This is a genomic window from Cupriavidus sp. UBA2010 (assembly GCF_002335265.1).
Classification (GTDB): domain Bacteria; phylum Pseudomonadota; class Gammaproteobacteria; order Burkholderiales; family Burkholderiaceae; genus Cupriavidus; species Cupriavidus metallidurans.
The window spans coordinates 1-57,084 of the sequence record NZ_DDCI01000034.1 but is presented as its reverse complement, the minus strand read 5'-3'; the positions used below and the strand labels follow the sequence as shown (position 1 = coordinate 57,084).

The window sequence follows — 57,084 nt, the reverse complement described above, 5'->3', positions numbered from 1 at the left end:
CGCCATGACCGTCATGCTGGTGCTGATCGGCAGCCTGTGGGGACTGGTAGCCTGGCTCTACCTTGATATCCGGTCGCCCGCCGTGGTGATCTGTGTGCTGTCGCTGATTGCCGGCATGAGCGCGGCGGCGCTGGCGGTCTTCTCCACCTGCTTGCCGGTGGCCATCGGTTTCTTCATTCCCGCGATCCTGCCGGTGTGGATCGTATTCCTGCTCACGCGCGACATTGCCTACCTGCCGATGTTCTTTGGCACGCCGCTGTATCTGGTGGTGCTGCTGATCTTCGCGCGCAACTACTCGCGCGTGGCGCGTCATTCGATTGCGCTGCGTTTCGAGAATGTCGAACTGATCTCGCAGCTACGCGACCAGACCGCGCGCGCCGGTCACGCTTTGCGCGAGGCCGAGAACGCGAATCGCGCCAAGTCGGTGTTCCTGGCATCGGCCAGCCATGACCTGCGCCAGCCCCTGCATGCGCTGGGCTTGTTTCTCGTGTCGCTCGGGCGCACGCCGCTGGATACGCACCAGCGCCAGTTGCTGGACCACATCGAGGCGTCGTCCGGCGCGGCGCGGGAGATGCTCAACACGCTGCTCGATTTCTCGAAGCTCGAGGCCGGTGTGATCACCGCGCGGCCGCGCCCGTTCAGGCTCCAGCCGATGCTGCACAAGCTCGAGAACGAGTTCGCACCGCAGGCGAATGCGCGTGGACTGGTCTATCGCACCCGCGATACCACGGCCACGCTGTTCGGCGACCCGGCGCTGGTCGAACTGATCCTGCGTAACCTGATCGCCAACGCGATCCGCTACACGCACACCGGCGGCGTGCTGATCGCCTGCCGGCCCCGGCGCTTCCATGCCTCGATCGAGGTCTGGGATACCGGCATCGGTATTCCCGTCGCGCAGCACCGCGAGATCTTTCGCGAGTTCCACCAGCTCGGCAACCCGGAGCGCGACCAGCGCAAGGGGCTTGGGCTAGGTCTGGCTATCGTCGACGGGTTGGCGCGCACGATGCAGACCCGCGTAACACTGGATTCGATAGCGGAACGCGGCTCGGTATTCCGTCTGCAACTGCCACTGGCCTGGGGCGCGCCCGAGGAAGTCACGTTCCCCGGCAGCGTGATCCGCCTGGATGGTCTGCGCGTGCTTGTCATCGACGACGATCCGGCAATCCGCCAGGCAATGGCCGAACTGCTGGCGGCCTGGGATTGCGACTGCCGGCCCGCCGAATCCGAGGACGAGGCGCTGGCCCTGCTCGACACCTTCGCCCCCGACCTGATCCTGGCCGACTACCGGCTGCGCGGCCATCGCACCGGCCACGAAGCCATCGCCGCGATCCGCGAGCGCACCGGCCAGGCGCTGCCGGCCATCATCATCACCGGCGACACAGCGGCAGATCAGCTCCGCAACGTCCACGCGGGTGGCACCGCGCTGCTGCACAAGCCCGTGGTCCCGGGCGAACTCCATTCGGCCATTGGCGCCCTGCTCCGGGGCTCCGAATGGTATCGGGTCCAACAATAAGCATCAGCCATATTCATGCATTAAAAGCATGAATAGATCAGTCCTATTAATTGGACTTAGGTCTGGCGGCCCACCACACTGCAAGGCACTGCGGGCCTGATTCCCTCGGCCAACGCGCACGTCATTTCAAACCATGACTCAAGCGAGGAGCCTTCCATGACCGCCACACGCCCCGACTTGCCGAAGCACGATATGCTGATCGACGGCAAGCGGCTGCCCCCCGGCAGCGGTGAGTATTCCACCGACATCAACCCCGCCACCGAGGAACCCATCGCGCTGGTGGCGCAAGGCAGCGCCGCTGACGTCGACACCGCCGTGCAGGCCGCCCGCGCGGCACTCAAGGGCTGGGCGGGCATGCGCGCCGCCGATCGCGGCCGCATCCTCAACCGGTTCGCCGACCTGCTGGAAGCCCATGCCGAGGAACTGATCACGCTGGAGAGCCTGGATGCCGGCAAGCCGCTGGCGGCCGTCCGTCGGCAGGATCTGCCCGCGGTTATCGACACCGTGCGGTACTACGCGGGCTGGTGCGACAAGATCCACGGCGCGGTGATTCCAACGCGGCCGGACGCGCTGACCTACACGGTGCGCGAGCCTGTCGGCGTCGTTGCGGCCATCATCCCGTGGAATTTCCCGCTGATGATCGGCATGTGGAAGATCGCGCCCGCCCTGGCCTGCGGTTGCACGCTGATCGTGAAGCCCGCCGAGATTACGCCACTGACAGCCCTGCGCGTGGCCGAACTGGCGCTGGAGGCCGGCGTGCCGCCGGGCGTCTTCAACGTCGTCACCGGCAAGGGCAGCGTGGTGGGCAATGCGCTGGTTGCGCACCCGGGAATCGACAAGGTGACGTTCACGGGATCGCCCGGGGTCGGGCGCGGGATCATGCAGGGCGCGGCCGCCAACTTCAAGCGCGTCACGCTGGAACTGGGCGGGAAGTCCGCCAACGTGATCTTTGCCGATGCCGACATCGATGCGGCCACGCGTGCCGCGGCATCCGGAATCTTCTTCAACTCGGGGCAGGTCTGCTCGGCCGGGTCACGCATCCTGGCGCAGCGCAAGGTGTACGACGAAGTGGTGGAAAGGCTGACTGCCCGCGCCCGCGCGATACGGGTCGGCGATCCGGCCTCGCCGGACACGACGATGGGCCCCGTCGTCTCGGCGGCGCAGATGAAGACCGTGCTCGACTATGTGGAAATCGGCAAGCGAGAAGGCGCCAGCGCGGTGACCGGCGGCGCGCGCATCGGCCAGCGCGGCTTCTTCGTCGAGCCAACCGTGTTCGCGAACGTCGAGCACGAAATGCGGATCTCGCAGGAAGAGATCTTTGGCCCGGTGGCCAGCGTGATTCCATTCGAAGACGACGCCGATGCCGTGCGCATCGCCAATGGCACCGCGTTCAGCCTGGCCGCTGGGGTATGGAGCGCGGACATCGCGCGCGTGCACAAGGTAGCCGGGGAATTGCGGGCGGGCACGGTGTGGATCAACACGTACGGCTATACCGACGTGCGTCTGCCCTGGGGCGGCGCCGGCGACTCCGGACTCGGCCGCGAGCACGGTGACGCCGCCATCGAGAACTTCACCGAACCGAAGGCAATCTGGCTTTCGCTGCGATAAGACGAGCGCTGACACAGCAGCGCACGCCGCAGTAGCGCACAAGTAGCGCGTGCGCATGACGCATCCCCGCCCGATTCACATGGGCGGGGTTTTTGTCGCAGATACGCGGCTGTCAGCCAATCATCCGCATTGGCAACAGCGAGTAGACGACCGTGAGCACGCCGACCACCGCCGGCGAAACATACTTCAGCGCGATGCTCTGCGACTGCACGCCAAGATAGGCGTACATGCAGATCAGCAGCATGGCGCAAACGAAGACGAGGCCGTCATAGACTTGCATGGATGTCTCCCAGAGTTCGTTCTTCGACTACTTCTGTGAAGGCGGGCCTGCACGTGGGGGGGGGGAGCCCGTCTCTACTGCCCAACGCAATCTATTAAGGCCATGGTCGCGCTTGTCGCCCTGGGGCGACAATCATGGTAATCCCTTCGTTTCTGGCATTTTTCGATGTTGCGGCGCGGCACTTCGTGGCGCCGGAATCACCGCTTTCCGCGTCGGGAAAAGTCAAGGAGGCATTGTGCGGGCGCGCAGCGGCGACAGCTCGCCCGGTGTGGCGTGATCGATATCAAACAGCACCCGTCGCGACATGCCTAGAATCAAACATAGCCTTGCCCATCCATTGATCCATCGCAGGAGAGTTGCCAATGTTTCCGGAATATCGCGAACAGATTTCCATGCTCAAGGTGCATGACGCCCATTTCGCCCGGCTGTTCGACATGCACAACGATCTGGACCAGAAGATCCTGAACATGGAGGCGGGTCTGGACCCCGCCACACCGCTGGAGATCGAGAGGCTGAAGAAGGAAAAACTGCGGATCAAGGACGAGCTCTACGCGATTCTGCGCAAGACGCGCCCTTGATATTGATCTGACACCTCGGATCCAAAAACCATAAAGAACAAAGCGGGAAGGCAGCATCTACCTTCCCGCTTTTACGTTCCCGGCCAGCCGCTCAACGGCCGTTCATCAACGCTGGCCGAAGTGCGCGTCCCTGAACAGCTTTTCCAGCCCGCGCGGCTGCGAGCGCCAATACTGCTTCGGCGCATTGACGCTGGCGCCAAGCTTGGCCGCCGCGTGCCACGGCCAGCGCGGGTCGTACAGCATCGCGCGGGCGATCGAGATAATGTCCGCCTCATTGTTGGCGATGATCGCTTCGGCCTGTTCGGCCTCGGTGATCAGCCCGACCGCCATCGTCGGCAACCCCACCTCCGCCTTGACGCGTTGCGCGTAAGGCACCTGGTATCCCGGGCCAATCTTGATGGCCTGCTGCGGCGACACGCCGCCCGTGCTCACATGCACCGCCGCACTGCCACGCGCCTTCAGTTCATGCGATAGCGCGATCGTCCCCTCGATGTCCCATCCGTTCGGCACCCAGTCGGTGGCGGAGACGCGCATCCAGACCGGACGTTCGGCCGGGAACGCCTCTCGCACGGCTTCGAACACTTCCAGCGGGAAGCGCATCCGGTTCTCGAGGCTGCCACCGTACTCGTCCGTACGGTGATTGGCGATGGGCGAAAGAAACTGGTGCAGCAGATAGCCGTGAGCGCCATGCACTTCGATGCCTTCGATACCCAGGCGAGCCGCACGCTTGGCAGCCGCGACGAAGTCGTCGCGAATCTTCTTCATACCGGCCTTGTCGAGCGCGGCCGGCGGGACTTCTCCCGCCGCATGTGGCACTGCCGATGGCGCGAAGGTCTGCCAGCCTCGCGGCTGGTCGGGCCGAATCTGGCCACCGCCGTCCCACGGCGCTTCGCTCGATGCCTTGCGGCCAGCATGGGCAAGCTGGATGGTCACCGCGATGGGCGAATGGTTGCGCACGGCGTCTAGCACGCGGCCCAGCGCAGCTTCATTGGCATCGTTGTACAGGCCAAGGTCGGCCGGCGTGATGCGGCCTTCAGGCGATACCGCGGTGGCTTCGATGATAAGCAGGCCCGCTCCGGACAGCGCCATCTGGCCGAGGTGAATCATGTGCCAGTCGGTGGCATTGCCTTCCTGTGCCGAGTACTGGCACATCGGCGCGATGGCGATGCGGTTGGCAAGCTCGAGATTGCCGATCCGGTATGGATCGAAGAGATGAGGCATGAGGGCCATCCTTGCGGGGGTGTTCTGGTCCGGGCGATTGTAGTCGCCACTGAAAAACCCTGCTGACCCTGCCGGCGGCATGGGATACGGCCCTGGCCGCCCCCATATCACCTTATGCCGCCGGCATACGGCTACGTCACCAAGCTACGTCACTGGCTCAGCTTGGTGACGCTCAGTTGCGGATCCGCCGCGATGGCCTGCTCCGAGAACGGCAGCGAAATCCAGCGCTTGGCCGAGAACTGCCGCATCTGGTCCCAGGCATGGGGCGAAGCCGGGTCGATCGACTGGCCGTAGACCAGCAGCGCCTGCGCCACCGGCCCATTGGCATCGAAACCCACGGTCTGCACATAGCTCGTTCCGAAGAACACCTTCAGGCCATCGGCCGACACCGGCTGGCTCTGGAGCTTGTTCAGCACGCCCTCGTACTCCTCCCCACCGTGCAGCGGAATCAGACCGTTGGGCGACTTCGCGGCCTGCACCTCGCCAAGCGGGGCATCCAGCGCGAAGCCAGCCTTGCGCATGGCCCCCACGGCATCCTTGAGCGCCTTCAGCACGGCCGCGTTCACCGCAGCGTCCTGCATGCGCAGGCCTCGCGGCGTGTTGACCGGATCTGCAGGATTGAAGGCGATGGCATACACATTCGGAATGACGTGCGCGCGCATCCAGAACTCGCGGAACAGCGGCGCGGCCCGGCTTTCCAGATTGCTGCGGCGATCCCACTTGCCCAGCGCCGTGCACCCGTCACGCAGATCGCTGTCGCCCTGAACAGCCTTGGTGCGGCAGGCCCGCAACAGGTCGTCCAGCACAAGCTCTGCAGCCAGATTGCGATCTCGGAACAGCACCGTCTGCAGGTTCTGGATGTCGAATCGGTTGCCCGGCAGGCCGTCCACACCGTTCAGGCGCTTGCCGATCTCCATCAAGCCAACACGCGTGCGCAAGCGCTGCGGCACCGCCTGCGGCCCGAGCACCGGCGAGAAGCCCTCCATCTTCTGCGCGGGATTCGCCAGCCACGAGCTGTCATTGCTGTTGGCCACAAAGTCGTCGCGTTCCAGCACCGGCATGGCCGATGGCGGGACCAGACCTGGCACCGGTGACGCCGGGTCGACGGTCCAGTTGCAGGCACCACGCGAGCCGTCGAGCAGCACCATGCCCGTGCCGGCCATCAGCTTCTTCGCCAGCACGGCACCGTCTCCGGCCGGCGCGCAGCTTTCCAGCATCGAGGTCGAGACATTGGGGGTAACCGAGACATCGGCAAACATCGCGCGGCCCGAACGGTCGGTGGCAATCGTGTTGACCCACGGAATGCCCAGGTTGCCGATCGCGGTGCGGATCTCGCCCACGTTATGCGCCCGCGCGATATCGAGCCACGTGTCGATCGAGCGCGTGTTGTTCTGGTTGGCGTCCCGCAGCGTGTAAGCCTTCTGCGCCGTCCACGGCAGCCCTGCCTGCGGCATGGCCACGACCGGACCGTACTCGGTCATGTAGAACGTATGCGAACGCTGCTCGGTACGGCCATCAGCCAGCTTTGCCGCATAGCTGACCGTCTTGGTGGTCATCTTGCGCGGCTTGCCGTCGATCAGATAGGTGGTCGGATCTCCATCGGCCAGCTTCAGCTCGAACAGCGTGAAGCGGCGCGCTGTGGAAACGGTATGCGTCCAGGCCACGTCCTTGTTGAAGCCGATGCTGATGATCGGGAACGAGGCAATCGACGCGCCCATGACGTCGAGCTTGCCCGGCACCGTCAGGTGCGCCTGATAGAAGCGGTTGGTGGTCGTCCAGGGGAAGTGCGGGTTGCCGAGCAGCAGGCCGGAGCCATCTGCCGTGGCAGCCTTGCCAAACGCCCAGCCGTTGCTGCCGATCGGCGGATCGAGCAGTTGCAGGTCGCGGTTCACCGCCTCGAAATCGATCGCGGCGATATCGACACGTGCGGTCAACGCGGTGGACTTGGCGGCGGACTTGGTGACCTGAGGCGGCGCTGCCGCGACGATGCCTGCCGCGAGCGCGCCGGCGCTGGCCTGAATACTCTTTTCCTCGGCAAGCCGCGCCATGTCGAGTGCCGTGATCGGGCGAACCCACGCCGCATCGCGGCAGGCCGCCGGGCGCTTCGACGGCGGCGTATCGCGCAGGTAGCGGTTGTAGCCGGCGATATAGCCACGCAGCAGTTCATGCGCTTCGGGCGATTGCTTCGCCGCGCTGGCCTGCAAGGCATCGTCGTCGAGAATGCCGCGGAAGAACGCATCGGCGTCCGCATTGCGCATCGGCTTGAAGGACACCTCGGTGGTGCCATCCGGCCCGAACGTCGCCGAACGCTCACCGCTGACCGTCACCATCTGGCTGGCCATCAGGCAGACGTTGTCCTGCGCATAGGCGTACGCCATGCCGAAGGCGACGCTGGCGTAGTCGTTGGCGCGGATGTGGGGAATGCCGTAGGACGTGCGGCGGATTTCGGCGCTGAGGCCCTGCTCGCTCCAGTTACCGTTGCCAGTGGCGCAACCGCTCAAGGCCGCAGCCGCCAGCGTGGCCGTGCCAAGCACGACCGCGCCGCGCGCAATGCGTGGGGTCATCTGTCTCTCTCCTGTTTGCTTTGTTGTCGTTGTGGCTGCGGCGGGCAATCTCGCGCACCGCGAGCCATCGGCAATGGTCAGGCAAACCGGGGGGTGACAGATAGAGCCTATCCCGCCAGATGGCGTGCCGATACCGCCACCGATACCGCCACCATTACCGCCACCATGGGCAGCCTGACGACACTCGCGGGAGAAAGACGATCAGATCTTAGGAATACGGAGGGTCTTCGAGATCATCAGCGAGCCCGACAGCACGAATAGCAGCGCCATCGGATGCAGCGTGCCGGGGCCAATCTCCCACGCGCCACCGAACAGCGCATCGCCGATCCCGCCCTGGGATGCGCACCAGGCCAGCACGCCAGTCAGCACGACACTGGTCGGAATCGGTGTGCCCTCGAAGTATTTGACCTTGCCGGTGCCCTCGGCCATCGACTCGGCGGTGACATTGAATCGGGCAAGACGGCTCACGCCGCAGCAGACGAAGTAGATCAGCGCCACCAGATCCCAGCCGCCGCGCATGCCGGCCGCAAACGCCAGCGTGGCCGGGCCGACGCCGAACGAGATGATGTCGGAGAGCGAGTCTAGCTCCCGGCCGAGCGCCGAATGCGCGTGGCGCCAGCGGGCAATGCGTCCGTCGAGCACATCGAAGATGAACGCGGCAGGCGCCAGCGCCGCCGCGATATAGAAAGTCCGGAGCGAAGGCTCCGCCACGAAGAACATGGCGAAGAACACCGAACCCATGCCGCACGCCGCGTTGGCCAGCGTGAAGAAATCGGCCAGTTGCAGATCGCGCAGCATCGAGAAATGCCGGGGGCGCGGTTGAGGCGTCGACATGGAATCGGTCCGGTTGAAGCAGTGATCAGATGACGGTATTAACGTGATGCACCTGCGGCGGCGCGACGAAGCAGTCCCCCACGAGCTTGCGCCAGGCCTGGAAGTCGTCCGACTCACGGAAATGGACCATATGGTCTTCCACGGTCTCCCACGCCACCACCAGCGTGTAGCGCGACGGCTCCTCGATCGAACGCTGCAGGTTCAGGCCGTGGCAGCCGCGGGCGCGCAGGAACAGCGGCTTGGCTTGCGCCACGCCGGCCTCGAACTGGGCTTCCATGCCGGGCTTGATGGTGATCTGGGCGATTTCGTGAATCATGATGGGTCTCTCTTCAGGTTCTTCGTCGACGGGAGTCTGATACGGTGCGCGGCGCCGGCGTGCGCCACATGGCGTCTACCTTAGCAGATTCGCATGGCTGGCTCAGCCACTGACCTTGTGCCGGGCCAGGCCTTGCGCAAGATAAACGACCACCAGCGCATTCGCAATGGCCAGGCCGCCGTGCAGCCATGTGGGATGCCGGATCGCCTCGTAAAGCTCCACTGGAATATAGATGGCACCGGACCAGACACCGATCCAGTTACCCCACGCCAGCCCCCGCCACAGGCCATAGGCCTCGGCAAACCGCATCAGCGCGTAGACGAACGCGGACCCGCCGATGGCCCAGAGACGGCCATCGCCTGGGTTCGCCAGCAAGGACAGGAAGATGGTGGGATAGTGGCTGGCGGGATTGATGTGTATCCGCCGGATGATGGTCTCGGCGATTTCCTGCGCATCATGGTGCAGCAGCGCCATCAGGCCGACACCGGCCAGGATGACGAGCGCCCCCTTGGCGGCTTCGAACAGTGCAATACCCTTGAGCCCCAGTGGCGAGCCGGAGTGAGCCATGGCGGAATCGATGAAATGTGCGAAGCCGCCATTGTGCTGTCATCCGGGCGGCGGCGCTAGCGTCCGCCCTGCCGTTCGACCATCGGTCCGTTTGCGTTGATATTGCCGGCGGCCTCCAGGGCGCCATTCACGGTCAAGGGGCCGTTGACGTATAGGTCGCCGTGCACCGCCATTGGCCCCTGCACGGTCAGCGGACCATGGAACACCTTGAGCAAGCCCTGGGAGGAAGGGCGGCCATAGCCGCCAGGCGAGGCAAACCAGTCTGCGGTGAGCGGGCCATTGGCGAAGACGTTGCCGTCAACGCGGAGCGTGCCCATGATGGTGGCCGGCCCTTCGACCCGCGCCGATCCGCCGACGATGATCGGGCCAGTGTTCGCCGGCTGCGCGTCGGCGGGCCATGACACCGTCATGCCAAATGCAACGGCGGCAACGGCGGCAACGGCGACAACGGCGACCGCCATCGCAAGCGGATTCGTACCGCTATGTGATCTTGTTCGATGTCGCATATGGGCCCTCCAAACGAAAGCTGGCGCGACGTTTCCAGTGTAGTGCTCCGGAAACGCCACGCCAGCGTGAAATTGCCGCCAAATGTTACCTGCGGCGTACGGCTCTCAGTTCTTCGCCACATTCTCCGGCAGAGGGCCCCAACCGCCACCGAGGCTACGCACGAGCGACACCGTTGCCGCCGCCCGCAGCCCGGCCACCGCATTGGCATCGCGTTGCGATTGCAGCACCGTGCGGTCGGCGTCGATCACAGTGAGGTAGTCCACCGCGCCCGCGTCATAGCGACTGCGCGAAGTGCGCTGCGCGCGCTTCGCGCCGGCCAATGCACTGTCCAGCGCCGTGCCCTGCTGGCTCAGCCAGCGTACGTCGGCCAGGCTGTCCTCTACCTCGCGGAACGCCACCAGCACGGTCTGGCGATATCGCGCCACGCTTTCCTCGTGCGCCGCGCGCGCGCCGGCCAGGTTCGAGCTGTTGCGGCCACCGTCGAACACGGTCTGGGCAACGGTGGAACCCACCAGCGGCCCAAGCAACCATGCGCGCGACGACCACTTGAACAGGTTCGAGATATCCGACGACTCGAAGCCGAACAGTGCCGTCAGCGAGATGCGTGGGAAGAACGCCGCCTTTGCCACACCGATCCGCGCGTTGGCAGCCGCCATCTGGCGTTCCGCCGCGGCGATATCGGGGCGACGTTCGAGCAGTTCCGACGGCAAGCCGGCGGGAACCGCAACCGGCGGCGTGTCGAACGGCCGCGCCGCCAGCGCGAACTGCGACGGCGACACTCCGGTCAGGACGGCCAGCGCGTGCTCCTGGTTGGCACGACGGCGCTCGATCCCAGCCAGATCGGCGCGGGCCGTGCCAAGCTCGGCCTCGGCGCGGGCCGGATCGAGATCGGTGGTTTCGCCCGCCTCGTAGCGCTTGCGCAGCAGCGTCAGCGCGTCCTCGCGCAGCTTGATCGTCGCGTTGAGCAGATCCCGGTCGCTATCGAGCGTGCGCAGCGCGAAGTACGCCTGCGCCGTATCGGCCTGCAGCGCGAGCTGCACCGAGCGATACAGGTCTTCGGCGCCCTGCTCGTCGGCGCGTGCTGCATTGACGCTGTTGGCCACGCGGCCGAAGAGATCAAGCTCGTAGTTGGCGATCAGACGCGCCTGGTACACGGTCTGCGGCGGCACCCGCGTGCCATCGGGCAAGCCTTGCGAGGCTGCCGAAAGCTGCGCGCGCGTCGGGCTGAACCCCGCGCTCAATTGCGGATACAGGTCCGCCTCGGTCGCCCCCGTGAAGGCACGCGCCTGCTTCAGACGCGCCGCAGCCGCAGCGAGGTCCTGGTTGTAGGTGTTGGCCGCGTCGATCAGGCGATCGAGATCGGCGTCGCCGAAGACCTTCCACCATTCACCGCGATGCTGGCCTTCGGCCGGTGTCGCGGTCTTCCATTGCGCGCCTTCCGCAGCGGCGGCTTCGGCTTCCTTGAACGTCGATGCGGTGGGCGTCTCGGGCACCTTGTAAGTCGGCGCCAGCGAGCAGCCCGCCAGCACCAGCGCGGCGGCCAGCATACCCAGCTTCGGCAAGACCAGCTTCATTGCGTTATTCATTTTGTTCACCCTTATTCTGCCGATACCACCGGCTGCGACGCCGTTGCAGGCTGCTCAGCCACCTTCCGGCGCTGGCCACGCGTGGCCAGCAAACGCAGCGCCACATAGAAGACCGGCGTCAGGAACAGGCCGAAGAACGTCACCCCCAGCATCCCCGCGAACACGGCCACGCCCATCGCATGGCGCATTTCCGCGCCGGCGCCGGTGGACACCACCAGCGGCACTACACCCATGATGAAAGCGAACGACGTCATCAGGATCGGGCGCAGACGCAGGCGGCTGGCCTCGATCGCGGCCTGCACCACCGTACGGCCGTGATGCTCCAGCTCACGCGCGAACTCGACGATCAGGATCGCGTTCTTCGCGGATAGCCCCACCAGCACGATGAAACCGATCTGCGTGAAGATGTTGTTGTCGCCACGGGTCAGCCACACACCGGTCATGGCGGCCAGCAGGCTCAGCGGCACGATCAGGATCACCGCCAGCGGCAGCGTCAGGCTTTCGTACTGGGCGGCCAGCACCAGGAACACCAGCAACACGCACAGCGGGAAGATCCAGACGCCCGCATTGCCGGCCAGGATGTCCTGGTACGTCAGCTCGGTCCACTCGAAGCCGATACCCTTGGGCAGCGTCTCCGCGGCGATCCGCTCGGCGGCGGCCTGCGCCTGACCCGACGAGAAGCCAGGAGCCGGACCACCATTCATATCGGCAGCCGTGAAGCCGTTGTAGCGGATCACACTGTCGGGGCCGAAGCTCTGCTTGACCTGCACCAGCGACGACAGCGGCACCATCTCGCCACTCACGTTGCGCGTCTTCAGTTGCAGGATGTCCTCTGCATGCTGGCGGAACTGCGCATCGGCCTGCACCTTGACCTGGTACGTGCGACCAAACTTGTTGAAGTCGTTGACGTACGCCGAGCCGAGGTAGGTCTGGAGCGTGTCGAAGACGTCGGTCACGGGCACGCCGAGTTGCTTGGCCTTGGTGCGGTCCAGTTTCACGTCGAGCTGCGGCACGTTCACCTGATAGTTGCTGAAGATGCCGGCCAGTTCGGGCGTGGCGCGCGCCTTGGTCATGAACGCGTTGGTCGCATTGAACAGTTCGTCATAGCCCAGCGCGGCGCGGTCTTCGATCATCATCTTGAAACCGCCGATCGTACCGAGGCCCTGCACCGGCGGGGGCGGGAACACCGCGATGAAGGCGTCCTGGATCGAGCCGTACTGCTTGTTCAGATCGGCCGCGATCGCATTGCCAGACAGCTCCTTGCTCTTGCGCTTGTCGAACGGATCGAGCGTGACGAACACGATGCCGGCGCTCGGGCTGTTGGTGAAGCCGTTGATCGACAGGCCCGGGAATGCCACCGCCGACTCCACGCCCGGATGCTTGAGCGCGATATCCGACATGCGGCGGATCACGTCTTCCGTGCGATCCAGCGTCGCGCCGTCAGGCAGCTTGGCGAAGCTCACCAGGTACTGCTTGTCCTGCGCCGGCACGAAGCCCTTCGGCACCATCTGGAACACGCCCCAGGTTGCCACCAGCATCAGCGCGTACACGCCGAACACCGAGCCCTTGCGACGAATCACACCCTTCACGCCCCGGCCATAGTTGTCCGAGCTGCGGCGGAAGAACTGGTTGAAGCGGACGAAGAACTTGCCGAGCACCTTGTCCATGGCGCGCGTCAGCCAATCCTTCGGCGCGTCGTGGCTCTTGAGCAGCAGCGCGGACAGCGCGGGCGAAAGCGTCAGCGAGTTGAACGCCGAGATGATCGTCGAGATCGAGATCGTCAGCGCGAACTGCTTGTAGAACTGCCCGGTCAGGCCAGTCATGAATGCCAGCGGTACGAACACGGCGATCAGCGTCAGCGCGATGGCGATGATCGGGCCGCTTACCTCGCGCATGGCCTTGTACGTGGCTTCCTTCGGCGACAACCCTTCCTCGATATTCCGCTCGACGTTCTCCACCACCACGATCGCATCGTCCACCACGATACCGATTGCCAACACCAGACCGAACAGGCTCAGCGCGTTGATCGAGAACCCGAACGCGTGCATCAGCCCGAACGTGCCGACGATCGACACCGGCACGGCCAGCAGCGGAATGATCGACGCGCGCCAGGTCTGCAGGAACAGGATCACCACCAGCACCACCAGCGCGATGGCCTCGAACAGCGTGTGCGTCACCGCCTCGATACTGTGGCGCACGAACTGGGTCGGGTCATAGACGATGCTGTAGTCCACGCCCTCCGGCATGTTCGCCTTCAGCTCGGCCATCGTCTTGCGCACATCGTCCGAGATCTGGATCGCGTTCGACCCCGGCGCCTGGAAGATCGGCAGCGCCACGGCGGACTTGTTGTCGAGCAGCGAACGCAGTGCGTACTCGGAGGCACCCAGCTCTACGCGGGCGATGTCCTTGAGGTACGTCACCGCGCCGTCCGGCGAGGTGTTGACGATGATGTCGCCAAACTCTTCCACCGTCTGCAGACGGCCCTGCGCGTTGACCGACAGTTGCAGATCGGTGCCCGGCAGCGAGGGCGACTGTCCGATCACGCCGGCTGCCACCTGCACGTTCTGCTCGCGGATGGCCTTGACCACGTCCGAGGCCGCCAGATGGCGCTCGGCGATCTTGTCGGGGTTCAACCACACACGCATCGAGTAGTCGCCCGAGCCGAACATCTGCACCTGACCGACGCCCTGGATACGCGCCAGGCGGTCCTTGACGTTAATCAGCGCGTAGTTGCGCAGATACGTCATGTCATAGCGATTGTTCGGCGAGACCAGGTGCACCACCATGGTCAGGTCAGGCGAGCTCTTGACCGTGGTGATGCCCAGGCGGCGCACGTCCTCGGGCAGGCGCGGCTCGGCCTGCGAGACGCGGTTCTGCACGAGCTGCTGGGCCTTGTCCGGGTCCGTGCCCAGCTTGAAGGTCACCGTCAGCGTCAGCGTGCCGTCGCTGTTGGCCTGCGAGTTCATGTAGAGCATGTCCTCGACGCCGTTGATCTGCTCTTCCAGCGGCGTGGCCACGGTCTCGGCGATCACCTTCGGGTTGGCGCCCGGGAACTGCGCGCGCACCACCACCGACGGCGGCACCACTTCCGGGTACTCCGAGATCGGCAACTTGAACATCGATATGGCGCCGATCAGGAAGATCAGCACCGATAGCACACCCGCGAAAATGGGGCGGTCGATAAAGAATTTCGAGAGATTCATCTTGGTCTCGGCGAAAACAGCCCCCCCTGGCGGTCCGCTCGCAAGCGGACGCCATTCGATGCCACGAAGGGGGGAAATTGTCTGTGTCTGGCTAGACTGGGTTGCTTAGCTCACGTTGGGCTTGTCGGCCTTCTCTTCCGCTGCCTGCTTGCGGTCCGGCGCGTTGCCTCGCGGTTCGAGCTCGCTGCGGAAGGCCATCGATACCGGCTTCGGCGCAACGGTGTCGCCTGGCCGCACACGCATCAGGCCATTGACGACGATGCTCTCGCCCGGCTTCAAGCCCTTGCGGATCACACGCAGCCCTTCATACGTCGGCCCGAGTTCGACTTCGCGATACGTGAGCTTGTTGGCCTGATCCACCACGAGCACGAACTTCTTGCCCTGGTCCGTGCCGATGGCGCGATCGTTGATCAGCACAGCCGGATGCGGCGTGCCGCCACCGAGCTTGATCTTCGCGTACAGGCCCGGCAGCAGGCGGCCATCTTCATTGGCGAAGATCGCCCGCACGCGGATCGTGCCGCTGCGCGTATCCAGCCGGTTGTCCACCGAGTGGATTTTGCCTTCGTGCGGGGTGTTGTCCTCGTTGGCCAGCCCCAGGAACACCGGCAGATCATTCTTGCCGCCGCTGGCGCCCGGCGCCGTGTAGCGCAGGTAGCTCTGCTCGTCGACGTCGAAGCTCGCGTACACCGGCGACACGGACACCACCGTGGTCAGCGCCGGGGACGCCGCGCCGGCGGCCACCAGGTTGCCCACCGTGATCTCTGCGCGCGACACCTTGCCCGACACCGGCGCGACGATGCGCGTGTAGCTCAGGTTCAGCTTCGCCACTTCCAGCGCCGCCTGTGCGCCGCGCACGTCGGCCGACATCTCGCTGGCGGCGTTGATCCGCTCATCGAACTCGCGGCGCGAGATCGCGTTGTCGTCCAGCAGGCGCTGGGCGCGGGCTTTCTCGGTCTGCGCAAGTGACGCGCGTACCTGCGCCGCTGCCAAGGCGGCTTCGGCACGTGCCACTTCGGCGGCATACGGACGCGGATCGATCGTGAACAACGGATCGCCCTTCTTCACGATCGAACCCTCGCGGAAGTGCACGGTTTCGATCGTGCCGGAAACACGCGGACGGATCTCCACACGGTCCACCGCTTCGATGCGGCCGGAGAATTCATCCCATTCGGTGATGGTCTTGCCGACCGCCGCGGACACTTCCACCGCCGGTGCCGGCGGCGGAGTATTGGCCTGTGCTTCCCCGCCGTGCCAGGGACGCAGAACCGAGGTTGCCACGCCGGTGCCCAGGATTGCCACGATGGCAATCGCAATCAGCGTGCGTCGAGACTGTTGATTCATTTTTCTTCACTCCGTGATTCGTCGGGTTTCTTCAACTGGAAAAGCAAAAATCGAGGCCGAACGCCGCCCGCCGAGCCGAGTGGCCCGGAAATCGGGAATACGGGGGTGTTCCCGTCCGGTCAGGACGGGATTGCTGCTGCCAGCCTCAAAGGGCGCTGGCCGTTGAATCCGATACCGTCATGCTCCCGGTATCGGCCGGTGTTCGGACCGGTTACGAGGCGTCGTCGGCCTTTGCGAAACAATCGCGCAGGAACCGCGCACCTTCTTCGACCCATGCCTGACACTTCTCATGGGACTGTTCCACCCCGTCGCCGCAGGCGCCGGGCATGATCAGGGCCCTGGCCGATATTCCGGCCTTGGCCAGCTTCGCGGCGAAGGCTTCACCTTCGGCACGCAAGGCGTCTTGTTCCGCCACCTGCACCAGCGTGGCAGGCAGGCCGGACATCCGCGATGCCAGCGCCGGCGCCGCGTACGGGTGCACGCTGTCGGCCGGTGTCGGCAGGTATTCGCGATAGTTGCAGGCCAGGCGGCGCAGCATTTCCATCGGCACCTGACGCGTCGAAGACATCGCCGACAGGCACGGGTCCGTAACGGGGCGGATCAGCCACTGGCCCGCCGGCTGCGGCAGGCCGCGATCCCGCAGCATCTGCGCCGTGGCAATCGCCAGGTTGCCGCCCGCCTCTTCGCCGACCAGCGCGAAGCGCAGCTTGTCGACCTTGAGCTTCTTCGCCTGCTTCAATACCCACGTCACGGTGGCCACGGCGTCCTCGGGCGCGGCCGGGAACGGATTTTCGGGCGCCAGCGAGTATCCCGGGGTCACCACCACGGCCGGGACCGACTCCGCCAGATCCCGCGCCAGTTCCTTGGCTGCCTCGACGTCACCTTCGACAAAACCACCGGCATGGAGATACACCAGCCATGGCAAGGTTGCCGAGCCTGCGCTCAACGGCCAATAACCTGCGGGGTAACACACGCAGACCTTGATCTCCCGATCGCCACTGACGACCATATGCTGCACCACGTACGGTTCGCCCTGTTCTGCGGCCGGTTGCACGGCGGAACTACGGGCTGTGGTGGTCTTGGTCATGGCGTTCAGGCGACCGGCATGGGTCGTCGATACTGTGTTGCGATGCATCGAATTATGGTGATTGACGATGATGGGATAAAGCGAGCTATTGCCAACGCACTATTTCTGAGTTGGAATAATCGCTGAAGTGAAACCACATGCTTGGCAAGGTCACCCAAAATGTGATTCACTCCGGTCCTTTGGTGCCGCGCAGTTTGGGGAAACATGCGCGTCCACCACGCCCCCAGCCTCCACCCGTCCCCGCTCCGGCCTCCACTGGCGGACCGCCGGCAGCAAACCCAGGCCGCGCACTTGACATGCAGCGGACCCATTCCCGCCAGACATCCTTCTGAACGCAAGCTAGCTCGTACTTCTTTCGAAAGCTTCTCAATCATGGATCGTCTTGTTTCCATGCAGGCATTCACGCGGGTGGTGGATGTCGGCAGCTTTGCGCGTGCGGCGGAGTCATTAGACCTGCCAAAGGCCACCCTCACCCGCCTGATCCAGAATCTGGAAACCCATCTGGGCGTCAAGCTGCTGCATCGGACAACGCGCCGCATCAGCGTGACGACCGATGGCGCTGCCTACTACGAACGCTGCGTCCGTATCCTGGCCGACGTCGAGGAAGCGGAACAATCGCTTACGCGACACAACAACTCGCCGCGCGGCACGCTATGCGTCGACACCACGAGCGGGCTCGCGCAGATGGTGCTGCTGCCGCACCTGCACGACTTCTTCAAGGCTTATCCCGACCTGAAGCTCGAGCTGACCATCAATGGCAAGCCGATCGATCTGCTCAAGGAAGGCGTGGACGTGGTGCTGCGCGTTGGCGCGCTCGACGAGTCGATGGTGGCGCGACGCATCGGTCAGTTGAAGCTGGCGTTCTATGCGTCGCCGATCTATCTGCGTCGCGTTGGCACGCCGCAGAATCTGACCGAGCTGGCACAGCACAAGGCGGTCAACTTCCTGTCCAACCGCACCGGCCGTGAAATGCCCTGGCCGTTGTCGCGCGGCGGCGAACGCACCGAGGTGTTGCTGCCATCGGCCATTTCGACCAACGATGCCGATGTCTACATGGCCTGCGCGCTTGAAGGCCATGGCATCGCCCGCATCTCGCGCGCGATGGCCGAACCGTACGTCAACAGCGGCCGGTTGGTCGAGGTGATGAGCGACTGGCAGACGGATGAATTGCCGATCTCGGCGATGTACCCGCAGAACCGGCATCTGTCGGCCAAGGTGCGGGTCTTCGTGAACTGGGCGGCGGAACTGTTCTCGCGCCATCCGCATTTCGGCGCGGCCCCGCAGGCGGTAGCGGCGTAGTTGTCACCGCCTGCTTGTTCCCTCTCCCGTTAGCACGGGAGAGGGAACCTTGCCGCAGCATTCGATACGCTCAGTTCTTTCCGATCTCCTGCAGCATCCGCGTCATCAGATACAGACGGGGCACGATCGAATCGAGCTCCACGTATTCGTCGCGAGCGTGGTACCCGAAGCCAGACAGGCCGAAGCTCTCCAGCACCACCGCCTTGCCCGACCGCCCCGCATAGCCAGCGTCCGTGCCGCCACCCGTGCCGGGGATCAGCAGCAGCGAGCGGCCGTCGAGTTCCGCATAGACCTGCTGCGCGCGTTTGGCCAGGTCCTTCGCGCGGGCGTCAGCCACATAGGCGGGCCGGCCCTCTTCCATCGTCACCGTGGTCTGCGTATCGGGAACCAGGTGACCCGCGTTGACCTTCTCCTGCAGCGCGGTCTGCAGCTTCTGCGCGGCACCATTGGCCGTGACACGCACATCGCCATACGCACTGGCCAACTCGGGGATCTGGTTGCCCACGTCGCCGCCCTTGGCCATGGTCCAGTTCAGTTGAGAGCCGGGCACCGACTTGGCCACATCACGCGTCTGCTGCAACTGATAGGCCAGTTCGATCAGCGCATTGCGACCCAACTCCGGCGCCGCGCCGGCGTGCGACGAGCGGCCCTTGACCTGCATCGTTGCAGTCGCCGTGCCGGCAGCGCCCAGCAGCAGCGACTCCGACTTGGCGACAGACTTGGCCACGTTCGGCTCGCAGGACAGCACCACGTCCTGCTGATCGGCCAGCGCCGCAATCGTTTCGCCCGATCCGCCCGAACCGACTTCCTCGTCGGCGTTGAACAGCACGGTCAGTTGCGCGTAGTCCTTCCATCCTTGCGCCTTGAGGATTTCCAGCGAATGCAGGACCACCGCAATGCCGCCCTTGTCGTCGGCGATGCCGGGACCGTAGAGGCGGTTGCCGTCCTCACGGATCGGCTGCGTCTTGAGGATACCGGCCGGATAGACCGTATCCATATGGGCAATCAACATGATCTTGCGCTTGCCCGTACCGGTCAGCGTCGCCTTGACGATCGGGCTCTTGCCCGAGCTTGCCGGCACACGCTCCACCTTGGCGCCCAACGCCTGGAGCCGCTTCGACGTGTAGTCCGCCATGCGGTCGAGCCCTTCGATATTGGCGCTGCCCGACTCTATCGACACCATGTCCTTGAGGGACTGCACCACGGCCGGCTGGGCGGATCGCGCGGCATCGAGCAACCCGGTATCGGCGCCGGCAGCCACGGCGGCATTGCAGACCACGGCAGCAGCAGCGGCGATGGCAAGGTGGCGAAGGGAAAGCAGCATGACGTCTCCTGTTCTGATGGAAGCCTCAAATGTAGCCCTTGCGATATCTCGCGGGGAGGCTCAATATCGCCATTCCCAAAGCCGATCCCGCCACAGCCCGTTCGCTCCTCGCCTTTCCCCTTCTTTCTCCCTTTTTCGTCCTTCTCGTCCTTCTCGCCCCCACGCATGGCCGATCCCGCTACCACGTCCAATCACCCCCTGCACGTCAAGCTGCTATGGCTGCCCGATGCGATGCCCGGCACGCTGTTCGGCGCGCTCGACGTGCTGCGCACGGCGGCCGGCGTCGCCCAATTGCAGCGGCCTGGCGAATCGAATCTGCTGACGTGGGAAATCATCGGAGGCAATGGCCGGGCACTGCCCGCGCCGCTGCCTGGCCTGCAGGCGGTACCCGCCCGGCGTGGCCAGCGCCATGGCCGGACGCTGATGATCGTGCCCGGGCTGATGGCCCACAGCGCGCCGCATCTGAGCGAGATGGTCACGAACGATACCGTCACGCAACGTACGATCGCGCGTCATGTGGACGCAGGGGGCTGGCTGGCTGCCATCTACTCGGGCATGGTTTACCCGCTTGCGCTGGGCCTGCTCGACGGCGCGCGATGCGGGGCGCCATGGATGTTCCAGAGCTCGCTGGCACAGCGATTCCCGGGTTGCGACCTGTCTTCGGACGAGCCGATAGGCCTGCACGAGCGCGTGTTCCATTGCGTCGCCCCGGCGCTGTTGACCGAATTCATGCTTCGCGTGCTGGGCCATCTGCACGACCCCGACCTCGCGCAGACCGTCTCGCGCTTGCTGCTCTATCAGCAGGAACGCCAGCAATGGGTGCCGGAACTGGTTTCGCAACGCTGGCTCGGTAAAACCACGGACAGCCCGGTGTATCGCGCCATTGGCTGGCTTCAGGCCCACGTCGACGAGCCATACCGGCTTGGCGCCGTGGCCGAGGCGGCAGCCGTCAGCGAGCGGACGCTGCTGCGCCATTTTCGGCAGGTCACCGGGCAGACGCCGCTCGACTACCTGCACCGGCTGCGCGTGGAACGCGCGCGCATGTTGCTCGAAGTCACGCTGCACGGCACGCAGGCCATCGCCGAAGCGTGCGGCTACAGCGATGCCGCGGCGTTCCGGCGGCTGTTTCAGCGCGCCATGCAGATGTCGATGTCGGAGTACCGCACGCGCTTTGCGTTGCGCACGCGCCGCCGTTACTGGCGTGTAGAAGGCCAGGCGGCGCGACGTGGCCGCGCCGCGCCGCAGACGTGAAGTGTCCCGCGATGAATCGCCGGAACCGTTAACTGCTCAGGGCGATGTGATTGATGACGTTTTCCACGCCGTGCACATACCAGGCGTCCCGTTCGACTTGCCTGCGCGCGCCATCGCTGGACGCGTAGCCGTCGAGCGTCACCACACGGCGATCCGTACGCACACTGATGCGAGCTGCGTCGACGAACGGGTCGGTTTCCAGCACCAGCCGCAATGCCTCGGAGATCTCCTCGTCGCTATCGGCTTCGGCCGGCGCAATCACGATGTCATTGATCACGCAGCGGCAGCCGCGTGACCACCAGGCCAGCACGCCGGCCAGCCGCATGTGCGACAGGCTGATCACCTGCCCGTTGAGCGTGACCGCGCCGTCATGCACGGAGACCTCCAGCCAGCCGCTGCGCTCACCCACCGCTTCGCGCACGGGTTCGAGCTGGCCCTTGACCCGCGCGCAGATCTTGCAGTTCCGGAAATCAATCGCGCTCCGCAGTCGCTCGCAGACCGCCGCACGTACCTCGCCGTCACCAATCGGTGTGCCGCCGTTGGCAATGCGCAGGTGATCGATCACCATCGTGACGCCGTCCACACGCCGCAACTGGGCCGCGGTACGGGTCTTGTCGACAATATCGGCAACTTCGCCTTCGAGAATCAGCGCGCCGTCGGACAGGCGCAGGTTGATGGTGGGATGGAGATGGTGGCCTTGATATGGCACATGAGCCAACGCGGCTCGTGCCAGCGTCAGCACCGCTTCGCTACTATGCATGATGTCAATCTCCCCATTTGGCGTGGAGATGGTGGGATGCGTGCCCCTGCCTGCAAGCACGTGTAGCGCGTCGGCCGGGGACATCCGGCGGAAGTCCCCGCGTCCGCCTAGGCATTATAGGAAGCGCCCCGCCGCATCACCGCGCATCACCACGCGTATGGCGCGCGCATATTGACCCGTGACACCTTAGCGTGGACGATACGCGGCAGACCGGCTCTCAGGAGCGCCCGCATGTGCACGAACTACGCCCCCGTCCAGCAGCGAATCCTGCGTGAAATCTTCGGTGTGGAGCCACCTCCGGGGATCTACCCGCAGGAAACCTGGCCCGACTACGCCGCGCCGATCGTCCACGCCGCCCCGGACGGACCACGACAGTGCGCATTGGCCACCTTCGGCATGGTGCCGCGCAAGCGTACCCCACCCGGTGGCCGCCGCTACGATACGACCAACGCACGCAGCGAGACCGTCGGCGAAAAGCCCACGTTCGCGCCTGCCTGGCGGCACGGTCAGCTTTGCCTGGTACCCGCGAGCGCGTTCTACGAATATGCGTACCCCGAGGACGGCACGCCCGAGCACCCGGGCAAGGCGGAGCGCTGGAAGATCTGGCTACCCGACGCCCCCGCCTTCGGCATCGCCGGGCTCTGGCGGACGTGGCCCGACCAGACCCTGTCCTTCACGATGCTCACGATCAACGCGGAGACCCATCCAGTGTTGCGCCGGATGCACCGGCCGGGCGCCGAAAAACGCTCGATCGTGATCGTCCCGGCGTCCGACTGGGACGACTGGCTGCATTGCCGCAACCCGGAGCTGGCCCGCAGCTTCCTGCGTCTTTACCCCGCGGAAAGCATGGCAACCGCGCCAGATCCCATTGTGAGAGTGACAACAGACAAGACTGCCCGCGCGTCGAAAGACGTGGACGGCCCCGGCGAGGGTTCCACCCCCTGATGCCATCGCCCAAACGGGTGATGCGAGCGCCCTACTGAGTGAGGGTGTCGGATGTAGCCGTACCTGACCATACTGGCCCGCACCAGCCATCAGAGCTGTCCAACAGGTCAGAACAATATGAATTCGGTCACTTTTGTCGGTTACGGTCTTGCGTTCCTCATCGCGGTGATCATCGCCGCGCGCTGGATCTATCTCCATCATCCTGCCCTGCGGGACAGTAACCTCGATCCGCCCAGGAAATCGCCGGGAAACAAGCCAGCAGCCACCGGCCCGGAAGTACTCGACACCGCTACCCGTCCACTGCCGCGCGACTGATACTCGCCCCGGCCGGGAACTGTGGCCGCCCTTCGTTGCCAGAATATCTCTTGCGCGCGCGCCGTCTGGCGTGCACGCTGTGCTTCTGCACGCCACAAAAAGAAAGGAACACAAGGGATGGCAACTTCCAACAAGCTGCCGGCTTGGACCGTCTGGTCCCCGCTGGCTGCCTGGGCAGCGTTCGGCCTGGGCCTTCTATTGACGGGACAGTCGTGGATGATCGCGGTGATGGCCGTGGCCCTGGCGGGCGCGGTATTTTCCGCAGTGCACCATGCCGAGGTCGTCGCCCACAAGGTCGGCGAGCCGTTCGGCACCTTGGTGCTTGCGATTGCCGTGACGGTGATCGAAGTGGCGCTGATCGTGTCGGTGATGCTGTCTTCCGGGCCGGAAAAGGCCGGCCTCGCCCGTGACACGGTGTTCGCGGCGGTCATGATCATCTGCAACGGGATCGTCGGGGTCTGCCTGTTCGTCGGCGGCCTGCATCACCGCGAACAGGCGTTTCAGGCGCCCGGCGCCAATGCCGCGATGGCCATCCTGGTCGCCCTGCTCGGCCTGACCATGGTGCTCCCTAACTTCACCAGTTCGACGCCGGGCCCCATGCTGTCCCCGTCGCAACTCGCCTTCGCGGGCGCCATGTCGCTGGTGCTCTACGGCAGCTTCGTGTTCGTGCAGACGGTGCGGCACCGCGACTACTTCCTGGTGGAAGGCAGCAGCGACGAGAACGAGCATGCGCCGCCGCCTCCGGTGCGCGTCGCGGTAGTCAGTGGCGTGCTGCTGGTCGTCTGCCTGGTGGCCGTGGTGGCGCTGGCCAAGCTGCTGTCCCCATCGGTGGAAGCGGCAGTATTAGGTGCCGGGCTGCCTCCTGCCGTGGTGGGTGTGGTGATTGCGGCGCTGGTGCTACTGCCTGAAGGGCTGGCCGCGTTGCGCGCGGCACGTTCGGACCGGATTCAGACCAGCCTCAACCTTGCGCTCGGCTCCGCGCTGGCCAGTATCGGCCTGACGATTCCGACCGTGGCGGCCGTGTTCATCATGCTCAGCCGGCCGCTTGAACTCGGGCTCGGCCCCAAGGAAATGGTCCTGCTGTTCCTGACCATGATCGTCGCCTCGCTGACGCTGGGCATGGGACGGACCACGATCCTCCAGGGCGTGGTGCACATGGTGATCTTCGCCGCGTATCTGTTCCTGACGATCGTTCCGTAAGGGTACGGTCTTCGGTACGGTCTTTCGCCCCACTCCCATATATGGAAGCGGGGCGAAACGCGACGGTTTACTTCTGCCGCAGGAATCCGATCACGGCATTCCCAAACGCCTCGGGCAGTTCCCAGTTGGACAGGTGAGCGGCAGCCAGCTCCAGATACTCCGCGCCCGGAATCGCCCGGGCGACCTCCTGGCCCTGGGCCGCGGTAGTGGCCAGGTCCTGCTCGCCGGCAATCACCAGCACCGGCGCCTGAACACCCGGCAGCAATCCACGCAGATCAGCGTCGCGCACGGCCGCGCAGTTGGCAACATAGCCTTCGGCGCTGGTACCCGTCAGCATCCGCCGCACCGGCTCGTACTCGTCGCGACGCGTGAGCACGTAGTGATCGGTGAACCAGCGAGCCAGCACGCCGTTGACGATAGCCGCCATGCCATCGCGCCGCACGGTCTCGATCCGGGTGTTCCACACCGACTCTGGGCCGATCAGCGCGGCGGTGTTCGCCAGCACAAAACGTCCGAAACGCCCCGCGTGATGGCGCGCCAGGTACATTCCCGTCATGCCGCCCATCGACAGACCGCAGAAGTGCGCGCGCTCGATGCCGGCATGATCCATGATCGCGATCACGTCTTCAGCAAGTTCGCGCATCCCGAACGACGACGATGGCAAGGCTGAACGCCCGTGGCCGCGCGTGTCATAGCGCAGCACCCGGTAGTGCGCGGTCAGCGCCGCCATCTGCGGCCCCCACATGTCGAGCGTGGTGCCCAGAGAATTGGACATCACCAGCACCGGCTTGTCGGCGGCGCCCTCAATCACGTAATGGAGCCTGCGCGTCGGTTCAGTCGGCATGAATGCCCTTCTCGCGAATGAGCGTGCCCCACTTGGCTGTTTCCTTGGCCAGGTGGTCCTTCAGCGCGGCTGGCGTGCTGCCGATCGGCTCGGCGCCGATGCCTGCCAGGCGCTGCTGCACGGACGGCTTCTTCAGGGCATCGAGCTTGGCCTTGTTCAGCGTGTCGATGACGGGCTGCGGCGTCTTGGCCGGCACGAATGCCGCGAACCACGGCGACAATTCATAGCCAGGCAGCCCCGCTTCGGCCACCGTCGGTACATTGGGCAATGCCGACGACCGCTTGCTGGTGGTGACGGCGATCGCTGTCAGCTTGCCGCTGTCGATATGCGGCTTGGCCGAGGTGATGCTGTCGAACATGTAGTCCACCTGGCCACCGAGCAGATCGGTCATCGCAGGGCCCGATCCCTTGTACGGGATATGGAGCATGTCCACATGGGCCATCGAGGTGAACAGTTCGCCCGCCAGGTGGATCGACGTACCGTTGCCGGCCGACGCATACGTGTACTTGCCCGGCCTGGCCTTGGCGCTCGCGATGACTTCGGCCACGGTCTTGACTGGCGTCTTGGCCTTGTTGGCCACCAGCACGTTGGGCACCACGGCCAGCAGCGACACCGGCGCGAAATCCTTGACCGGATCGTAGCTGAGCTTGCCGTACAGCGCGGGGTTCACGGCCATGCCGTTGGCGACGATGATCAGCGTGTAGCCGTCTGCCGGCGAGCGGGCCACCATTTCGGCGCCGATGTTTCCGCCCGCGCCGGGACGGTTTTCGACCACGATCGCCTGGCCAAGCGTCTTCGACATGTCTTCGCCCAGCGTGCGGGCGATGTTGTCCATCGCGCCGCCGGCCGGGAACGGCACGATCCAGCGGATCGGGTGGTCAGGATAGGCCGCGTGTGCGGGGGCGGCGGCCGCGAACAGCATCGTGGCAGCGAGGGCGGCCGACAGAACGTTCGACCGTTGCAGCAAGGACTTCATTGTCTCCATTCCTTCTTGTGAGCGCGCCGATCAGCGGATCGACGACGGGTGCTTGGCCAGTGGCGTGACGTGGATCTTCATGTACGGGAACAGCGGCAGCGCCGACAGCAGCGTGTGCAGTTCATCGTTCGACTCTACGTCGAACAGGCTGTAGTTGGCGTACTCGCCCACCACGCGGTACAGCGCCTGCCATTTGCCCTGGCGCTGCAGGTCTTGTGAGTAGGCCTTCTCGCGTGCCTTGATCTCATCGGCCTCGGCAGCCGGCAAATCATGCGGAATCTGAACGTCCATCCTGACGAGAAACAGCATTGGGGTCTCCTTGTTCTTGAAGGATGCGGTTAGGTGGTGGGCCAATCAGGCAATCAGGCGGACTTGCGACGATAGTGCGCAAGCTTGTCTTCGTCGATTGCCAGACCCAGCCCCGGACCCTGCGGCAGATGCAGCGAGAAGTCCTTGAACACAGGGCGCTCGACAACGATATCGTCCTTCACCAGCAGCGGGCCGAACAATTCCGTGCCCCATGCCAGTTGCGGCAGCGTGCAGAAGCCGTGCGCCGCGGCGATTGTGCCGACGCTGCCTTCGAGCATCGTGCCGCCGTAGAGCGCGATACCTGCCGCATCGCCCACAGCCGCAGTCCGCAACATGCCGAAGATGCCACCGGACTTGGCAATCTTCAGCGCGAACACATCGGCGGCGCCCAGGCGCGCCAGTTCCATTGCATCCTCGGGGCCCGTCACGGCTTCGTCGGCCATGATCGGCACCACGAAACGGGCGGCCAGACGCGCCAGCGCCGTGCGTTGCTCGCGCGGCGTCGGTTGTTCGATCAGGTCAATGCCGGCCGCTTCGAGCATGGCAATGCCGGTGGCGGCATCGGCTTCGTTCCAGGCCTGGTTCACGTCCACCGTCACGCGGGCGCGATCGCCCAGCGCGCGCTTGATCGCCGAGACATGCGCCACGTCCTCACGCACGCTGCGGCGACCGATCTTGAGTTTGAACGTGTTGTGGCGGCGTTCCCCCAGGAAGCGCTCGGCTTCCTCAATATCGCGTGCGGTATCACCGCTGGCCAGTGTCCAGAGCACCGGCAGCGTGTCGCGCACCGCGCCACCCAGCAGCGTGGCCAGCGGCACGTCCAGACGCTTGCCCTGCGCGTCGAGCATGGCCGATTCCAGCGCCGACTTGGCAAACCGGTTGCCGCGCGCGACCTTGTTCAGGCGCGCCATCGCGGCGTGGACATTGGTGGCGTCCTGACCGACCAGTGCCGGCGCCAGGTAGGTATCGATCGTCAGCTTGATGCCCTCGGGACTTTCGTCGCCGTATGACAGGCCGCCGATGGTAGTGGCCTCACCGATGCCCTCGATCCCGTCGCTGCAGCGCAGCCGCACAATCACCAGCGTCTGCTGCTGCATCGTGGCCATGGCCAACTGATGCGCCCGGATCGTGGGCAGATCGACCAGAATGGCCTCGATGGAAGAAATCGTCGCTGTCATACCCGCTGTCATACCTTTTCCATGCAAATTAGTCTCGTGCACGGAGTATGTACCTTGACTTGCTAGGCGTCCAAGACCGAAGATGTCTCATTCCATACCTTTTCGGTATGCCAGGATTCTCGCCTCTCTCCTTCCTGCGGGAGAGAGGAAAACCCACCGTGATCGCCATCACCATGGAACTCCGCCACCTCCGCTACTTCCAGACGGTTGCCCAGGAACTCAACGTGACACGGGCGGCCGAAAGGCTTCATATGGCACAACCGCCACTTTCCCGACAAATCCGCCAGTTCGAGGAAGAAGTCGGCGTGGCGTTGTTCGATCGTGTCGGGCGGGGCCTGAGGCTGACCGAAGCGGGCCGTTTCCTGCTCGAGCAGTCGCTGCAACTGACGCAGCGACTGGAGGAGACGCTGGAGAGCACGCGGCGCATCGGCCGCAACGAAAAGCGCTGGTTCGGCATCGGCTTCGTTCCGTCGGTGCTGTACGGGGTGCTGCCGGAGCTGATCCGCGAACTGCGTGGCGACGATAGCCAGGTGGAGGTCGGCCTGACCGAGATGATCACGGTACAGCAACTCGAAGCGCTCAAGTCCGGGCGGATCGATCTGGCCTTCGGGCGTCTCACGTTCAACGACCCGGCGATCGTCCACCAGGTGGTGATGGCCGAATCGCTGGTGGCGGCGATCCCGGGCACGGCGCCCACCCCCAGCGCTCCTTTCGATGCCGACGCGCTGGCCCGACAGCCGCTGATCCTCTATCCTGCCCGGCCACGGCCAAGCTACGCCGATCATGTGCTGTCGCTGTTCCGCGGCCAAGGGTTGCAGCCCCGCGTGGTGCAGGAGGCCAACGAACTGCAGACTGCGCTCGGCCTCGTCGCCGCCGGGCTAGGTATCACGCTCGTGCCGTCCTCGGTGCAGCGCCTGCATCGTGACGATGTGCGCTATGTGCCGATCAACGCTCCGGGCTTCGTCTCACCCGTGATCATGAGCTACCGCTCGGGCGACACCTCGCCGTACCTGGCCCGCGCGATCGCATGGGTCCTGCAGCAAGCGTAGTCACTCCTGGGCCGGCGGAATGTACTCCATGCCGATTTCCTCGTAGAGCCGGTAGATCATGTCCAGCATCGCACGCAGGTCCTCGGATTCGTCCAGTGTGCGCATGCTCATGATGATCGGCGACACCAGCTTCGCATCATCAAGCTCAACGTAGGTCACATCGTCACGCTTGAGGCCGTAAACGCTGCTGGGTACCACTGAGATGCCCTCACCCATCGCCACCAACCCCAGCGCGATCTGCAACTCGCGTACCTCGTGGATGCGGCCCGGACGCAACGCGCGGTCGTGAAACGCCGCCAGCACCTGGTCGGCAAAACTCGGGCGTGGCGCCTTCGGGAAGATGATCAGCGTATCTTCGAGCAGATCCGGCAACGCCAGCATCTTCCTGCCGATCGACAGCGGATGCCCCACCGGCAAGGCCACAATCATGCGTTCCTCGCGCAGCACCACACGGCGGACGGCCGGGTCTTCGTGCCGGATGCGGCCAAAGCCCACATCGATGCGCCCTTCCTTGAGTGCCTTGATCTGGTCCATCGTCGACATCTCGTGCAGCGTCAGTTCGATCTCGGCGTGTTCGGTCCGGAAGCGGCGGATGATGCGCGGCAACATGCCGTAGAGCGTGGAGCCCACGAAGCCGATCGACATCGCCCGTTCGATCTTGCCAACCCGGCGCATCATCGCCTCAAGTTCGGTGGTCTGCGCCAGCAGTTGCAGGGCGTGGGTGTAGAAGAAGCGCCCGGTATCGGTCAGCTTGAGCGGCCGGGCGTTGCGCTCGAACAGCAACACGCCCAGCGACTCCTCCAGTTGCTGGATCTGGCGCGACAGCGGGGGCTGGGCGATATGCAGCCGCTCCGCGGCGCGCGTGAAGTTGCGCTCCTCGGCCACGGCCACGAAGTACCTCAAATGTCTCAATTCCAACGCTATACCTCACAGGTATCGTCCGGATACTCAATCAGTCTTGGACTGCCCAAACACCCCTGAACTATGCTCCGCAACAAGTCGGACGGCAATCCTCGATACGGGTTTATACCCACAGAGCATTAACCAACCGATCATTCGACCCCCACCAAAGAGACATTTCGGAGTGAGACATGACGCACGCTGACATCGAAGCGCTGGTAAAGCAGTTCCTCGTACACACCGCCACGCAAGGCACCCCGGACGCACGCGTGCAACAGGTCGTGGTACGGCTGACCACCGATCTGTTCAAGGCGATCGAGGATCTGGATCTGAGCGCCACCGAGGTCTGGAAGGGCATCGAGTATTTCGCCGAGGCAGGCGCCACCCACGAGCTGGGCCTGCTGGCCGCCGGCCTGGGTCTGGAGCGATTCCTGGACATCCGCGCCGACGAGGCGGAAGCCCGCGCGGGCCTGACCGGCGGCACACCGCGCACGATCGAAGGCCCCCTGTATGTGGCCGGCGCGCCCAAATCCACCGGCTTCGCACGGCTCGACGACGGCACGGAGGACAACAAAGGCGAGGTGCTGTTCATGCAGGGCACGGTCTACGACACCGACGGCAAGCCGCTGGCCGGCGCGAAGGTCGAGGTATGGCACGCCAACCTGCTTGGCAACTACTCGTTCTTCGACAAGAGCCAGTCCCACTTCAACCTGCGCCGCACGATCGTCACCGATGCCAACGGCCGCTACCAGTTCCGCAGCATCGTGCCGATGGGCTATGGCTGCCCGCCCGAGGGCACGACGCAGCGCCTGCTGAACCTGCTGGCCCGCCACGGCCGCCGCCCCGCACATATTCACTTCTTCGTATCCGCCGCCGGCCATCGCAAGCTGACCACGCAGATCAACATCGATGGCGACGAGTACCTGTGGGATGACTTCGCCTTTGCCAGCCGCGATGGTCTGGTGCCGGCGGTCGAGCGCGTCGGGGACGCCGCGCGGCTCGACAAGCATGGCGTGAGCAAGCCGTTCGCCTCGATCGACTTCGACTTCCGCCTGTTGCGCGAGGCCACCGACGCCCCGGCCGCCGAAGTGGACCGCATGCGCGCTGCCGCCTGAGGCCAGCGCCAAGGGTCACCGCGCAAGACCGCCCAAGACCGCCTGAGACCGCAGAAAGCGATCTGATTCGCCGGGACGCGCCACCACCGCGCGTCCCGGCCCCTTCCCCGCCGCTCTGGCAGGAGACCACCATGATCCCGATCCATCTGGATACGGGGGCGGGCCCCGCTCGTCCCCAGCATCAGCCCAACCGCCTGGAGAACCTTGCCCAGTTCCTGGTCGAAGACAAGACCACCGGCGACTATCGGCTGCACCGCAGCGCGTTCACGGACGAGGCGCTGTTCGAACTCGAGATGCAGCACATCTTCGAGGGCAACTGGATCTACCTGGCGCACGAAAGCCAGATCCCGAACAACAACGATTACTACACGACGCATATCGGCCGCCAGCCGATCGTGATCGCGCGTAATCGCCAGGGCGAACTAAACGCATTCATCAACGCGTGCAGCCATCGTGGCGCCATGTTGTGCCGGCACAAGCGCGGCAACAAGGCCACATACACCTGCCCATTCCACGGCTGGACATTCAACAACAGCGGCAAGCTACTCAAGGTCAAGGACCCCGAACAGGCCGGCTATCCGGAATGCTTCAACAAGGAGGGGTCCCACGACCTGAAGAAGCTGGCGCGCTTTGCCAACTATCGCGGCTTCCTGTTTGGCAGCCTCAACGCCGATGTGCCGCCGATCGAGCAGTTCCTGGGCGATGCCGCGCGCATCATCGACATGATCGTCGACCAGTCGCCCGATGGCTTGGAGGTGCTGCGTGGCTCGTCGACATACACGTTCGCCGGCAACTGGAAGCTGCAGGCCGAGAATGGCGCCGATGGCTACCATGTGTCCGCCGTGCACTGGAACTACGCCGCCACCACAAGCCACCGCAAGCAGCAGAACGAACGCGAGGACAAGATCCGCGCGATGGATGCGGGCAAGTGGGGTCAGCAAGGCGGCGGCTTCTACGCGTTCGATCACGGCCATATGCTGCTGTGGTCGCGCTGGGCCAACCCGGAAGATCGCCCGAACTTCGCCCGTCGCGACGAGTTCGCACAACGCTGTGGCGAGGAGCGCGCCGACTGGATGATCCAGAACTCGCGCAACCTGTGCCTGTACCCCAATGTCTACCTGATGGACCAGTTCGGCTCGCAGATCCGCCTGCTGCGCCCGCTGTCGGTGGACCGCACCGAAGTCACGATCTACTGCATCGCCCCCAAGGGCGAATCGGACGAGGCCCGCGCGCGCCGCATCCGCCAGTACGAGGACTTCTTCAACGTCAGCGGCATGGCCACGCCCGACGACCTCGAGGAGTTCCGCGCCTGCCAACAGGGCTACGCGGGCCAGGCACTGGCCTGGAACGATATGTGCCGGGGCGCCACGCACTGGATCGACGGGCCCGACGACGCAGCAAAGCGCATCGGTCTGAATCCGGTGATGAGCGGGCTGCGTACCGAGGATGAAGGGCTCTATACCGTACAGCACCGCTACTGGCTGGAGACGATGAAGCGGGCCGTGGCACAGGGAGATGCAGCATGAGCGCCGCCATCCCCATGAGCGATGTCTCGGCCTTTCTCTACCGCGAGTGCCGCCTGCTCGACGACGAGCAATGGGATGAATGGCTGACCTGCTATCACCCCGAGGCGCGATTCTGGATGCCTTGCTGGGATGACGACGGCAAGCTCGTCACCGATCCGGAACGAGAGATTTCGCTGATCTTCTATCCGAACCGGCAGGGGCTGGAAGACCGCATCTTCCGCATCAAGACCGAGCGGTCGAGCGCGACGATCCCTGACACGCGCACGAGCCACAACCTGAGCAATATCGAAATCGAGTCGACCGACGGACATCTGGCCACGGTGCGCTTCAACTGGCACACGCTCGCGCATCGCTACCAGACCAATTTCAGCTACTTCGGCATGTCGCGCTACGTAATCGATTTCTCGCAAGGCACGCCGCGCATCCTGAACAAGTACGTCGTGCTCAAGAACGACTACATCCACCAGGTCATCGACATCTATCACATCTGATTCGCTCGCCGTATCAGGCAGCACCACGGAGGGACAAGGCCATGGAACATACGATCGCCCTGCAGTTCGAAGACGGCGTGACGCGCTTCATCACGTGCGGCGACAACGAGACACTCTCGGACGCCGCCTATCGCCAGCAGATCAACATTCCGCTCGACTGCCGCGACGGCGCGTGCGGCACCTGTCGCGGCCTGTGCGAATCCGGCCACTATGACCTGCCCGAATCGAGCTATATCGAGGACGCGCTGACCGCCGAGGAGGCGGCCAAGGGATACGTGCTGGCCTGCCAGACGCGGCCGCGCTCGGATTGCGTGATCCGCGTGCCGGCTTCGTCCGCCGCCTGCAAGACCGGCGTGACTCGATTCGAGGGCGCGATCGCCGCCGTGGCGCCGCTGTCGGATTCGACCATCGGCTTCTCGATCGACCTCGATGACCCAACCGCGCTCAGCTTCCTGCCCGGGCAGTATGTCAACGTGGAAATCCCGGGCTGTGGACTAACGCGCGCGTACTCGTTCAGTTCGCCGCCGGGCGCGTCTCAGGCGGCCTTCGTCGTGCGCAACGTGCCACAGGGCCGCATGAGCGGCTTTCTGGCCGGCGAGGCGCAGACCGGACAGCGCATGGCATTCTCCGGCCCGTTCGGCAGCTTCTACCTGCGCGCCGTCACGCGACCCGTATTGTTCCTGGCCGGCGGCACCGGCATCGCGCCGTTCCTGTCCATGCTCGACGTATTGGCCGCCAGCGGCAGCACGCATCCGGTGCGCATGGTCTACGGCGTCACGCATGACATCGACCTCGTGGCTACCGAGCGGCTTGAGGCCGCCGCGGCCAGCATCGACGGATTCACCTACCGCACCTGCATTGCCGACGCCGCAAGCTCACACGAGCGCAAGGGCTACGTGACCACGCATGTCGACCCCGCATGGATCAACGACGGAGACGTCGACATCTACCTGTGCGGCCCCGTCGCCATGGTGGAAGCCGTGCGTGACTGGCTGCGGGATGCCGGCATCACGCCGGCCAATTTCTACTACGAGAAGTTTTCGGCCAGCGCGGAGGCATGATGCGCACGACGCAACGTTTCGCCGGCCGGACGATGATCGTCACGGGCGCGGCGCAGGGTATCGGTCGCGGCGTGGCAATGTCCGCGGCTGCCGAGGGCGCGAATGTGGTGCTGGTGGACCGCGCCGCGCTGGTCGAGGAAGTCGCGGCCGAGATTCTGGCTGCGGGCGGCACGGCACTGTCCGTCAATGCGGACCTGGAGACGTATGCGGGAGCGCAGGCGATGGTGGCCACGGCCACCGCTGCCTTCGGCCATGTCGATATCCTGATCAACAACGTGGGCGGCACGATCTGGGCCAAGCCCTATGAGCACTACGCCGAAGCCGAAATCGAGGCGGAGATCCGCCGGTCGCTGTTTCCCACGCTCTGGGGTTGCCGCGCGGTGTTGCCGGGCATGGTCGAGCGCCGCGCCGGAGTCATCGTCAACGTGTCGTCGATTGCGACGCGTGGCATCCATCGCGTGCCCTACGCGGCGGCCAAAGGAGGCGTGAATGCGCTGACCGCGAGCCTGGCGTTCGAGCACGCGGCGGATGGCATTCGCATTAACGCGGTGGCTACGGGCGGTACCGAGGCGCCGCCGCGCAAGATCCCGCGCAACACGCAGCAACAGTCGGAACAGTCGGAACAGGAATCGAAGTGGTATCAGGCAATCGTCGATCAGACCGTGTCGTCGAGCCTGATGCACCGGTACGGGACGATCGAGGAACAAGTGGGTGTGATCCTGTTCCTGGCCTCGGATGAGGCGTCGTATATGACGGGGACTGTGGTGCCGGTGGGTGGCGGAGACCTTGGCTGACGCGCTGACTTGCCGCTTGATCGCGCCCCTCTCCGATTTGCTTGGGATGGGGCGCGCATGACGCGCGATCAGAGGCGATCAGAGGCGATCACACGCGCGATGGCTATGCAGTGACGATCGCCGACTTCGCGGCCACCTTCTTCGCTTCCTTCCTGCGGCCATACCAGCCACCGACCACCAGCAGGATTGCCACCGCCACCAGATCGCCGCCCAGCGCCACCGGGCGCGTGGGCCGGCCGCCGGCGATGCCATAGGTAAAGCCTTCGATCGTCACCGACACCACGGCGCCCAGCACGAAGCAGAACAGGCTATGCCGGCCGATCTGCACCACCGGCCCCATGAAGCGGGCCACGCGCTCGACCCATCCCGCGCGCGCCGCCAGATAGACCAGCCATGCCAGCCCCAGGAAGCTGAGCACGCGCAGGAACGCCAGGCTCTGCTTCGGCAGCGGAAAGACCATCGATGGCAACCACGCCGGCAGCCAGGCCTCATACACGTGCGGACGCATCCACAGATACGCCAGCGCCATGCAGACCATCGTGACGATCACCGCGCCAATCGTGCAGGCCCAGCGCGCGATGTTCTGTTGCGGCAGCACGAAGTCCGGCCTCAGGCGTGCCAGCAAGCCCATGCCGAACATCAGTTGCCATGCGAACGGGTTGAAGCTCCAGCCGCGCGGCTCGCTGCTCGGCAACAGCGGCAGCAGCGCCGGCGCCATGATCCAGAGCGCCACGCTGCCGCAGACAAAGGCCAACGGATACTTTCTCGCCCAGCCGATCGCCAGCGGCGCCAGTCCAATAAACACCGCGTACATCGGCAGTACGTCCGAGACGAATGGCTGCCGCGCCAGCCCGATCACCTGGAACAGCGTTTCGATCGGTTGGGCCATGAACGCCGGTGCCTCGGTCGCGCGCACGGCGGGCGCGGGCACCTTGCACATCGCCAGCAGGAACCCGAACAGCAGCATCAGCACCCCGGTCAGCACGAAGGCCTTGTAGATCTCCCAGCTACGGCGGTGCAGGCGTTTGCTCGCGGCGCTGGCGCCCTGGCGGGCCTCCATCGCGAGATAGGCGGCGCCCGCCGAATAGCCGGCCAGGAAAACGAAGACCTCGGCGGCGTCGAAGAGCGTGAAGTTGCGGATCGTGTAGTCGGCCAGCACGCTGCCGTTGACATGGTCGACCACGATGAAGAGCAGCGCGATGCCGCGAATCAGGTCGACCTCGGTGCGCCGCTGGTTGTTGTTCACTGCGTTCACAGGCGTGCTTCCCAATGCAAACGGGCCGAAATTGCTTCCGGCCCATGTCTTATGCTACGGATTTTACCGTGGCATCAGGGTTAACGTGTACGCACTGTGTTTCAGTAGATTACGCTGCCGAATGTGCCGAATGTGCCGTATGCAGCCTGCCAAGCATCCGCCGCCCGGCATCGACCACGCCGCCGGCATGCGTGGTCTGGTAGCGGACGATCATGCCCTCGATGCAGAGCATGGACTCTTCCGCCACTTCGCGTGGACTGGACAGCCCCAGATCGCGCGCGATCCCGGTGACGAAGTCCTCCAGCGACGCCTTGTGCGCCACTGCCTGCGCCAGCAGCCGTGGGTCGTCACCGGCACCGCCGCCTGCCTCCGCGATCATGTTGATGAAGGAGCAGCCACGGAAATCCTCGGTGTCGAACCACTCGCCCAGCGCATCGGCCATGACATCGAGGTTGCCGCGTGCGGCCAGTCGCCGGGTCACCGCATCACGGAACCAGCCCATCCAGTAGTCATGCCGGCGCTCGAGATACGCGACGATCAGGTCGTTCTTGGAAGGGAAATGCCGGTAGAGCGACATCTTGGCCACGCCCGACTCGGCGATGATCCGGTCGATCCCGGTACCGCGATAGCCATCGCGGTAGAACAGGCGTGCTGCGGTATCGAGAATGCGGTCGCGCGCGGATGGGGTGGGCATGACGGGTGACAGGGCAAGACGTTGGCGTGGATAGGCGCCATTATAGGAGACAGATCTGTCTTGATCTGTCTCGATCTCTCTATATACGTCCCGCCAAATGAACAAGGGCCGGAAGCGAGACTTCGCTTCCGGCCCTCCCGATCAAGCCAGGCTCAGGCTGCCGTCCGATCAGGCGGCTTCCTGCAATTGCGCCAGCTTGGCTTGCGCATCACGCAGCGCCGTGCGCAAGCCCTCTTCCACCACGGGATGGTAGAAAGGCATGGCCAGCATCGCGGCAATCGTCAGCCCCTGCTGGTACGACCACGCCAGCAGATGCGCGATGTTCTCGGCGCGCGGGCCAATCCACTCCGCGCCAAGGAAGCGGCCCGTGGCGCGATCCGCGTAGACGTGCATCAGCCCCCGGTTCTTGAGCATCACACGGCTGCGCCCCTGATCCTCGAAGCTGACCTCGCCAGTCACGAAGCTGCCCGGCGTCAGATCGGCAAAGCGCTTGCCGACCATCGCGATCTGCGGATCGGAGAACACCACCGCGATCGGCGCGCGCCGCGTCAGCGGCCCGACCTTCGGCCAGAGCGCAGCGTTTTCGCCGGCAATCTTGCCTTCGTCGGCCGCCTCATGCAGCAGCGGCAGGACGTTGTTGGCATCGCCGGCGATGAAGATCGGCGACTCACCGCACTGGAGTGTCACCGGGTCGAACACCGGTACGCCCCGCCAATCGAGTTCCAGCGCGGTGTTGTCCAACCCAAGATTGTCGACATTGGGCTGGCGGCCCGTGGCGGCCAGCACGTAGGCAAAGCGCTCAGTCACGGTCTGGCCGTTGGCGTCTTCGAACGTGATAACGGCGTCGTCGCCCTCGCGTCGCATCTCAAGCACGCGCGCATCCGGCAACAGCGAGAATTCCTGGTTGAAGGACTTGGCAGCGTAAGCACGAATTTCGGGGTCCGACAACGGACCGACGCCGCCGCCGACACCAAACACGCGCACCCGCACGCCAAGCCGCGACAGTGCCTGCCCCAGTTCCAGACCAATCACGCCCGGGCCGAACACCGCCACGCTTTGGGGCAGGTCTTCCCACGAGAACACATCGTCATTGACGATCAGGCGATCTCCAAACACGCCAAAGGACGGCGGCACGGCAGGGCGCGAGCCCGTGGCGATCACCACGCGGCTAGCGCGCACGACAGTGTGGTCGTCAACCTGGAGGATCGTGTTGTCGATGAACCGCGCCTGCCCGACCAGGCGGTCGTCCTGGGGAATGCTCTCCACGCCGCGCACCACGAAGCCGACAAAGCGGTCGCGTTCGCTGCGCACGCGCTGCATGACTTCCCGGCCGTCGATGCGGACCGGGCCATCCACGTGCACGCCAAATGCAGCAGTGTGACGCGCTTCGTGCGCGGCTTCCGCCGCGGCAATCAGCAGCTTCGACGGCATGCAGCCCACGCGGGCGCAGGTCGTGCCATAGGCGCCGCCCTCGATGATCACGGCGCGCTTGCCGGCGGCAATGGCCGCGCGGTAGGCCGCCAGGCCGGCAGTACCCGCGCCGATGATGGCCACGTCGGTCTGAACGGTCTGGACAGTCTGAGCGGTCTGGGCATTCTGGTTCGTGTTCATGTGCGTTTCCTGTATCGATCGTCAATCGGCGTACGGGATGGCGCCGCCACATACGCGGCGCCATCGGATACGACGACTAGCAAGGGGGAGAGGTGCCCAGGACACCGGTCGGGGGAACCGGGCCCGGGCGAGGGAGATCAGCGAGCGAGGTACTGTTCGAGCGCTTCGGCGCCACCAACCAGCTTGCCGTTGATGAACACCTGCGGCGCAGTCATTTCGCCCGACACGGCGCCCAGCACCTTGCCGCGAATCTTGTTCTCGAGCGGCACGTCGATGTACTCGAAGCCGTTGTCCGACAGCAGTTGCTTGGCCTTGGCGCAGTGCGAGCAGCCAACCTTCGAGAACACCACCACCTGGTCCGGCTGTTTGGCGGTCGGCGCGATGTAGTTCAGCATCGTGTCGGCATCCGACACCTTGAACGGGTCGCCCGGCTCTTCCGGCTCGATGAACATCTTGTCCACCACACCGTCCTTGACCAGCATCGAATAGCGCCAGCTACGCTTGCCAAAACCGAGGTCGGCCTTGTCGACGAGCATGCCCATGCCGTCGGTGAATTCGCCGTTGCCGTCGGGGATCATGACGATGTTCTCGGACTCCTGGTCCTTGGCCCACTCGTTCATAACGAAGGTGTCGTTGACCGACACGCACAGGATCGCGTCGACGCCTTGCTTGGCGAACACCGGCGCCAGTTCGTTGTAGCGCGGCAGGTGCGTGGACGAGCACGTCGGGGTGAAGGCGCCCGGCAGCGAGAACAACACTACAGTCTTGCCGTCGAACAGTTCGGCCGTGGTCACGTCCTTCCACTCATTGTTTGCACGCACACGGAACGTGACGTTGGGAACGCGTTGGCCTTCACGGGATTGCAGCATCTGGATCACTCCTCTGGGTCAGGTTGGCGCCGCGTGTTGCAGCGATGGAGTGGATTCTGAAGATCCCAATGTGATTTGTACAATTCATCGTTTCAACCAACCCGATTGATAATTACTATTATCAATCGTAGAAAGGCGATTGATTTTCACTATCGACGAGTGATCTCCCTGCTTTCTTGCCGCACCGGGCGCCGCTATCATTCGGCCACCCAACAATGACAACCCGGACAACCGAAGGGACAAACCCGATGAATCGTCTGACTGCACGACTGCCAGCGGCAACCCTGCTGGCCGCCGCCCTGCTCGCCTGCCCGCTGACACCCATGGCGAACGCGGCGACCATCGCCAAGCCGGAGCTCGACCAACTCGTGGCCGGTGCCACGACAACGCCTCCTGCCAGTTTCAATGCCTTCCTCGACGCCGCGGTCAAGGCCGACCCGAAACTTGCGCCTTCCGTGCGAGCCTATCGGGCAAAGCGCCCGCTCACGGGCGACGACCTCGTCAACATCGGACGCCTGCTCGGCGTCTACAACCGCGTACACAACGGCGGTGCCGTACTCGACAGCATCAGCGAGATGGTGGCGCTGCGCACGGTGCGCGACGACAAGGTGCCGCAGCACGAGAACCCCGCGATCATCGAGTTCGGCAAGCTCGTGGAGCGGATGGCCAAGGACTTCGGCCTGCACTATCGCAACATCGACAACCGCGTGTTCGAAGTCACGCTGCCCGGCACCGGCAAGGACACCTTCGGCATCCTTACCCATGCCGACGTGGTGCCCGTGGTGGCCGACGAATGGGTACTCGACGATGGCACGAAGCTCGACCCGTTCAAGGTCACGCGCGTGGGCGACTACCTCTACGGACGTGGCACGATCGACGACAAGGGCTCGATTGCCGCCGCCCTCTACGCGATGAAAACCGTGCGCGAAAGCGGCGTGCCGCTGGCGCGTTCGATCCGGCTGATGATCGAGACCACCGAGGAAACCGGTGGCGACGGCATGAAGTACTACCGCGAGAAAACCGCCCTGCCCGAGTACAACATCGTGCTCGACAGCAAGTACCCCGCCGTGGTCGCCGAGAAAGGCTCGGGCGCGCTGACCGCGCGCTTCGCGGATCAGACGGTGGACGGCAAGCAGGCGGCCATCGTGGCCATGAGCGGCGCGGCCTCGGCCAACGCGATTCCTCAGACGGCGACGGCACGCATCAGCGGCGGCGACCTGGCAGCCGTGGCCGCCGGCCTGGAAAAGGCGCGCGCCGGTTTCATCGCCCAGCATGAGGCCCAGGGCAAGTTCTCGATCGACATCGCGCGTGACGGCGACGTCATCGTCGTGAAGGTGACTGGCACGTCCGCCCATGGCTCCCGCCCCGAGGAAGGCGTGAACCCCGTGCCGCGTCTCGCGATGTTCCTGCAGTCGTCGGGCGTCGCCTTTGCCGACAACCAGTACGCCCATGCGATCCGCTACCTGACCGACCTCTATGGCACCGACTATCTCGGGGAAAAGCTCGGTGTGGCCTATCGCGATGACTTCATGGGTCCGTTGACGATCTCGCCGACGCTGATCCGCGAGCGCGGCGGCAAGCTCGAAGTCACCGCCAACGTGCGGATGCCACGCGGTTCAACGCCCGATGCCTTGCGCGCGAAGATCGCCGAGCGCGTCCAGGGCTGGGCAGCAACCACGCACACCGCGCTGGAGATCCAGCACGAACAGGGCGACTGGATGGCCCGGGATCCCAAGGGCGCCTGGCTGGCCACGTTGCTGAACATCTACGGCGATACCACCGGGCTCGAAGCCAAGCCCGTGCCGACCGCCGGCAGCACCACGGCCAAGCTGATGCCGAACGCGATCAACTTCGGGCCAGCGATGCCGGGCAAGAAGTACACCGCGCACAACGCGAAGGAGTACAAGGAAGTGCCCGACCTGAACCTGGACATGCAGATGTTCACGGAGATGCTCGTGCGCGTTGGCAATCTGAAATCGATGCAGTAAGGCCGCTCGGCTGGCCGTGCCGGGATACATCGAAGCGGTGCGGCCAGCTAAACGGATCCGCTAACGGATCCGCTTAGCGGGTTGCTTAGCGGAGTCGTAACGGGTCGTTTAGCGGGAATTCCTCTTGTTGTTATCGATTTAATCTGTTTTACATGGCTTGCGGCACTGAATAGGCTTTATCCCCGTCCTCACCCCCGTGTGTGCGCCCCCGCGGCCACGGCCCAAGATAAGAACGACGGAGACAAGCCATGGAGAATCGAGTCCGGCGACGCCGGTTTCTCAAGCAGGCTGGCGCGCTGACGGCCAATGCGGTCGTCGGCACCACCGCCCTGAACGCCCTCGCCGCCAGCGGCGACAAGCAGGTCCAGCTCCCCTTCGACAACGGCGCGCGCGAGCTTGTGGCGTTTCCGCAGAAGCGGCCGCTGATCCTGCTGACCAGCCGGCCTCCGCAGCTGGAAACCCCGTTTAGCGTGTTCAACGAGGGGATTCTGACGCCCAATGACGCGTTTTTCGTGCGTTATCACTGGAGCGGCATTCCGACCTCGGTCGACCCACAGACCTATCGGCTCCGCATTGGCGGCAAGGTGAAAACGCCGCTCGAGCTATCGCTGGCCGACATCAAGGCTATCGCGCAGCCGGTGGAAGTCGTCGCCGTCAACCAGTGCTCGGGCAACAGCCGTGGCTTTCTTGCTCCGCGCGTCAATGGCGGCCAGCTCGCCAACGGCGCCATGGGCAACGCGCGCTGGACCGGCGTGCCGCTGAAGGCCGTGCTCGAACGAGCCGGCGTGCAACCCGGCGCTGTCCAGGTCAGCTTCAATGGCCTCGACCGGCCACCACTCGACAACAGCCCCGACTTCGTCAAATCGCTCGATATCGACCAGGCGCTCGATGGCGAAGTCATGCTGGCGTGGTCCATGAATGGCGAAGACTTGCCGATGCTCAATGGCTACCCGCTACGGCTGGTGGTGCCGGGCCACTACGGTACGTACTGGGTGAAACACCTTTCCGATATCACCGTTCTCGACAAACAGTTCGACGGCTTCTGGGTGCAGAGCGCCTATCGCATTCCCGACAACGCCGGGGCCAATGTCGAACCCGGCTCGGCACCGGCACGCACACGCCCGATCGGGCGCTTCAACGTGCGCTCGTTCATCACCAGCCTGACCGAAGGCGCGACGGTCCCGTCCGGACGAGAGACCGTGGTAAGAGGCATTGCGTTCGACGGCGGCTACGGTATCGCCGAAGTCGCCTTCTCGGCCGACGGCGGCCGAAGCTGGACGGAAGCCACGCTCGGCCAGGATCTCGGCAAGTACTCGTTCCGCGAATGGCGCGCCGCATTCCGCCCGCCACGCAAGGGGGCCTATGACCTCCGGGTGCGCGCGGTCAATCGTATCGGCCAGAGCCAGCCGATGACGGCGTTGTGGAATCCGGCCGGCTACATGCGCAACGTGGTGGAAACCACGCGCGTCAAGGCAGTCTGAGGAGCCCGCCATGCAAAAGACCCCTTGGACCCCTTGCAGCCGCTTCCCGGCACGGCGCCTTGCCATCAGCCTGGCGCTGATGCTCTCCGCACTGCCCGCCGCGCACGCGCTGGAAATCCAGCTTCCCCCCGAAACCGCAAGCTATCAACCCAGCGAACTGCCCGGCTATCGGCTGGTGCAGCAGAACTGCATGACCTGCCATTCGGCGCAGTACGTGTCGACGCAGCCGCAGTCGCTGGGCCGCGCTTACTGGGATGCCACCGTCAAGAAGATGAAGACTGCCTTCGGCGCGCCACTGCGCGACGAAGACATCCCGGTGATGGCCGACTATCTGGTCCGGACCTATGGTGCGGAACGCCAGACGACCGCCGCCGCGGCCGTATCGCCTGCTCCCGCCGCATCGGCAAAGCCAGCGCCAGCCAAGGCACACGACGCCAGCAGCCTCCTCGCGACCAACAACTGCCTCGCCTGCCACGCCGTGGACAAGAAGGTGGTGGGCCCCGCATTCCACGATGTTGCCGCGAAATACGCCGGCCAGGCCGATGCCGTCAACACCGTGATGCGTAGCATCCGCGCCGGAGGCAGCGGCAAATGGGGAAGCGTGCCGATGCCGCCGTTCGCGGATGTCAGCGACGCCGACCTGCGCGAACTGGCTGGCTGGGTACTCGGGCGCTAAAGGACGGCGTTCAGAAGCCCAGGTCGCTCAGGCCCGGATGGTCATCGGGCCGGCGACCGAGCGGCCAGTGGTACTTGCGATCGCTCTCGCGGATCGGCGCGTCATTGATGGATGCATGACGCTGCCGCATCAGGCCGTACTCGTCGAATTCCCAATTCTCGTTGCCATACGAGCGGAACCAGTTGCCCGAATCATCGTGCCACTCGTAGGCAAACCGCACCGCGATGCGATTGCCCTCGTACGCCCAAAGCTCCTTGATCAGCCGGTAGTCCAGTTCCTTCTGCCATTTGCGGGTAAGAAAGGCCTGAATCTGCTCGCGGCCATGCACGAACTCGGCACGATTGCGCCAGGCGCTGTCGATCGTATAGGCCAAGGCCACACGGGCCGGATCGCGCGTATTCCAGCCGTCTTCGGCTGCACGCACCTTGGCGATGGCGCTTTCACGGGTAAACGGCGGCAGCGGCGGCCGGACTTCGGGGACGTTCGACATCGAGGGACTCCTTCCTGCGTGTGATCAGATGGGGGTGATACAGATCTGTCTACACAGTGTATGTAGACAGATCTGTATGTCAAGCAGGAATGCCCCGACTCCGGGATACGGCGAGTCAGCCGATCACATGCGAACAGCCAGGGCGACGGGTTGCAGGTCCGCCAGATACCGGTGGATCTGCGCAACGACCGCCGCGCCCTCACCCACGGCGGCGGCCACGCGCTTGGTCGAACCGGATCGCACGTCTCCGATCGCGAACACGCCCGGCACGCTCGTCTCAAGCGTGAAGTCGGCGCGTTCGGTGCAGGAGCGATGGGCCTCGTATCCGGTCAGCACGAAACCCTTGGCATCGGTCTCCACATTGCAGGCGCGCAACCATTCGGTGTTGGGCGCCGCGCCGATGAACAGGAATACGTGGCGCATCGGCACAGAAATGCAGTCGGCACCCTGCGTTTGCTCCCGATAGCGCACGATCGACAGCCACTCCTCGCCCTCCAGCGCGGTGATCTGGGCGTGCGTGTGCAATGTGACGTTGGGGAGGCTGCGGATGCGGTCGATCAGATAGCGCGACATCGTTGCCTCGAGCCCTTCGCCGCGCACGAGGATGTGCACCTCCCTGGCGTGGGACGCCAGGAACACCGCTGCCTGGCCGGCCGAGTTACCGCCGCCGACGAGCATCGCGTGTTCGTCCTTGCACAGCTTGGCTTCTACCGGCGAAGCCCAGTAGTAGACGCCACGGCCTTCATAGCGATCGAGCGAGTCGATCTCCGCGCGACGGTACTGCGCGCCGGTGGCGATCACAACGGTACGCGTGGGAATCTGACGACCGTCCGACAGTTCGATCCGGATCGGATTCTCACCACAATGCAACGCCTTTGCTTCCAGTGGAATCGCCAGATGCGCACCGAACTTGAGCGCCTGGACGAAGGCCCGCCCCGCCAGCGCCTGCCCGGAAATGCCGGTGGGAAAACCCAGGTAGTTCTCGATCCGGGCGCTCGCGCCAGCTTGCCCGCCCGGCGAGCGGCAATCGATCACGGCCACGGACAACCCTTCGGACGCCGCATAGACGGCCGTGGCCAGCCCCGCCGGGCCTGCGCCGACGACGATCACGTCATAGACATGCTCGGGATCGAACTCGGGAACCAGGCCAAGGCAACTGGCAAGCTGGCCCTCATCCGGCGCGCGCAGGATGCTGCCATCCGGGCAGATCACCATCGGAAAATCGCTCTGCGGCGCATTGCTGAGATCGAGCAGACAGGTGGAGTCGTGATCCGTCTCGATATCGATCACCTTGTGCGGGTGGCCGTTACGACGCAGGAACGCCTGCAGCGCCAGCAACAAGGGCTGCGTGCCACGTCCCACAAGCACCGGGCCACTGCCGCGCTCGATCAGGCCAACCCGGCGCAGGATCAGCGCCCGCATGATGCGCTCGCCCAGATCGGCCTCTGCCACCAGCAGCGCGCGCAGGCGCTCGGGGACAATCACCAGCGCGACGGTATCCTCGATGGCCAAGGCGTCGACCAGCGCCGGCTTGCCGGTCAGTTGCCCGACCTCCGCCAGAAACTGGCCGGGCCCTTCCTCGGTAATGGTGCTGCGGTTACCCAGCCCGTCCCGCTGGATGATGCGCGCGCGGCCGGACAGGACGACGTACATCCCGCGCCCCACGTCGCCCGTCGAGAAGAGCATCTCGCCAGCGCGCCACGATCTGACTTCGCCGAAACGGTGAATGCGCTCGATTTCGGCCGCCGTCAGCGTTGGAAACATCTGGTGGCTGCGGGATTCCAGTAGCGAGTACGGCGCCTCCAGCCCGGAAACCGGCTCGTGACCACCGTCGCCACCCGAGGTATCAGGATTGGCATCGGTCTCCGATGTCGCCCGCGTCATCTCCATGCTTCCCCCTTGCAATCGTGTGGTGGCCGGATGCTCCGGCCGCGCAAGGATTGATGGTAGTCATGCCTCGCGCCTCGCACCAAGTACACATGAAGATTTTAGGCAGCGGCGGCAGGAAAGACCCGCCGGATCACCTGCCCCGCGGCGGAAATGTCGAACTCGCCGTTCCATGAAAAAACCGACTTGATACCAGTGATTTAAATCATGGTGAGAATATTAAGCGGTAGCTACACTGTGCTGCGCGCCTGTTGACACGCAACGTCCGCCGCGATTCACAAGGTCCGCTGGCGGAGAACCAGACAGCCCCCAAGCAAGCAAGGAGACGAGATGTACCGCGATCGCATTCGCCTGGCAGACCTGCAGAACAGGATCATGTCGGCCGATCAAGCTGCAGCACTGATTCAGGATGGCATGACGGTAGGGATGAGCGGGTTCACCCGCGCAGGCGACTGCAAGGCCGTACCGGTGGCGCTGGCGCGCCGCGCTGCCACCGATCCGCTACAGATCACGCTGATCACGGGCGCATCTCTCGGTAACGACACCGACAAGATCCTGGCGGAGAGCAATGTGCTTGCCCGCCGCCTGCCTTTCCAGTCCGACTCCACGCTGCGCCGCAAGATCAACGACGGCGAGGTGATGTTCATCGACCAGCATCTGGGTGAAACCGTCGAGCAGCTACGCAGCGGCCAGATCGCACCCGTCGATATCGCGGTTATCGAAGCCACGGCTATCACCGAGACGGGTGGCATCGTGCCCACCACGTCGGTCGGCAACTCCGCCAGCTTCGCGATGATGGCGAAGAAGGTGATCGTCGAACTGAACCTGAACATGCCGACCGGGCTGGAGGGGCTGCATGACATCGCGTTCCCGGTACAACGCCCGTATCGCCAGCCAATTCCATTGATCGCCGTCGAGCAACGCATCGGCCTGCCGTACATCCCCGTCGATCCGTCGCGCATCGCCGCGATCGTGATCACCCAGCGCGACGACAGCCCGTCGAACGCGCTGCCGCCCGATGGCGAAACGCGCCAGATCGCCGGACACCTGAATGCGCTGCTCGATCGTGAAGTGCGCGCCGGACGGCTCTCGACGTCGCTGCAGCCGCTGCAGGCCGGTATTGGCACGATCGCCAACGCCGTACTGCACGGGCTGGCCGACTCGCCGTTCCATGATCTGACCATGTACTCGGAAGTCCTGCAGGACAGCACGATCGCGCTGATCGACGCAGGCAAGCTGCGCTTTGCCTCGGCATCGTCGATGACGCTGTCGGCACCCGTGTATCGCCGCGTGCTCGATGATATCGAGCGCTACAAATCGCGTCTGATCCTGCGCCCGCAAGAGATCAGCAACCACCCCGAAATTCTGCGCCGCCTGGGCCTGATCACGATCAACACCGCGCTCGAGTGCGACATCTATGGCAACGTGAACTCGACGCACGTTGGCGGCACGCACATGATGAACGGTATCGGCGGCTCGGGCGATTTCGCGCGCAATGCGTACCTGTCGGTGTTCGTCACCAAATCGGTGGCCAAGGACGGCAAGATCTCCAGCATCGTGCCGATGGTCTCGCACGTCGACAACAGCGAGCACGACGTCGACATCCTCGTTACCGAACACGGACTGGCCGACCTGCGCGGACTGGCACCGCGCGAGCGAGCGCTGCAGGTCATCAACAACTGCGCCGACCCCGCCTACCGCGACGGACTGCTCGACTACTTCCGCCGCGCCTGCCTCCGTGGTGGCCAGACGCCTCATCTGCTCGAGGAAGCGTTCGCCTGGCACATCAACTACCGCGAGCAAGGCACCATGCAGCCGCAGGGACAGCTTGGCAAGGCCGCCAACGAAGCGCTGGCGGCCTAAGCCAAGGCCTTGCCCTTCAGTCTTCCATCAACACCCGGAGCATCCGCTCCGGGTCGACCAGAAAGTCACGCGTGATCTGGTAGTGCTCCGTGTCCTGATAGGCGATTGGCTCGATGCCGCGCGCCGAGCACTGGTAGATGCATGCATCGGGATAAGCCATCAGGATGGGCGAGTGCGTGGCGATCACGAACTGCGATCCTTCCCGCACCAAGTCGTGCAGCCGCGAAATCACCGCCAACTGCCTTGCCGGCGATAGCGCAGCCTCCGGCTCGTCGAGGATATAGAGCCCCTTCCCCTGGAAGCGCTCGGTCAGCAGCGTCAGGAAAGCCTCCCCATGTGACTGCTCATGCAATGAGTGGCCACCATACGAGTTGATCACCGGCGCGCCTAGCCCGGGTTCCGCATCAAGCCGTTCAATCTCCGTTGCAACGTTGTAGAAGCTCTCCGCGCGCAGGAAATAGCCCGTGCGCGGCCGGCGGACGCCTCTCGCGATGCGCAGGTACTCGTGAAGATCGGAATGCGACGCGCGCGTCGCGAAACTGAAGTTGCGACTGCCGCCTTCGGCATTGAAGCCGAGCGCCACCGCAATGCCTTCCAGCAGCGTCGACTTTCCGGAACCGTTTTCTCCAACAAGGAACGTCACGCCAGGGTGCAAATCGAGCGTCTCCAACTCGCGCACGGCTGGCAACGAGAACGGATAGCGATCGAAGCCCGGAACCTTGTCCCGAAGCAAGGTTACGCGGCTGACGTATTGGCTGGACAGCATGTGCTTGGCGAGGAAGTCATTCAGACGACCGCAATGTTTGCACATCTTGCTCCGCCCCCTTATCTGCTGGCCAACTTAAAGGCTGCCGGAAGCCTTTCTAGGCCGTTAATTGCACATTTCAATCTGCATGAGCTGGTTGAACGCCTGGGCGCAGACGGATGCGATGATGCGCTCACGGCTGTCGGCCTGCCGGGTCGCCTTGCCTTGCTGTTCACGCGCGAAACGCCCTGCGCACGCGATGCCATTCTGAGTGCCCTTGCCGAGGTTTGGCGAATCGCACCGTCCGCGCAATTGACCGAACTAGTCGCATAATTGCCGGTGCCATCCCTTCCCTTTGGGACTGCCCGGAAGTGGCCTATGCTGTCCTCACGACCATCACGCGACAACATTGACGGGCGCCCCGCCTTTCATACCGATATCCATGGAAAAGACTGCATTCGTATTCGCCGGCGGTGGCAGCCTGGGCGCCATCGAGGTCGGCATGCTGCGGGAACTGGTGAAATGGGGTGTGGCACCGGACCTTGTCATCGGCGCATCTGCGGGCGCGATCAACGGGGCCTACTTTGCATGCAACCCCCATGCCGAAGGTACCGCCCGGCTGGAATCGCTGTGGCGGAGCATCACCAGGGCGGAAGTCTTGCCATGGTCGTGGCGCAGCATGTTCGGGATGATCGCTGGCAACCGGGGACACCTCGTGGAATCCTTCGGCTTGCGGCGCCTGCTCAATCGCAACTTTGGCGCGGCCAGGCTTGAAGAGTCCGCCGTACCGCTTTATGTGGTCGCCACGGACATGCAGACAGGTGCCGAAGTCGTGCTCTCCGCGGGCAACATCGTCGATGCAGTGCTGGCCAGCGCCGCCATTCCCGGTGTCTTTCCGCCGGTGGAAGTCGGTGGCCGCAAGCTGATCGACGGTGGCGTCGCCAACAATACCCCTGTATCCACCGCCATCCGGCTGGGCGCAACCCGCATCATCGTGCTGCCAGCCGGCTTTGCCTGCGCCGAACGCAGGCCGCCACGCGGGGCCGTCGAGCACGCCTTCAATGCCCTGTCGCTGCTAGTGGCGCGGCAGCTCGTGTATGACCTGGAACGCTGGTCGGAGCGGGCCCAGATCGCGGTGGTGCCACCGCTTTGCCCGCTAGATATCTCGCCTTATGACTACACTCGCTGCGGCGAACTGATCGAGCGTGCGGCCGAGGCAACGGTGGCCTGGCTGCGTGCCGACGGCCTGTCCAGCCGACGCGTGCCGGGCGCGCTGGAGCCGCACACGCATGACGAAGCGTCGCCAAGCTGCAGCACGGACCTGCTTGGCCCCGCCAGTGGGCACGCTCATGCCAAGCAGCATGGGCACAGCCATCCACACTGATATCTCAAGCGCACGCAGCAGCTGGCCGTAAAATCGTGGCTGACCAATCAAATTCAGAAGCCACAGCTACTCGATGAAGACGTTTGCCTTGTTCTGCGCCGCCCTGCTAACCAGCGCGGTAACCCACGCTGAAACCCTCAATACTGCCGCGCCGCTCGGCGTCGAACTGGGAAAAACGACGTGCGCGCGTATGCCGTCGGGCCCCAATCGCACCAAGACCGGCACCTCGCCCTGGGCTGGCGGCGACACCATCGAAATCCGGAATCTGGAACGATTCAAGCTGCCAGGCCTGACCAAGGCGACGGTCAACTGCGACCAGCATGACACGGTGGCGCTCGTCACCTTGAACTTTGACCGGTCGGCAATGGACGATGTCGTCCGGCAACTCGATGCGCGGTATGAGTCCAAACGCAAGACCGATGCCAATGCCGAGAATGGCTATGCGGAATGGGCGGCGGCAAACGGCGGCATCGAAATGCTCTACGCCCGCGATGGCAAGGCGCTCGTCGTGGCCTACTGGGCCAAGGGCGCGAAGGCCAAGTACTTCTCGTACAGCTCGACACGCGATAAGCAGCCGCCTGCGGCCACCACCCCACAAGGTCAACTCTGATCTTGCTCAGAATCTTGGGTGCAACGATCTATTAATGATCATTTTGACCGAAATGATCATTAAGCTACTCATCTCACCTTGAAGAACGCGCGACAACTTGCTACTCTTTCTATGCATTTACGCATAAATGAGTAGTATAATGAGCACAGCCTTACAGAGCGAACTAGAATCAGCCCGTCGTGCCGCCGGCGTCAGCCAACAGGAACTCGCGTCACGGGCAGGCCTGTCGCGGATGACCGTTCAGCGCACGGAAAGCCATGAGATCGATCCCAGGCTATCCACCGTCGTCGAAATGGCACGCGCCCTGGGCATGGACGTCATGCTTGTGCCGACGGTGCTACGGCCAGATCTCGAGAATTTCGTCCGCGCCGGTGGCAAGTATCTCGCCCAACCTCCGGGCGGCGATGCCCCGCCGTCGGTCGTCGACACCCTGATCGCGAAATGACCACGTCGATCCGCTACCTGCGCCTGTTTCTCTATACGGCTACCGGGCGCCGTGGCATCGGCTACCTGTCCCAGTATGGCGACATCCTCCGGATCTCTTTCGACCGTGATTACATCGAGGACGAGAATCGCCCCACGTTGTCGCTCGGATACGTCGGCGAGACAGAGGCGGCTACGCGGGCGATCCTCACGGCGCTACGGGACGTCCGAGTGGTCCGCACGGATGGTCACTGGCCGGTGTTCTTCCAGAACCTCCTGCCGGAGGGCCACAATCGCGAGCGCCTGGCCAGCGAGCGCGGTTGCAGCACGGAAGACGAGTTCGAACTGCTGGCGGCGGCCGGTCGCGACTTGCCGGGCGCCGTGGAAGTCGAACCCGTTCCGCCTGCCGAAGGCGTGCCCCAGATCGTGCGCAACTGGCACACCGCCCTAGGGCTCGATGTGCTGGAACCCGGCTTCGTCGAAGACCCGGTGGAAGACGCCGCGGCCATCCCCGGCGTGGTCACGAAATTCTCGGCCATCCAGCAGGGCCGGCGTTACGTGGTCAAGCGCCACGGCGAAGCTGGTGACTTCATCCTCAAACTGCCATCGACGCGCCATCCCGATCTGGTCGAGAACGAATTCACGGGTTACCAGCTATGCCGGGCCCTAGGGCTCGATTGCGCAGAGGCAACAGTCATCTCGCGCGAGGAAGCCGAGCTACCCGAGCAGGTGCCCTTCCAGCGCATTCTGGCCGTCAAGCGCTTCGATCGCGCCCCTGGCGGGCATCGCGTGCACATGGAGGAGTTCGCGCAGATTCTCGGGTACGCACCGCGGAACAAGTACGGTCGCGCGCTCGCGCTCGACTACGGCAATATGCTTCGCGTCCTCGATCGACTGTCGGCGCGCCCCGCACCCGACGTCCAGGAGTTCATCAAGCGTTTCGTTGCATTCCTGTTGATGGGCAACACCGACGCCCATCTGAAAAATTGGGCAGTCCGCTATCCGGACGGCCGGGCGCCTGTCCTCTCGCCGCTCTACGACCCCGTATGCGTGACGGCGTTTTTCGACGACGTTCCCGTGACGGACTACGGCATCAATCGCGCGATCGACAAGACCCTGCGCGCCTATACGTTCGACGACCTCGACGCCATGGTGCGCTCCGCCGGCCTGCTCAGGCGCTCGCGCCTGCTGTCGATCGCGAGGGAAACCGTGCGTCAGGCTCAAGCCGATTGGCCACGCATTCTGGAGGACGCGCCCGAAGGTGTCCGCCGCGCCGTGTCGGAGCGTCTCGCCGGTGGCGTGGCACTGACCCGGGCCTGACGCCAAATGCGCTAAATGCGCCAAGTGCGGACACAGTGCCCGCTACCTGGATCAGGCCGTAGCGCCGCCGTCGAGCCCGATCGTCTGCCCGGAGATATAGCGTCCCGCGGGCGATGCCAGCAGCACGGCCAACCCCGCCACGTCGTGCGCCTCGGCAATGCGCCGCATCGGGATGGAAGCAGACAACGCCTTCTCGCGGTCGGGGTTGCCCCATAGCGCATCACGCGAAAAATCGGTGCGGACCGGACCCGGATTGATGCTGTTCACATTGATGTTGTGCGGTCCGAGCGTATGAGCGAGGCTGCGCATCGCCAGATCGACGGCCCCCTTCGAGATGCTGTACAGCGGCAACAGCGCGGATCCCCGACGTGCCGCGATGCTCGACATGAAGATGATCGAGCCATCGTTGCGGGAAATCATCTGCGGCGCCAGTGCATTGACGAGCACGAGATTGCCGCGCACGTTGCCCGCCATCACCGCGTCGAAGTCCTCAGGCCCCTGCTCCAGGATTGAACCGGCCACACCACTGCCCGCAGCATTCAGGATTAACGCGTCCACGCGGCCGAACGTCTCCAGCACCCGGTCGGCAAAGGCCCGCACGCTGGCGGTATCGGCGATGTCGCAGGCGAGGCCAGTGGCGTCGATGCCCTCCGACTTCAGTTCGGCGGCAACTTTTTCGCTGACCGCCGCGTCGCGCCCAGACACCACCACCCGGGCCCCGGATGCGCCGAGTGCTCGCGCCATTTCCAGACCCATCCCCTTGGTGGACCCCGTGACGACCGCGACGCGGCCGGACATATCGAAGAGCTTGTACATGAGTGGAACTCCCGTCACTGATCAGGTTAGGTAGATGTCGATTTCGCAATTTGAATGACGCTCAACATCTATTGAATAAAGTATGTTCATCATCTAAACTCGCGTCAAGCAAGGATTCACGATCGGGAATGAAGGAGATCGTTATATGGCGCGCGCATCACGAGCGGTTGCAGAGCAGCACAAGGCAGCCATTGAAGCGGCATCGGCCCGGCTGTTCCGGGAACATGGGTTGCATGGCGTGTCGGTCGCGCAGGTCATGGCCGATGCCGGGCTCACCCATGGCGGGTTCTACGGCCACTTCCCTTCCCGGGACGCGCTGGTCGCCCGGGCCTGCGCCTTGGCGTTCGAGGAGTCGGCGACACGCTGGCGGCAACGCATCGATCAGGCGCAAGGTGACCGGAAAGCGGCACGCCGGAATCTGGTCGTGCAATACCTGAGCACAACCCATCGGGATGCAGCAGGCCGGGGATGCGCCGCCTCGGCGCTCGCCGGCGACGTGGCACGCGAGGCCAGCGACAAGCCTGTACACGATGCGTATCTGCACGGCCTCAAGTCACTGATCGACATCTGGCAGTCCACCGCGCCGGATGGCGACGATGCCGCCAGCGACTCGGCACTGGTCGATCTCGCCACACTGGTCGGCGCCATCACCATCGCGCGTGCAACGCGCGGCGACGCCCTTTCCGACGACATCCTCGCCGCAGCCCGAGACCGCCTGCTGGCCAGCCACGAACCCACAGACGCCTGACCGCAGGCCGCACCCATTCTCATTGCCCCCAGGGGAGACCCATGTTTGCACAAGCCCTATCGAACCGGCTCGACCGGCGTGGCATCCACTATGCGTGGATCGTCGCAGCCATCACGTTCAGCGTGATGCTCACCACTGCCGCCGCGCTCGGCCTGCCCGGCGCCTTTCTCAAGCCGCTGACCAGCGAGATGGGCTGGAGCACGGATCAGGTCTCGTCGATCCTCGCGGTGCGGTTTGCGCTGTTTGGTTTGATGGCGCCGTTCTCGGCGCTGCTGATGGATCGCTTCGGCGTCCGCAACGTGGTCTGCGTGGCGCTGGCGTTGATTGCCGGGGCCATGGCGCTGGCCACGGTATCGACGCAGCTTTGGCAGTTGTTCATCGCGTGGGGGCTGATGCTCGGTATCGGGTCGGGCATGACGGCGATGGTGCTTGCCGCGCTCGTCGCCAACCGCTGGTTCACGGCGCGGCGCGGGCTGGTGATCGGCATGTTGACCGCCAGCTCCGCCACCGGCCAGCTTGCATTCCTGCCGGCGGCCGCCTGGCTGATCGAACACATGGGCTGGCGCTTTGCCGTGCTGCCGGTGCTGTTTGCCTGCGGCACGCTGGCGCTCCTCGTGTTCGCCTTCATGCGCAATCGCCCCGCCGACGTCGGCCTGGTGCCGTTCGGGGAATTGCCCGGCACGGCGCCCGCCGCCACGGCACCGGCCATGCCGCTGACATGGCGCGGGCCGTTCGTGGTGTTGCGCGACGCGGCGCGCACACAAACGTTCTGGATCCTGGCTGGCACCTTCTTTATCTGCGGGCTATCGACCAATGGCCTGATCCAGACGCACTTCATCGCGCTATGCGCGGATTTCGGGATGTCGCCGGTACCTGCCGCATCGGCACTGGCCATGATGGGCGCGTTCGACTTCGTCGGGACGATCCTCTCGGGCTGGCTGTCGGACCGCTATGACAACCGCAAGCTGCTGTTCTGGTACTACGTGCTGCGTGGGTTGTCGCTGTTCTGGCTGCCGCACTCGGAGTTCACGCTCTACGGTCTGTCGGTGTTCGCGATGTTCTATGGACTCGACTGGGTGGCCACGGTGCCGCCGACGATCAAGCTGGCTGGCACCACATTCGGGAGAGAACGTGCTGCGATGGTATTCGGCTGGATCTTCGCCGCGCATCAGATCGGCGCGGCAACGGCGGCATTCGGTGCGGGACTGTCGCGCACGGCCTGGCTGACCTACTCGCCGGCGCTTTACGTGGCCGGTGCCGCATGTATCGTCGCCGGACTGCTCGCATTGATGGTACGGCGCCCGGCCCCTCGGGCAGATGGCGTCACGCCGCAAGCGGCTGGCGCCTGAGCGCGCCGGAAGGCAACACTAGCGTTCGTGGCAGGCCGCCACGAACGCATCGATCAGCGCTGCCGCGCTGGCACGCTTCAACGCCGATTGCCGGACCAGCACGCCGATCTCCCGATACATCGGCATACCCGGCATCGGCACCTGCTCGACATTCGGGGTCTGCGCCAGCGGCACAAGCTCGCAAGGAATGATCGCGCAACCGAGCCCCTCGCCAACCATCTGCAGGATGACTGCAGGCTCGTCCAACTCCATGCCCTCGCGTACCCAAAGGCGGTGCCGTTTGAGATAGCGGTCCACGAGTTGCCCGCCGGTCGAGTGGCGGTTGTATCGGATAAACGGGACTGTCGACAGCAGCGTCTTCAGGTCGGCCGGCGCCCCCTTCGGCGCCACCGCCACGAAGCGCTCCTTCACCAGCGGCACCCACTTCAGTTCGGGTGGAATGCCGAGCCGCGGCTTGACCAGCACCGCAATATCCAGCTCTCGGGCATCGACCTGCGTCAGCAACTGCGTCGACATGCCCGGCACGATATTGACGTGGGTGTCAGGAAACGCGACGCGAAAACGTTGCATGGCACGCGGCAACAGACTGGCCTGAACAGTCGATACCGCCCCCAGATCCAGCGGCGCCGTATCGCGCTGCAGTCGCGCGCCCTTCATCGACTCGTAGAGCGCAACGATGCGCGAGGCGTCCGCCAGCATCTGCCGGCCTTCCTCGCTCAGGGTCACCGATTTGCCCGATCGATCAAACAACGTGCAGCCGAGATCTTCTTCCAGCCGGCGGATCTGGGTGCTGACGGCCGACTGCGTCAGCCCGAGCCGCGCGCCGGCGGACGAGAACGAACCGGTTTCGGCGGCAACGAGAAAGGTCTTGAAATAGCGGAGCAAGGCGGGATTCAAGCATCGAAATTTTCGATGCTCAGTCAAAAAATGATTCGTTTCATATTACGAGTTCTGCTGATTACAATCAACGACGCCTTCACGCATCCATGGAGATAACGCCCCACCATGAACGCCATTCCCTTGTTCCACCTTGCCTTTCCCGTGCACGACCTTGCGGCTGCTCGCCACTTCTATGGTGAACTGCTTGGCTGCCCGGAAGGCCGCAGTTCCGACGCCTGGATCGATTTCAACTTCTACGGCCATCAGGTGGTGGCGCACCTGTCCCCCGACGAGTGCGGCCACCGCGCTACCAGCGCCGTGGATGGCGATGACGTGCCCGTACGCCACTTCGGGGCGATCCTGCCGATGACCGAATGGGAAGCCCTGGCCGACAAGCTACGCGCCGCCGGCACCCGGTTCGTGATCGAGCCGCACGTGCGCTTCAAGGGTCAGGTTGGCGAACAGGCCACGATGTTTTTCCTGGACCCGTCGGGCAACGCGCTGGAGTTCAAGGCGTTCGGCGACATGAGCCAGGTATTCGCGAAGTAACACCCCCACACGATTCACCCATCCCAAGACAATCCAGCGAGACATGACCGAATTCGTCATCCAGCCTGCCCCGCAGGCCAGCGTAGCCGTGGCGGGTAGCCAGGCCCGTTTCCCTATCCGCCGCGTGTTCTGCGTGGGGCGCAACTACGCCGCCCACGCACGCGAAATGGGCAAGGACCCCGATCGCGAACCGCCGTTCTTCTTCACCAAGCCAGCCGATGCCGTCGTGGCTGCTGAAGGCACGGTGCCGTATCCGCCGTTGACGGAGAACCTCCACCACGAGATCGAGCTTGTTGTCGCGATCGGCAAGGGCGGCACGAACGTCAGCCCGGCGCAGGCACTCGACCTGGTGTGGGGCTACGCCGTGGGCGTGGACATGACGCGCCGTGATCTGCAGGACGTCGCCAAGAAGATGAGCCGCCCGTGGGACTGGTCGAAGGCCTTCGATGCGTCAGGCCCGTGCGGTCCGCTGCATGCCGCATCCAGCATTGGCCATCCGTCCAAGGGCGCGATCTGGCTCAAGGTCAATGGCGAAACGCGCCAGGAAGGCGACCTGACCGAACTGATCTGGCCCGTTGCCGACGTGATTGCCTATATCTCGGAAGCCGTTGCTCTGGAACCGGGTGATCTGATCTTCACCGGCACGCCGGCAGGCGTCGGCGCTCTGAACCCCGGCGACGTCGTCAGCGGTGGTGTCGAAGGTATCGGTGAGATCACTTTTACTATCGGCAAGCGCTAAAACATCACATTCGCGTAGTGCCAGACGGCGTTGCTCATTTCTCGTGAGCAACGCCGTTTCTCCTTTGTATTCATGCAATTACGAACACTTTAGAGCGATTGCTCGAGTTCGAGCATAGCAATTTCTCTAAATTCTCCTTGCCTATCTATCTAGTAGTAGATAATAT

General features: G+C 64.5%; 53 protein-coding genes and 1 pseudogene (1 of these 54 only partly in view). 27 read left to right on the top strand and 27 right to left on the bottom strand.

Annotated features, from left to right (window positions below):
- Together B2246_RS26665 and B2246_RS26660 are read left to right on the top strand one after the other, a co-directional pair.
- Positions 1–1,513: the 3' portion of an ATP-binding response regulator gene (locus B2246_RS26665; protein WP_186425911.1), read on the top strand. The gene continues 263 nt to the left of window position 1, outside the view; only the last 1,513 of its 1,776 coding nucleotides appear in the window; its start codon lies beyond the left edge, outside the window; its stop codon occupies positions 1,511–1,513.
- Positions 1,514–1,669: 156 nt separating this feature from the next.
- Positions 1,670–3,121, top strand: coding sequence for an aldehyde dehydrogenase family protein (locus B2246_RS26660; protein ID WP_286881274.1), 1,452 nt, complete (start codon positions 1,670–1,672; stop codon positions 3,119–3,121).
- 112 nt (positions 3,122–3,233) lie between these two features.
- On the opposite strand, the gene B2246_RS26655 is transcribed toward B2246_RS26660, so the two are convergent.
- Positions 3,234–3,401, bottom strand: a complete 168-nt coding sequence (locus B2246_RS26655) for a hypothetical protein (protein WP_008641438.1) — start codon at positions 3,399–3,401, stop codon at positions 3,234–3,236.
- 362 nt (positions 3,402–3,763) lie between these two features.
- On the opposite strand from B2246_RS26655, the gene B2246_RS26650 reads away from it, so the two are divergent.
- A complete protein-coding gene (locus B2246_RS26650) occupies positions 3,764–3,979 on the top strand; it encodes a YdcH family protein (protein WP_008641439.1) in 216 nt (71 codons plus the stop codon).
- Between the two features lie 105 nt (positions 3,980–4,084).
- On the opposite strand, the gene B2246_RS26645 is transcribed toward B2246_RS26650, so the two are convergent.
- From B2246_RS26645 to B2246_RS26600, 10 genes are all read right to left on the bottom strand, one after another.
- On the bottom strand, positions 4,085–5,200 hold the full coding sequence (locus B2246_RS26645) for an NADH:flavin oxidoreductase/NADH oxidase (protein ID WP_035883800.1): 1,116 nt from the start codon (positions 5,198–5,200) through the stop codon (positions 4,085–4,087).
- Between the two features lie 149 nt (positions 5,201–5,349).
- Positions 5,350–7,764, bottom strand: a complete 2,415-nt coding sequence (locus B2246_RS26640; protein WP_286881278.1) for an acylase — start codon at positions 7,762–7,764, stop codon at positions 5,350–5,352.
- A 201-nt stretch (positions 7,765–7,965) separates the two neighbouring features.
- Complete coding sequence (locus B2246_RS26635) at positions 7,966–8,598, bottom strand: CDP-alcohol phosphatidyltransferase family protein (protein WP_008641445.1); 633 nt, start codon at positions 8,596–8,598, stop codon at positions 7,966–7,968.
- A gap of 25 nt (positions 8,599–8,623) precedes the next feature.
- Entirely contained in the window at positions 8,624–8,914 is a 291-nt protein-coding gene (locus B2246_RS26630) for an antibiotic biosynthesis monooxygenase family protein (RefSeq protein WP_186425907.1), read from the bottom strand.
- A 102-nt stretch (positions 8,915–9,016) separates the two neighbouring features.
- Positions 9,017–9,481, bottom strand: coding sequence for a DUF2127 domain-containing protein (locus B2246_RS26625; protein WP_008641447.1), 465 nt, complete (start codon positions 9,479–9,481; stop codon positions 9,017–9,019).
- A gap of 56 nt (positions 9,482–9,537) precedes the next feature.
- Positions 9,538–9,942, bottom strand: coding sequence for a hypothetical protein (locus tag B2246_RS26620; RefSeq protein WP_286881281.1), 405 nt, complete (start codon positions 9,940–9,942; stop codon positions 9,538–9,540).
- Between the two features lie 150 nt (positions 9,943–10,092).
- Positions 10,093–11,574 carry an efflux transporter outer membrane subunit gene (locus B2246_RS26615; protein ID WP_035883801.1) on the bottom strand — a complete coding sequence of 494 codons (1,482 nt, stop codon included), beginning with the start codon at positions 11,572–11,574 and terminating at the stop codon, positions 10,093–10,095.
- Between the two features lie 11 nt (positions 11,575–11,585).
- Positions 11,586–14,777, bottom strand: coding sequence for an efflux RND transporter permease subunit (locus B2246_RS26610; RefSeq protein ID WP_008641450.1), 3,192 nt, complete (start codon positions 14,775–14,777; stop codon positions 11,586–11,588).
- Between the two features lie 105 nt (positions 14,778–14,882).
- Positions 14,883–16,118, bottom strand: a complete 1,236-nt coding sequence (locus B2246_RS26605) for an efflux RND transporter periplasmic adaptor subunit (RefSeq protein WP_008641454.1) — start codon at positions 16,116–16,118, stop codon at positions 14,883–14,885.
- 211 nt (positions 16,119–16,329) lie between these two features.
- Complete coding sequence (locus B2246_RS26600) at positions 16,330–17,205, bottom strand: alpha/beta hydrolase (protein WP_008641455.1); 876 nt, start codon at positions 17,203–17,205, stop codon at positions 16,330–16,332.
- A 372-nt stretch (positions 17,206–17,577) separates the two neighbouring features.
- On the opposite strand from B2246_RS26600, the gene B2246_RS26595 reads away from it, so the two are divergent.
- Complete coding sequence (locus B2246_RS26595; protein WP_008641456.1) at positions 17,578–18,504, top strand: LysR family transcriptional regulator; 927 nt, start codon at positions 17,578–17,580, stop codon at positions 18,502–18,504.
- 70 nt (positions 18,505–18,574) lie between these two features.
- Here B2246_RS26595 and B2246_RS26590 read toward each other — a convergent pair whose 3' ends face one another.
- Entirely contained in the window at positions 18,575–19,828 is a 1,254-nt protein-coding gene (locus tag B2246_RS26590) for a M20/M25/M40 family metallo-hydrolase (RefSeq protein ID WP_008641457.1), read from the bottom strand.
- 165 nt (positions 19,829–19,993) lie between these two features.
- On the opposite strand from B2246_RS26590, the gene B2246_RS26585 reads away from it, so the two are divergent.
- Positions 19,994–21,079, top strand: a complete 1,086-nt coding sequence (locus B2246_RS26585; protein ID WP_286881283.1) for a GlxA family transcriptional regulator — start codon at positions 19,994–19,996, stop codon at positions 21,077–21,079.
- A 28-nt stretch (positions 21,080–21,107) separates the two neighbouring features.
- Here B2246_RS26585 and B2246_RS26580 read toward each other — a convergent pair whose 3' ends face one another.
- On the bottom strand, positions 21,108–21,839 hold the full coding sequence (locus tag B2246_RS26580) for a BON domain-containing protein (protein ID WP_017511240.1): 732 nt from the start codon (positions 21,837–21,839) through the stop codon (positions 21,108–21,110).
- A 231-nt stretch (positions 21,840–22,070) separates the two neighbouring features.
- Between B2246_RS26580 and B2246_RS26575 the strand changes: the two genes are divergently transcribed.
- From B2246_RS26575 to B2246_RS26565, 3 genes are all read left to right on the top strand, one after another.
- Complete coding sequence (locus B2246_RS26575; RefSeq protein ID WP_008641461.1) at positions 22,071–22,784, top strand: SOS response-associated peptidase; 714 nt, start codon at positions 22,071–22,073, stop codon at positions 22,782–22,784.
- A 117-nt stretch (positions 22,785–22,901) separates the two neighbouring features.
- Entirely contained in the window at positions 22,902–23,099 is a 198-nt protein-coding gene (locus B2246_RS26570) for a hypothetical protein (protein WP_008641463.1), read from the top strand.
- A 117-nt stretch (positions 23,100–23,216) separates the two neighbouring features.
- Positions 23,217–24,299: a calcium:proton antiporter gene (locus B2246_RS26565; protein ID WP_008641465.1), complete on the top strand. Its 1,083-nt coding sequence runs from the start codon at positions 23,217–23,219 to the stop codon at positions 24,297–24,299.
- 67 nt (positions 24,300–24,366) lie between these two features.
- Here B2246_RS26565 and pcaD read toward each other — a convergent pair whose 3' ends face one another.
- Genes pcaD through B2246_RS26545 form a run of 4 tightly spaced genes read right to left on the bottom strand, consistent with a single transcriptional unit; the run spans position 24,367 to position 27,606 of the window.
- On the bottom strand, positions 24,367–25,143 hold the full coding sequence (pcaD, locus tag B2246_RS26560) for a 3-oxoadipate enol-lactonase (RefSeq protein WP_186425904.1): 777 nt from the start codon (positions 25,141–25,143) through the stop codon (positions 24,367–24,369).
- The gene (locus B2246_RS26555) at positions 25,133–26,119 is read right to left on the bottom strand and encodes a tripartite tricarboxylate transporter substrate binding protein (protein WP_286881284.1); all 987 of its coding nucleotides are present in this window, start codon (positions 26,117–26,119) and stop codon (positions 25,133–25,135) included. Before B2246_RS26555 ends, pcaD begins: the two co-directional genes overlap by 11 nt.
- A gap of 30 nt (positions 26,120–26,149) precedes the next feature.
- Complete coding sequence (gene catC / locus B2246_RS26550; RefSeq protein WP_008641477.1) at positions 26,150–26,428, bottom strand: muconolactone Delta-isomerase; 279 nt, start codon at positions 26,426–26,428, stop codon at positions 26,150–26,152.
- 53 nt (positions 26,429–26,481) lie between these two features.
- Positions 26,482–27,606 carry a muconate/chloromuconate family cycloisomerase gene (locus tag B2246_RS26545; RefSeq protein WP_008641478.1) on the bottom strand — a complete coding sequence of 375 codons (1,125 nt, stop codon included), beginning with the start codon at positions 27,604–27,606 and terminating at the stop codon, positions 26,482–26,484.
- Between the two features lie 173 nt (positions 27,607–27,779).
- On the opposite strand from B2246_RS26545, the gene B2246_RS26540 reads away from it, so the two are divergent.
- Positions 27,780–28,655 carry a LysR family transcriptional regulator gene (locus B2246_RS26540; RefSeq protein ID WP_286881303.1) on the top strand — a complete coding sequence of 292 codons (876 nt, stop codon included), beginning with the start codon at positions 27,780–27,782 and terminating at the stop codon, positions 28,653–28,655.
- Here B2246_RS26540 and B2246_RS26535 read toward each other — a convergent pair whose 3' ends face one another.
- Entirely contained in the window at positions 28,656–29,573 is a 918-nt protein-coding gene (locus B2246_RS26535) for a LysR family transcriptional regulator (RefSeq protein WP_008641481.1), read from the bottom strand.
- Positions 29,574–29,746: 173 nt separating this feature from the next.
- Between B2246_RS26535 and catA the strand changes: the two genes are divergently transcribed.
- The 5 genes from catA (at position 29,747) to B2246_RS26510 (ending at position 34,542) form a co-directional block, all read left to right on the top strand.
- Positions 29,747–30,670, top strand: a complete 924-nt coding sequence (catA, locus tag B2246_RS26530; RefSeq protein ID WP_286881286.1) for a catechol 1,2-dioxygenase — start codon at positions 29,747–29,749, stop codon at positions 30,668–30,670.
- Positions 30,671–30,801: 131 nt separating this feature from the next.
- Positions 30,802–32,196 (top strand): benzoate 1,2-dioxygenase large subunit, encoded by a 1,395-nt coding sequence (gene benA, locus B2246_RS26525; protein WP_286881287.1) that lies wholly within the window; start codon positions 30,802–30,804, stop codon positions 32,194–32,196.
- Positions 32,193–32,687, top strand: coding sequence for a benzoate 1,2-dioxygenase small subunit (gene benB / locus B2246_RS26520; RefSeq protein ID WP_008645756.1), 495 nt, complete (start codon positions 32,193–32,195; stop codon positions 32,685–32,687). The genes benA and benB overlap by 4 nt, the downstream gene beginning before the upstream one ends.
- Before the next feature lie 41 nt (positions 32,688–32,728).
- The gene (gene benC / locus B2246_RS26515; protein ID WP_286881288.1) at positions 32,729–33,748 is read left to right on the top strand and encodes a benzoate 1,2-dioxygenase electron transfer component BenC; all 1,020 of its coding nucleotides are present in this window, start codon (positions 32,729–32,731) and stop codon (positions 33,746–33,748) included.
- Complete coding sequence (locus tag B2246_RS26510; RefSeq protein ID WP_286881289.1) at positions 33,748–34,542, top strand: 1,6-dihydroxycyclohexa-2,4-diene-1-carboxylate dehydrogenase; 795 nt, start codon at positions 33,748–33,750, stop codon at positions 34,540–34,542. Before benC ends, B2246_RS26510 begins: the two co-directional genes overlap by 1 nt.
- A gap of 103 nt (positions 34,543–34,645) precedes the next feature.
- On the opposite strand, the gene B2246_RS26505 is transcribed toward B2246_RS26510, so the two are convergent.
- From B2246_RS26505 to B2246_RS26490, 4 genes are all read right to left on the bottom strand, one after another.
- Positions 34,646–35,797 carry an OpgC domain-containing protein gene (locus tag B2246_RS26505; protein WP_186425902.1) on the bottom strand — a complete coding sequence of 384 codons (1,152 nt, stop codon included), beginning with the start codon at positions 35,795–35,797 and terminating at the stop codon, positions 34,646–34,648.
- 109 nt (positions 35,798–35,906) lie between these two features.
- A complete protein-coding gene (locus tag B2246_RS26500; protein ID WP_286881291.1) occupies positions 35,907–36,491 on the bottom strand; it encodes a TetR/AcrR family transcriptional regulator in 585 nt (194 codons plus the stop codon).
- Positions 36,492–36,659: 168 nt separating this feature from the next.
- Positions 36,660–38,102, bottom strand: a complete 1,443-nt coding sequence (locus B2246_RS26495; RefSeq protein ID WP_286881292.1) for a dihydrolipoyl dehydrogenase — start codon at positions 38,100–38,102, stop codon at positions 36,660–36,662.
- 137 nt (positions 38,103–38,239) lie between these two features.
- Positions 38,240–38,971 (bottom strand): glutathione peroxidase, encoded by a 732-nt coding sequence (locus B2246_RS26490; RefSeq protein ID WP_008645767.1) that lies wholly within the window; start codon positions 38,969–38,971, stop codon positions 38,240–38,242.
- A gap of 248 nt (positions 38,972–39,219) precedes the next feature.
- Between B2246_RS26490 and B2246_RS26485 the strand changes: the two genes are divergently transcribed.
- The 3 genes from B2246_RS26485 (at position 39,220) to B2246_RS26475 (ending at position 43,116) form a co-directional block, all read left to right on the top strand.
- A complete protein-coding gene (locus tag B2246_RS26485; RefSeq protein WP_286881293.1) occupies positions 39,220–40,959 on the top strand; it encodes a dipeptidase in 1,740 nt (579 codons plus the stop codon).
- A gap of 248 nt (positions 40,960–41,207) precedes the next feature.
- The gene (locus tag B2246_RS26480; protein ID WP_008645771.1) at positions 41,208–42,440 is read left to right on the top strand and encodes a molybdopterin-dependent oxidoreductase; all 1,233 of its coding nucleotides are present in this window, start codon (positions 41,208–41,210) and stop codon (positions 42,438–42,440) included.
- 10 nt (positions 42,441–42,450) lie between these two features.
- Entirely contained in the window at positions 42,451–43,116 is a 666-nt protein-coding gene (locus B2246_RS26475) for a c-type cytochrome (RefSeq protein WP_286881295.1), read from the top strand.
- Between the two features lie 10 nt (positions 43,117–43,126).
- Here the strand turns inward: B2246_RS26475 and B2246_RS26470 are convergent, their stop codons facing one another.
- Together B2246_RS26470 and B2246_RS26465 are read right to left on the bottom strand one after the other, a co-directional pair.
- A complete protein-coding gene (locus B2246_RS26470) occupies positions 43,127–43,606 on the bottom strand; it encodes a nuclear transport factor 2 family protein (protein ID WP_286881296.1) in 480 nt (159 codons plus the stop codon).
- Positions 43,607–43,729: 123 nt separating this feature from the next.
- Entirely contained in the window at positions 43,730–45,496 is a 1,767-nt protein-coding gene (locus B2246_RS26465) for an FAD-dependent oxidoreductase (protein ID WP_286881297.1), read from the bottom strand.
- A gap of 327 nt (positions 45,497–45,823) precedes the next feature.
- On the opposite strand from B2246_RS26465, the gene B2246_RS26460 reads away from it, so the two are divergent.
- On the top strand, positions 45,824–47,356 hold the full coding sequence (locus tag B2246_RS26460) for an acetyl-CoA hydrolase/transferase family protein (protein WP_008645781.1): 1,533 nt from the start codon (positions 45,824–45,826) through the stop codon (positions 47,354–47,356).
- 16 nt (positions 47,357–47,372) lie between these two features.
- Here B2246_RS26460 and B2246_RS26455 read toward each other — a convergent pair whose 3' ends face one another.
- Positions 47,373–48,122: an AAA family ATPase gene (locus tag B2246_RS26455; RefSeq protein ID WP_008645782.1), complete on the bottom strand. Its 750-nt coding sequence runs from the start codon at positions 48,120–48,122 to the stop codon at positions 47,373–47,375.
- Between the two features lie 108 nt (positions 48,123–48,230).
- Here B2246_RS26455 and B2246_RS26450 point away from each other — a divergent pair.
- From B2246_RS26450 to B2246_RS26430, 5 genes and pseudogenes are all read left to right on the top strand, one after another.
- Positions 48,231–48,422 (top strand): annotated as a pseudogene (locus B2246_RS26450) (DNA-binding protein); the annotation flags it as partial.
- A 121-nt stretch (positions 48,423–48,543) separates the two neighbouring features.
- Positions 48,544–49,485 (top strand): patatin-like phospholipase family protein, encoded by a 942-nt coding sequence (locus tag B2246_RS26445; protein ID WP_008645787.1) that lies wholly within the window; start codon positions 48,544–48,546, stop codon positions 49,483–49,485.
- A 73-nt stretch (positions 49,486–49,558) separates the two neighbouring features.
- The gene (locus B2246_RS26440; protein WP_008645789.1) at positions 49,559–50,095 is read left to right on the top strand and encodes a hypothetical protein; all 537 of its coding nucleotides are present in this window, start codon (positions 49,559–49,561) and stop codon (positions 50,093–50,095) included.
- Between the two features lie 139 nt (positions 50,096–50,234).
- The gene (locus B2246_RS26435) at positions 50,235–50,540 is read left to right on the top strand and encodes a helix-turn-helix transcriptional regulator (protein ID WP_035883788.1); all 306 of its coding nucleotides are present in this window, start codon (positions 50,235–50,237) and stop codon (positions 50,538–50,540) included.
- Entirely contained in the window at positions 50,537–51,838 is a 1,302-nt protein-coding gene (locus tag B2246_RS26430; RefSeq protein ID WP_035883790.1) for a type II toxin-antitoxin system HipA family toxin, read from the top strand. The genes B2246_RS26435 and B2246_RS26430 overlap by 4 nt, the downstream gene beginning before the upstream one ends.
- A gap of 51 nt (positions 51,839–51,889) precedes the next feature.
- On the opposite strand, the gene B2246_RS26425 is transcribed toward B2246_RS26430, so the two are convergent.
- Complete coding sequence (locus B2246_RS26425; protein WP_286881298.1) at positions 51,890–52,654, bottom strand: SDR family NAD(P)-dependent oxidoreductase; 765 nt, start codon at positions 52,652–52,654, stop codon at positions 51,890–51,892.
- A 145-nt stretch (positions 52,655–52,799) separates the two neighbouring features.
- Between B2246_RS26425 and B2246_RS26420 the strand changes: the two genes are divergently transcribed.
- Both B2246_RS26420 and B2246_RS26415 read left to right on the top strand, forming a co-directional pair.
- Positions 52,800–53,402 carry a TetR/AcrR family transcriptional regulator gene (locus B2246_RS26420; RefSeq protein ID WP_286881300.1) on the top strand — a complete coding sequence of 201 codons (603 nt, stop codon included), beginning with the start codon at positions 52,800–52,802 and terminating at the stop codon, positions 53,400–53,402.
- A 41-nt stretch (positions 53,403–53,443) separates the two neighbouring features.
- Complete coding sequence (locus B2246_RS26415) at positions 53,444–54,751, top strand: MFS transporter (protein WP_035883792.1); 1,308 nt, start codon at positions 53,444–53,446, stop codon at positions 54,749–54,751.
- 18 nt (positions 54,752–54,769) lie between these two features.
- On the opposite strand, the gene B2246_RS26410 is transcribed toward B2246_RS26415, so the two are convergent.
- Positions 54,770–55,636 carry a LysR family transcriptional regulator gene (locus tag B2246_RS26410; RefSeq protein WP_017513109.1) on the bottom strand — a complete coding sequence of 289 codons (867 nt, stop codon included), beginning with the start codon at positions 55,634–55,636 and terminating at the stop codon, positions 54,770–54,772.
- Positions 55,637–55,756: 120 nt separating this feature from the next.
- On the opposite strand from B2246_RS26410, the gene B2246_RS26405 reads away from it, so the two are divergent.
- Together B2246_RS26405 and B2246_RS26400 are read left to right on the top strand one after the other, a co-directional pair.
- Positions 55,757–56,179 carry a VOC family protein gene (locus B2246_RS26405; RefSeq protein ID WP_008645798.1) on the top strand — a complete coding sequence of 141 codons (423 nt, stop codon included), beginning with the start codon at positions 55,757–55,759 and terminating at the stop codon, positions 56,177–56,179.
- A gap of 43 nt (positions 56,180–56,222) precedes the next feature.
- Positions 56,223–56,918, top strand: a complete 696-nt coding sequence (locus B2246_RS26400) for a fumarylacetoacetate hydrolase family protein (RefSeq protein ID WP_286881302.1) — start codon at positions 56,223–56,225, stop codon at positions 56,916–56,918.
- The last annotated feature ends 166 nt before the right edge of the window (positions 56,919–57,084 follow it).

Bases quoted from the DNA above. Each gene is read 5' to 3' on its own strand.
- B2246_RS26630 (WP_186425907.1), bottom strand. From the start codon at position 8,914: ATGATTCACGAAATCGCCCAGATCACCATCAAGCCCGGCATGGAAGCC.
- B2246_RS26585 (WP_286881283.1), top strand. From the start codon at position 19,994: ATGGCCGATCCCGCTACCACGTCCAATCACCCCCTGCACGTCAAGCTG.
- B2246_RS26570 (WP_008641463.1), top strand. From the start codon at position 22,902: ATGAATTCGGTCACTTTTGTCGGTTACGGTCTTGCGTTCCTCATCGCG.
- B2246_RS26485 (WP_286881293.1), top strand. From the start codon at position 39,220: ATGAATCGTCTGACTGCACGACTGCCAGCGGCAACCCTGCTGGCCGCC.
- B2246_RS26590 (WP_008641457.1), bottom strand. From the start codon at position 19,828: ATGCTGCTTTCCCTTCGCCACCTTGCCATCGCCGCTGCTGCTGCCGTG.
- B2246_RS26405 (WP_008645798.1), top strand. From the start codon at position 55,757: ATGAACGCCATTCCCTTGTTCCACCTTGCCTTTCCCGTGCACGACCTT.
- B2246_RS26600 (WP_008641455.1), bottom strand. From the start codon at position 17,205: ATGACCAAGACCACCACAGCCCGTAGTTCCGCCGTGCAACCGGCCGCA.
- B2246_RS26540 (WP_286881303.1), top strand. From the start codon at position 27,780: ATGGAACTCCGCCACCTCCGCTACTTCCAGACGGTTGCCCAGGAACTC.
- B2246_RS26555 (WP_286881284.1), bottom strand. From the start codon at position 26,119: ATGAAGTCCTTGCTGCAACGGTCGAACGTTCTGTCGGCCGCCCTCGCT.
- B2246_RS26650 (WP_008641439.1), top strand. From the start codon at position 3,764: ATGTTTCCGGAATATCGCGAACAGATTTCCATGCTCAAGGTGCATGAC.
- B2246_RS26460 (WP_008645781.1), top strand. From the start codon at position 45,824: ATGTACCGCGATCGCATTCGCCTGGCAGACCTGCAGAACAGGATCATG.
- B2246_RS26445 (WP_008645787.1), top strand. From the start codon at position 48,544: ATGGAAAAGACTGCATTCGTATTCGCCGGCGGTGGCAGCCTGGGCGCC.
- B2246_RS26470 (WP_286881296.1), bottom strand. From the start codon at position 43,606: ATGTCGAACGTCCCCGAAGTCCGGCCGCCGCTGCCGCCGTTTACCCGT.
- benC (WP_286881288.1), top strand. From the start codon at position 32,729: ATGGAACATACGATCGCCCTGCAGTTCGAAGACGGCGTGACGCGCTTC.
- B2246_RS26635 (WP_008641445.1), bottom strand. From the start codon at position 8,598: ATGTCGACGCCTCAACCGCGCCCCCGGCATTTCTCGATGCTGCGCGAT.
- B2246_RS26565 (WP_008641465.1), top strand. From the start codon at position 23,217: ATGGCAACTTCCAACAAGCTGCCGGCTTGGACCGTCTGGTCCCCGCTG.
- catA (WP_286881286.1), top strand. From the start codon at position 29,747: ATGACGCACGCTGACATCGAAGCGCTGGTAAAGCAGTTCCTCGTACAC.
- B2246_RS26605 (WP_008641454.1), bottom strand. From the start codon at position 16,118: ATGAATCAACAGTCTCGACGCACGCTGATTGCGATTGCCATCGTGGCA.
- B2246_RS26620 (WP_286881281.1), bottom strand. From the start codon at position 9,942: ATGGCGGTCGCCGTTGTCGCCGTTGCCGCCGTTGCCGCCGTTGCATTT.
- B2246_RS26495 (WP_286881292.1), bottom strand. From the start codon at position 38,102: ATGAACACGAACCAGAATGCCCAGACCGCTCAGACTGTCCAGACCGTT.
- B2246_RS26420 (WP_286881300.1), top strand. From the start codon at position 52,800: ATGGCGCGCGCATCACGAGCGGTTGCAGAGCAGCACAAGGCAGCCATT.
- B2246_RS26640 (WP_286881278.1), bottom strand. From the start codon at position 7,764: ATGACCCCACGCATTGCGCGCGGCGCGGTCGTGCTTGGCACGGCCACG.
- B2246_RS26400 (WP_286881302.1), top strand. From the start codon at position 56,223: ATGACCGAATTCGTCATCCAGCCTGCCCCGCAGGCCAGCGTAGCCGTG.
- B2246_RS26610 (WP_008641450.1), bottom strand. From the start codon at position 14,777: ATGAATCTCTCGAAATTCTTTATCGACCGCCCCATTTTCGCGGGTGTG.
- pcaD (WP_186425904.1), bottom strand. From the start codon at position 25,143: ATGCCGACTGAACCGACGCGCAGGCTCCATTACGTGATTGAGGGCGCC.
- B2246_RS26545 (WP_008641478.1), bottom strand. From the start codon at position 27,606: ATGACAGCGACGATTTCTTCCATCGAGGCCATTCTGGTCGATCTGCCC.
- B2246_RS26595 (WP_008641456.1), top strand. From the start codon at position 17,578: ATGGATCGTCTTGTTTCCATGCAGGCATTCACGCGGGTGGTGGATGTC.
- catC (WP_008641477.1), bottom strand. From the start codon at position 26,428: ATGCTGTTTCTCGTCAGGATGGACGTTCAGATTCCGCATGATTTGCCG.
- B2246_RS26440 (WP_008645789.1), top strand. From the start codon at position 49,559: ATGAAGACGTTTGCCTTGTTCTGCGCCGCCCTGCTAACCAGCGCGGTA.
- B2246_RS26625 (WP_008641447.1), bottom strand. From the start codon at position 9,481: ATGGCTCACTCCGGCTCGCCACTGGGGCTCAAGGGTATTGCACTGTTC.
- B2246_RS26475 (WP_286881295.1), top strand. From the start codon at position 42,451: ATGCAAAAGACCCCTTGGACCCCTTGCAGCCGCTTCCCGGCACGGCGC.
- B2246_RS26430 (WP_035883790.1), top strand. From the start codon at position 50,537: ATGACCACGTCGATCCGCTACCTGCGCCTGTTTCTCTATACGGCTACC.
- B2246_RS26645 (WP_035883800.1), bottom strand. From the start codon at position 5,200: ATGCCTCATCTCTTCGATCCATACCGGATCGGCAATCTCGAGCTTGCC.
- B2246_RS26490 (WP_008645767.1), bottom strand. From the start codon at position 38,971: ATGCTGCAATCCCGTGAAGGCCAACGCGTTCCCAACGTCACGTTCCGT.
- B2246_RS26655 (WP_008641438.1), bottom strand. From the start codon at position 3,401: ATGCAAGTCTATGACGGCCTCGTCTTCGTTTGCGCCATGCTGCTGATC.
- B2246_RS26510 (WP_286881289.1), top strand. From the start codon at position 33,748: ATGCGCACGACGCAACGTTTCGCCGGCCGGACGATGATCGTCACGGGC.
- benB (WP_008645756.1), top strand. From the start codon at position 32,193: ATGAGCGCCGCCATCCCCATGAGCGATGTCTCGGCCTTTCTCTACCGC.
- B2246_RS26480 (WP_008645771.1), top strand. From the start codon at position 41,208: ATGGAGAATCGAGTCCGGCGACGCCGGTTTCTCAAGCAGGCTGGCGCG.
- B2246_RS26660 (WP_286881274.1), top strand. From the start codon at position 1,670: ATGACCGCCACACGCCCCGACTTGCCGAAGCACGATATGCTGATCGAC.
- B2246_RS26575 (WP_008641461.1), top strand. From the start codon at position 22,071: ATGTGCACGAACTACGCCCCCGTCCAGCAGCGAATCCTGCGTGAAATC.
- B2246_RS26435 (WP_035883788.1), top strand. From the start codon at position 50,235: ATGAGCACAGCCTTACAGAGCGAACTAGAATCAGCCCGTCGTGCCGCC.
- B2246_RS26615 (WP_035883801.1), bottom strand. From the start codon at position 11,574: ATGAATAACGCAATGAAGCTGGTCTTGCCGAAGCTGGGTATGCTGGCC.
- B2246_RS26500 (WP_286881291.1), bottom strand. From the start codon at position 36,491: ATGCCCACCCCATCCGCGCGCGACCGCATTCTCGATACCGCAGCACGC.
- B2246_RS26455 (WP_008645782.1), bottom strand. From the start codon at position 48,122: ATGCTGTCCAGCCAATACGTCAGCCGCGTAACCTTGCTTCGGGACAAG.
- B2246_RS26415 (WP_035883792.1), top strand. From the start codon at position 53,444: ATGTTTGCACAAGCCCTATCGAACCGGCTCGACCGGCGTGGCATCCAC.
- B2246_RS26425 (WP_286881298.1), bottom strand. From the start codon at position 52,654: ATGTACAAGCTCTTCGATATGTCCGGCCGCGTCGCGGTCGTCACGGGG.
- B2246_RS26580 (WP_017511240.1), bottom strand. From the start codon at position 21,839: ATGCATAGTAGCGAAGCGGTGCTGACGCTGGCACGAGCCGCGTTGGCT.
- B2246_RS26465 (WP_286881297.1), bottom strand. From the start codon at position 45,496: ATGGAGATGACGCGGGCGACATCGGAGACCGATGCCAATCCTGATACC.
- benA (WP_286881287.1), top strand. From the start codon at position 30,802: ATGATCCCGATCCATCTGGATACGGGGGCGGGCCCCGCTCGTCCCCAG.